We start from the raw sequence: 53,732 nt of genomic DNA, 5'->3' as shown, positions 1-53,732 counted from the left end.
CTGACCTCGGCTCAGCTGAAGGGCCTGACGGAAACCCAGCTTGGCGCTCTGACCACCACCGACATGGCTGAGTTCACCGAGACCCAGCTGAAGGGCCTGACCTCGACCCAGCTGAGCCAGTTGGGCACGGACAATCTGTCTGCTCTGAACAGCACGCAGTTCGGCGCGCTGAGCTCACAGCAGATCGCTGGCCTGACCACCGAGCAGATCGCCAACCTGACGGCGACTGACATCGGCGAGTTCTCGTCGACGCAGATCAAGGGCCTGACTGCCACTCAGATCGAGAATCTCACCACTGAGAACCTCTCGGCTCTGAACAGCACCCAGGCTTCGGCGCTGACGGCGACGCAGATCAAGGCTCTGACGGAGACGCAGATCGATGCGCTGACCACCACCGACATCGGTGAGCTGACCTCGACGCAGATTGGCGCCTTCACGGCGACGCAGCTGGCTGGCTTCGACAGTACCCAGTTCGAGGCTCTGACGCCGACGCAGTTGGCTGGGCTGACCTCGGCGCAGATCTCGGGGCTGAGCACTGAGACCATCGCTGGTCTGTCGACCTCGGTGATCGGCAACCTGACTGCGACGCAGGTGAAGGGCCTGACGACCGAGCAGATCCAGAATCTGGAGAGCACGCAGTTCACGGCTCTGAGCACCACGGCACTGGCGAGCCTGGCCGCGACGCAATTGGCGGCGGTGACCACCGAAGCCCTGTCGGCGTTGAACTCGACGCAGTTCCAGGCGCTCTCGTCGACTCAGATCGGCAGCTTGACCACAACGCAGATCGAGAACCTGACCGCCACCGACATCGGTGAGTTCACATCGACCCAGCTTAAGGGCCTGACGGCGCTCCAGGTGCAGGCGCTCACGACCGAGAACGTCTCGCAGCTGTCGTCTGATCAGGTGGCTGGCCTGGGAGCGATCCAGATCAAGGCGCTGACCGCGACCCAGCTGGAGAACCTGACCACCACCGATATGGGTGAGTTCTCGTCCACGCAGATCGGCTTGCTGACTTCGGCTCAGCTGGGCGCTCTCGGGTCGAGCAACTTCAACCAGCTGACCTCGGACCAGGTGGCGGCTCTGACCTCCACCCAGATGTCGGGCCTGACCGCGACCCAGATCGAGAACCTGACCACCACCGACATCGGTGAGTTCGCTCCGACTCAGATCGCGGGTATCTCCACTACGGCCATCCAGTTGCTGTCTACGGAGAACATCCTGGCTATGACTGCCACTCAGGCTAATGCCTTCACGCAGGCGCAAGTCGCTGCGCTCAGCGACGAGCAGGTTGAGGCCTGGATCCAGGCCCTGGCCTAAGCCGACGGCTTGAGGGGAGGCGAGATATCCGATTTGATATCTTGCCTCCCCGAAAAGCTTCACGTACTCATGCTGTAGAGATTTGACCCGCCATTCCCGTGGAATGCCGGCGGGAATGCTGCGGCGGAATATGGGGTTGAGATGGGCGGCGAAGAATTTGAGGCGTTACTTGTTCGGTTGTCGCAACAGCCATTTCCCATTGCCCAGGTCATCGACGCCGCGACCAAACTGCAAGCAGTCGGACAGATCGATCGTGCCGTGCTGCTGTATCGGATGTGGGCAAAGTTCAATCCGAACGACCCATTCCTGTATGTGATCTATTTCAATCTGGGTACGACGCTTTCGAACCGTGGCGATCTTGCTGGCGCCAAGGACGCGTTTGAAGAGGCGATCAAGCTCAAGCCTGATTTCTTCCCGCCCTACATCAATCTCGGCGGCGTGTGGGAGCGCGCCGGCAAGACCGACGAAGCCATCAAGACCTGGCTGGGCGTCGTCAATCAGCTCGAGGCGATCACCGGCAACGGGCTGAACTTCAAGACGATGGCCATAAAGCAGATTGGCCGTGTCCTGGAGGGCAATCAGAAGCATGCCGAGGCCGAACTTATCCTTCGCCAGGGCCTCAGTCTGGATCAGAACCAGCTTGACGTGGCCCAGCACTACCTGGCTTTGCGTATGGTGCAATGCGAATGGCCGATCGTGCAGCCTTGGGAAGGGGTGAGCCGCAAGGCCCTGATGAAGGGGTTCAGCCCGCTATCCATCGCCGCCTATACGGACGATCCGATTTTACATCTGGGTGTTTCTGCCGCTTATAACCGCACCATCGAAGATCCCCCGGCGGATACCGAATACCTGTGGCAGCAGGTCGAGCGGCGCCCGTCGGACCGGCTGCGGATCGGTTATCTGTCTTCCGACCTGCGCCATCACGCCATCGGCTTCCTTACTGCGGAAGTCTTCGAATTGCATGACCGCAGCAAGGTGGAGGTCTTCGCTTACTACTGCGGCATTCCGCCTGAGGACAATATCAAGACACGCATCCGGAATGCGGTCGAGCACTGGGTCGACATCTCCGGCATGGACGACCAGACGGCGGCCAAGCGCATTGCCGAGGACAACATCGACATTTTGGTGGACGTCAACGGCTATACCCGCGATGCCCGCACGCGGGTGCTGGCCTTCCGTCCGGCGCCGATCATCGTGAACTGGCTGGGCTTCCCCGGCACGATGGCGAGCCCGTATCACCACTACATCCTCGCGGATGACTGGATCATCCCGAAAGAGTCCGAGATCTATTACACGGAAAAGGTCCTGCGCCTGCCGTGCTATCAGCCCAATGACCGCAAGCGCCTCATCGCGCCGGAGACGCCGACCCGTGCAAGCGTCGGCCTTCCCGAAGATGCGATCGTCTACTGCAGCTTCAACGGCAGCCAGAAGATCACGCGCTTCACCTTCGACCGCTGGATGACCATCCTTGAGAAGGTGCCGAACAGCGTTCTGTGGCAGTTGAGCGCGTCCGAAAATCTGAACGAGCGCCTGCGCACGTTGGCGGCGGAGCGCGGGATCGATCCGAACCGGCTGATCTTCGCGCCGAAGATCGCCAATCCTGCCCATCTTGCCCGCTATCCTCTGGCGGATCTGTTCCTCGACAGCTTCCCCTATGGCGCCCATACGACGGCATCGGATGCTCTGTGGATGGGTGTGCCCGTGCTCACCTTCTCGGGGCGCAGCTTTGCCTCGCGTGTCTGCGGCAGCCTTGTGCGCGCCGCCAACCTGCCGGAACTCGTCTGCGATGGGCCGGAGGATTTCGTCAAACGCGCGATTGCGCTCGGCCACGACCGCGAGACCTTGCGCCGTTATCGCGAGAAACTGGTGCAGAACCGTGACAAATGCGTCCTCTTCGACATGGACGGTCATGTCCGCGCCCTGGAAGGCCTTTTTCAGCAGATGTGGCAGGAATTCCAGGACGGCAATCTGCCGCAGCCAGATCTGACCAATCTCGACATCTACCATGAGGTGGCGATCGAGGAAGATCACGAGACGCGTGAAATGCTGTCGATCGAAGACTACAATGACTTTTACCGTGAGAAGCTGGCGCGTCGGCACAAGTTCCGTCCGATCCCGGAGGACAAGCGCCTTTGGACGCAGCCAGCGAGCAAGACTGCTACGACTAAAGGAATACGGCCCAAGAAACGCGCTGTCTGATTGCCATTGATTGGGCAGGCCACAGCCACTTGAGAGGAACTGATATGCAGCCATCCATTGGGGGCGGGAGCGCAGGCCTCGATATCGGCAAGACCGCTGCTTCATTGATCCGTCATCACGGCCGCAAGGCCGCCAAGGTCGCAGCTTCTCGCGCCAACAAGCTGGCGGAAGAGGGGGATCGCGAGGGAGCCATGGAATGGCTGCGCATCTCCGAAGCCGTGCTGGCGATGAGCAAGGCGCAGAATCCTGCATCCTGAGCCAGCCGCTGCGCTGACGCGGTGCCGCATAAGTTGTTGAATAAAACGGATTATGCCCTGGGTGCATTTGCCCTAGGTCAATGTCTGCCGGACCGGCATGGGCCATAATGGTCGGCAAGAAGAGGCATCCATGGCCGCCGATCGACCGTCAACCGCTGCCGGCAATATACCCGCCGCCGCTGCATCCCAGCCGGCGCCGAAAGCCGCGCCTGCGCTCGATGCGCATGAGGAGGCGACTGATCTGCCGCTGGACCGGCTGCTGAACGCCAGTTTGGCTTATTTCACGCACGGCCTTTCGCCGGCATCCTTGCTGGGTGCCTATATGGATTGGGCGGTTCATCTGGCGCATGCGCCGGGCAAGCAGACTGAGCTGGTGCGCAAGGCCATCCGCAAGATGATCCGCTTCCAGCTTTATGCGGCAACCTGTGCGCTCGGCCAGAAGGATGGTGCGCCCTGCATCCAGCCGCTGGCGCAGGACCGGCGTTTCTCCGCGCCGGAATGGCAGCAATTCCCGTTCAACCTGATCTATCAGGGCTTCCTGCTGCAGCAGCAGTGGTGGCACAACGCGACCACCGGCATACGCGGCGTGTCGCGTCATCATTCGGATGTGGTGTCGTTCACCGCGCGGCAGATTCTCGACGTCTTCTCGCCCAGCAATTTCCTGCTCACCAATCCCGTGGCGCTGAAGCGCACGATGGAGGAGAAGGGCTTCAACCTGCTGCGCGGCTGGCGCAACATCATCGAGGACATGCAGCGCGCCGCAACCGGACTGCCGCCGGCCGGTGCTGAGGCCTTCAAGGTCGGCGAGAATCTCGCCGTCACTGAAGGGCAGGTGGTCTATCGCAACCGCCTGATCGAGCTGATCCAGTATGCGCCGAAGACGCCGAAGGTTCATGCCGAACCGATCCTGATCGTGCCGGCCTGGATCATGAAATATTACATCCTCGACCTGTCGCCGAAGAATTCGCTGGTGCGCTATCTGGTCGAGAAGGGTCACACCGTCTTCATCATTTCGTGGAAAAATCCGACCTATGCGGACCGCGATCTCGGGATGGAGGATTACCGCCGGCTTGGCGTCATGGCCGCGCTGGATGCCATCAACGCGATCTGCCCTGATCGCAAGGTCCATGGCGTCGGCTATTGCCTGGGCGGCACCTTGCTCACCATCGCAGCTGCCGCGATGGCGCGCGAAGAGGACGAGCGGCTGGCAAGTCTGACACTGCTGGCGGCGCAGACCGATTTCAGCGAAGCGGGCGAAATCTCGCTGTTCATCGATGAAAGCCAGGTCAGCTTCCTCGAAGACATGATGTGGGAGCGCGGCTTCCTCGATACCAAGCAGATGGCTGGCGCATTCCAGCTCCTGCGCTCCAACGACCTGATCTGGTCGCGCATCGTCAACGAATACATCGCCGGCGAGCGCCAGCCGATGAACGATCTGATGGCCTGGAATGCCGATCAGACCCGCATGCCCTACAAGATGCACAGCGAATATCTGCGCAAGCTGTTCTTGCGCAACGATCTGGCGGAGGGGCGTTACCGGGTCGATGGCCATCCGATCGCGATCAGCGACATCCGCGTGCCGATCTTCGCGGTCGGCACGGTCTGGGATCACGTCGCGCCCTGGCATTCGGTTTTCAAAATCATCCGCCTGGCCGATACGGACGTGACCTTCCTGCTGACCAGCGGCGGCCACAATGCCGGCATCGTCAGCGAGCCCGGCCACGGCAATCGGCGCTTCCGCATGGCGCATCGGGGCATGCGCGACGGCTACATCGATCCCGATCGCTGGGTGGCGCAGACCCCGGAACAGCCCGGTTCCTGGTGGCCCGCCTGGCAGGGCTGGCTGGTCAACCATTCCAGCGGGCAGGACATCGCGCCGCCTGCCATGGGGAACGCAAAAAGGGGCTATTTGCCGCTCATGCCAGCGCCGGGCAGCTACGTCTTCGGCAGCTAGTCGGCCGAGGCTGAGGTACTGCCGGACTGCCGCAGCCAGATCTGGGTGCGGCCAAGCAGGGGCGTGCCGAGATAGCCACGCACTCGCAGCCGCTCGCCGTTATCCGTCAGGCTGATCTTGGCGTTGTAGATCTTGCCGCTTTGCGGGTCGAGGACCGCCCCGCCAGCCCAGCTATCGGCGCCGTCCGGCACTAGGCCCCAGAGGAAGATCATGCCGATAATCGGCTGATTTTGGCGTTCGCCTTCACATTGCTGACATAAAGGGGCAGGATCTTCGCCGGGGCGGGGGAAGATCTTGAGGATGCGGCCCTGCAGTTCGCTGCCCACCTGGCGGATTTCGACGATGCTGCGCTCCGTATTCGTCTCATCGTCAATGGTTTTCCATTGCCCCACCGGTGACAGGGCATTTGTGGTCTGCGCGGGAGCCTGGGCAGCCGTAAAAATCAGCAGGGCGGCGCCGAAGCAAGCGCCTAGATTAAGGACTGTGCGGCGCGGCATGATGGTTCTCCCGAAAAGTAATCCCTTAATGTCAATTTGGACGGATCGATCCCGGCTTCAAGCTACTATAGTGTGACGACGGACAGGAGGGTGACGGCATGACCGAGCAGACCACCGGCTCACAATTCCGCCTTGGGATCGGCGCTGCCGACGACTGGCGCATGGCGGTCGATGCCTGCCTGCTTCAGCTGATGCCGCTATCCGATGCGGCCAATGTCGGCTTCGTCTATGTCAGCGATCGCATGGCCGACCAGTTGCCGCGCATCATGCGGCGCTTAAGCGACGCCACCGGCATCGAAGCCATGATCGCCGCCTGCGGCTACAGCATCGCCGCTGGCGCTACGGAATACTGCGACGAACCGGTCGTGGCCTGCCTGATCGGTTCCGTCCCGCCCGGCGCTGCGACCCTGTTCCGCAGCCCCGTCGAGCGGCCGCAGGGCTGGCTTGGCGTGCTTCATGCCGATCCTCAGGTGCCGGCGCTGCCGGAACTGATCGAGGATTTCGCCGAGGCCTGCGGCGCTTATCTCGTCGGCGGCCTGGTTGCCGCGCGCGGCCCGCGGCCGCAATGGGCGGGCAAGCCGGTCGAAGGCGGCGCCTCCGGCCTCATGTTCTCCGAAGACCAACCGATCCTCACAGGGCTTACGCAAGGCTGTGCCCAGGTTGGCGATGTGCATCAAATCACCGCCGCCGACGGCAACGTCGTCCTCGAATTGAACAACCGCCCAGCCTACGACGTGCTGCGCGATTGTTTCGCCGTGGAATCGCTGCAGGATCTGCGCAAGCTCACCACCGGACTGATGGTCGGCCTGCCGATCAGCGGCGCCGACCGGCCGGACTACATGGTACGCAACATCGTCGGCGTCGATCCGCAGGCCGGCGGCATTGCCGTCGGCGCCATGATGGAGGAGGGCGACAGCATCTTCTTCTGCCGCCGTGATGTCGAAAGCGCAGGCCGCGACATGGACCGCATGTTGAGCGACCTCAAGCGGCGCTGCGGTGACCGCATGCCGCGCGGCGCTCTGTGGTATTCCTGCATGGCGCGCTGCCAGGATCAGTTCGTCCGCGAGCCGGGCGAGCTTGCCCGCATCCAGGCGGTCTTCCCCGATCTGCCGCTGGTCGGCATGTATTGTGGCGGCGAGATCGCGCAGTCCCGCCTCTATGGCTATACCGGCGTGCTGACGCTCTTCCTTTAACTCACGGCTGCAGCACGATGCGGCCCACCACTTGGCCGGCCTTCAGGGCGGTGAGCGAGTCTGTCGCCTGATCCAGCGGCCGCGTCGTGATTGGCAGCGAGGGCAGCGAGGTTTTCTGGGCCAGCGCCAGCAGTTCGCGCATCTCATCCAGGCCGCCGACGTAAGAGCCGCTGATGCGCAGCCCCTTCATCACATGCAGTCCCAGCGATAGCGTCACGGCGCCGCCCAGCAATCCGACGCTGACCAGATGGCCACCCTTGCGCAGCACGCCGTAAGCGAATTCGAAGCTGGCACCGGAGCCAGCGAAATCGACAGCGGCCATCACGCCGCCGGTGGCTTTGAGCAGCGCCTTGACAGCGCCCTCGGCACGCGGATCGACGGCATCTTTTGCGCCGAGCTGCATGGCGGCGGCGCGTTTGGCCGGATCGAGATCGGCCACGATGGGCGCCTGGCCGGTCACGACCTTGGCCAGCGCCACGGCATTCAGCCCAACGCCGCCAGCGCCGACGATCAGCAATTCATGATGATCCGCCAGCCGGCCGATCTTCTTGAGCGCCGAATAGGCTGTCAGCCCCGAACAGGCATAGGTGGAAGCGAGGCTTGGTTCGAGCTCGCCGAAATCGAGCAGATAGCGCTCGTCCGGCACCAGCACATGGCTGGCATAGCCGCCATCGGCGAAGATGCCGATGGCCTTCTGCGCGCCGGCGCAGAGATGCTCCATGCCGTCACGGCAGGGCGGGCAGGTGCCGCAGCCGATCCAGGGAAACACCACCCGGCGCGCACCGGTGGAAATCGACGCCTCGGACCCGGCGGCGGCCACAGTCCCGACGATCTCATGACCCAGCGTCAGGGGCAGCAGCGCACCGTTATTGGCCGCCACGATCCGCCTGCCATTGCCGAGGTCGAAATACCCGTCCCAGATATGCAGATCGCTGTGACAGACGCCGCATCGCTCGACCTTGATCAGCACCTCCCTGCCGCGAGGTTCGGGCAGGGGCTTTTCTGTCAGGGCGAGCGGCTTGCCGAATTCGGCCACTTGATAGCAGCGTAGCATGGGCGTCCTCCTTTCCCACGATGCTACGGAGATGCGCGGGCTGGTGTCCAGCGCGCAAACCGGTAAACTCGGAACAAGGGAGGACGCGATCCATGACGATGCTGCAACGCCTGTTCGATTTGTCCGGCCAGGTAGCCCTGATCACCGGTGCTTCCCGCGGCTTCGGCCTGGAATTCGCCAAGTTGTTCGCCGAGGCCGGCGCCACCGTGATCATCAACGGCCGCCACCCGGAAACCCTGCAGACGGCTGCCGATGTCGTCCGCCGCCATGGCGCGGTCGATATCGCTGCGTTCGACGTTGCCAACATTCCCGCCGGCGAGGCTGCCATCGAGGCCATCGAGAAGACCCACGGAAAGCTCGACATCCTGATCAACAATGCGGGCATCAACATCCGCAAGCCTCTGGCTGAGCTGACGCTCGACGACTGGCGCAGTGTCATCGATGTCGATCTCACCGCTGCTTACGCGCTGTCACGCCGGGCGGCCTTAGGCATGGTCAAGCGCGGTCATGGCCGCATCATCAATATCGGCTCGGTGCTGTCGGTGAAGGGGCGGGCCAGCATCCCAGCCTATACGGCGGCCAAGCATGGCATCGCCGGTCTGACCAAATCCTTTGCCGCCGAACTCGGCGTCTCCGGCGTAACCTGCAACGCCATAGCGCCGGGTTATTTCGAAACCGAGATCAATCGCGACTTGATGGCCAACGAGGCCTTCGTCAAATTCGTCAACGACCGCACGCCGCTGCGCCGCTGGGGCAAGCCGGAAGAGCTTGCCGGCGCCGCGCTGTTCCTCGCCTCGCCGGCGGCCTCTTACGTCAACGGCCATGTATTGGCGGTCGATGGCGGCATGACCACGACGATCTGAGCGTGATCGGCGCAGCATAAGCACACCAAGAAAGAACAAGAGTGAATAAGCGGAACCGAATAAGAAAAACAGGGGGATCATGAGCGAAGACTTGTGCTATTTGACAGCCGCCGAACTCGCCGATGCCTATCGGGCTGGGCGCCTGTCTCCGGTCGAAGCGACGCAGGCTCTGCTGAAGCGGATCGAGGCGGTCAATCCTATCGTCAACGCCTATAACCTCGTCGATCCCGAAGCTGCGCTGCGCGACGCACGGGCATCCGAAGCGCGCTGGAAGGCAGGCAAGCCGCTCAGCCCCATCGATGGCGTTGCAGCCTCGATCAAGGACATCATCCTCACCAAAGGCTGGCCAACCTTGCGCGGCTCCAAGACCGTCGATCCCAACCAGTCGTGGGATGAGGATGCGCCCGTAACCGCGCGTCTGCGCGAAGCGGGCTGCGTGATCATCGGCAAGACCACTTCGCCGGAAATGGGCTGGAAAGGCGTGACGGATTCGCCGCTCACCGGCATCACGCGCAATCCCTGGAACATCAGCACCACGCCCGGCGGTTCGTCCGGCGGCGCCTCGGCGCAGGTAGCGGCAGGCCTCGGACCGCTGGCAGTCGGCACCGATGGCGGCGGCTCTATCCGCATCCCGGCGGGCTTTACAGGCATCACTGGCCTGAAGCCGAGCTTCGGCCGCGTTCCAGCTGCGCCGCTCAGTCCATTCGGCACCGTGGCGCATCTTGGTCCTATGACGCGCACCGTGCGCGACGCCGCGCTGATGCTGCGGGAGATGGCGAAACCGGACGTGCGCGACTGGTTCTCGCTGCCGTACCAGGATATCGATTACACGGCGAATTTGTCTGACGGCGTGAAGGGATTGAAGATCGCCTACAGCCCGACGCTTGGTTACGCCAAGGTCGATCCGGAAATCTTCGCGGCCGTCGATGCTGCCGCCAAGCAGTTCGCTGCGCTGGGCGCGATTGTCGAACAGGTCGATCCCGGTTTCGCCGATCCTGTCGAGATCTTCCACATTCATTGGTTCCTTGGCGCCTACAACGCAACCTTGACGCTGCCAAAGGAAAAGTTCGCGCTGCTAGATCCGGGCCTGGCAAAAACCGTGGAAGCTGGCGCTTCGTACACCACGAAGGACTATCTGCTGGCGCAGACCGAACGCAGCAAGCTGGGCGTGGTGATGCGGCGCTTCCATCAGACTTACGATCTGCTGCTGACGCCAAGCCTTGCGGTGCTGCCGTTCACCGCCGGGCGGCTGGCACCGGAAGCCATGGGCGATGCCTATTGGACGGCTTGGACGCCATTCACCTATCCCTTCAACCTGACCCAGCAACCGGCCATCTCCGTGTCCTGCGGCTTCTCGCAATCCGGATTGCCCATCGGGCTGCAGCTGGTCGGCCCGATGCACCGCGAGGATCTGGTGCTGCGCGCGGCTGCGGCTTATGAAGCAACAGTCGATTGGCACAAGCACCGTCCAAAGCTGCCTGCATGAGCTATAACGCCGTCCTTTTGAGCGTTTCCGAAATGGCCGAGGCCGACCGCCGCACCATCGCGGGTGGCGTGCCGGGTCTCGACCTGATGGAAGCTGCGGGGGCGGCGGTGGCGCGCATCGTGCAGCGCTATCATCCGCGTGGGTCCGTTTTGGTGCTCTGCGGTCCAGGCAATAACGGCGGTGATGGATTTGTCGCTGCACGCCTTCTGGCGAATGCCGGCCGGCAGGTGACGGTTGCCTTGCTGGGCGTGCGCGATGCGCTCAAAGGCGATGCGGCCGTGATGGCACGGCGCTGGTCGGGATTGGTGGTGAACGCCACGCCTGTTCAGGTCATGCAGGGCGACGTGATCGTCGATGCCTTGTTCGGCGCCGGCCTCAGCAAGCCGCTTGCGGGAATGGCGCGCAGCCTCGTCGAAGCCATCAATGAATCCGGCCGGCCGGTGGTTGCTGTCGACCTGCCCAGCGGCCTGCATGGCGATGACGGGCAGCCACGCGGCACGGCGGTCAAGGCCGAGCGTACAGTGACGTTCTTCCGGCTCAAGCCCGGACATCTGCTGCTGCCCGGCCGGCAGTTCTGCGGCGAAGTGCATGTGGCGGATATCGGCATTCCCGATACGGTGCTCACCTCCATTCAGCCGCGGCAATGGCAGAATGATCCGTCCGTCTGGCGGCATCTTTTCCCGCGGCTGCGCAGCGACGGGCATAAGTACGCGCGCGGCCATGTGCTGGTGCGAGGCGGCGCTTTGGCTGGCGCGGCCTGCCTGGCCGGTCACGCGGCCTTGCGGATCGGTGCCGGCCTCGTGACGCTGGCACAGCCCGAAGCGGCGATGGCGCAAGGTGGCGGGCCCGATGCCTTGATGCGTCTGCGCTGCGAGGGTATGCCCGACTGGCGGGCGGCGATTGCCGATCCACGCCGCAACGTGTTGCTGCTGGGGCCGGGCAATGGTGCCAGCGAGGCCACGCGCATAGCTGTCTGCGCGGCGCTGGCAACGAGGCGTGGCGTGGTGATCGATGCCGATGCGCTGACGGCGTTTTCAGGCAACCCAAAGCGGCTTTTCGACGCCATCGATGGCCCGGCCATTCTCACGCCGCATGAAGGCGAATACGCTCGCCTGTTTCCAGATGTGCCCAAGGACCTCGGCAAGCTGGAGCGCGCGCGCCAGGCGGCGCGGCAGAGCGGGGCGGTGGTGATCCTCAAAGGCGCCGATACGGTGATCGCTGCGCCGCCTGAAGGCAAACGGCCGGGCAGGGCAGTGATCAATATCAATGCGCCGCCCGATCTTGCCACTGCCGGCACCGGCGATGTGCTGGCCGGTTTCTGCGCGGGCCTGCTGGCGCAGGGCATGCCGACTTTTGAAGCGGCATGCGCCGCCGTCTGGCTGCATGGCGCCGCTGCGCGCGAGGCAGGTCCCGGCTTGATTGCCGACGACCTGCCGCTTTCGGTCAGAAGCTCGCTGAGGACGTTGCGGGGGGCGTAGCCGTCTCGTTCTCGATCAGCGTCTTGGCGTATTCCAGGGCCGTAGAGAGGTTCGGCATCAGCGCATCTTTCCCGATCCAGGCGGTCAGGCCCATCTCGGTCATGATCCGCAGAGGCTGGGGCTGTACGCGGGTGAGCAGCACCTTGGTGCCACGCAGCTTGTTCTTCTCGATGAAGCCGATCAGCGCATCCACGCCGCTGGCGTCGATTAGCGGCACATTGCCCATGCGCAGGATGAAGACCTTCGGTGGCGCTTCGATCTGGTCGAGAATGTCGGCCAGCTTGGCAGTGATGCCGAAGAAGAACGGCCCGCTGATCTCGAAGACCTCGACGCCCTTCGGCACATGCAACGCAGCCAGCGCCTTCGCGCCGGCCTCCGTTTCGGCGCGCCGCGCCAGATCGGCACCGCCGACGGGCGTAACATCCGTCGTCTCGACCATGCGCCGGATGAAGACCAGCGCCGCCAGCACAATACCGACTTCCAGTGCCACGGTGATGTCGATCAGCACGGTCAGCAGGAAGGTCACCGCCAGAACGAGTTGATCGCCGCGCGGCGCACGCACGAAATGGCGCAGGCGCTCGATCTCGCTCATGTTCCAGGCGACGATCACCAGAACGCCCGCCAAAGCCGCCAGCGGCACCAGCCCGGCCAGCGGCGCCAGCAGCCACATGAACAGCAGCAGGAAGACGGCATGCAGCATGCCGGAGACGGGCGTCTGCGCCCCGGCCTTGATGTTGGTGGCGGTGCGCGCCAGCGCGCCGGTGGCGGGCAGTCCGGCGAACAGCGCCGAAGCCATGTTGGCGACGCCCTGGCCGATCAGTTCGATGTTGGAGCGATGGCGCCGGCCGGTCATGCCATCGGCGATGACGCAGGACAGCAGGCTCTCGATGCCGGCTAGCAGCGCGATGGTTATCGCGCTCGGCAGCAGGTCATACATTCGCGCCCAGGAAAGTCCCTGCGGCAGTTCCGGCGTCGGCAGGTGATTGGGGATGGCACCGAAGCGGCCTTCGATGGTCTCCACCGGCAGATTTGCCAGATGCACGATCAGGGTCGCGGCGACCACGCCGATCAGCATGCCGGGCCAGCTCGGCTTGAAGCGGCGCACCAGAACGATCACCACCAGGGTGAACAGCGCGATCGCGGTGCTGGCGGCATCGAAGCTCGGCGCCGCCTCGGCATAGGCGCTCCACTTGGCGATGAAGTCGGCCGGCACCTTGGCCATGTCGAGGCCGAAAAAATCCTTGATCTGGGTCGACAGGATGGTCAACGCGATGCCGGCGGTGAAGCCGGTCACCACGGGGTAGGGGATGAACTTGATCAGATTGCCGAGCCGCAGCGCGCCAAACACGATCAGCATGGCGCCGGCCATCAGCGTGGCAATCACCAGGCCGTCGAAGCCATGCTTTTCGATCACGCCGTAGACAACAATAACGAAGGCGGCGGTCGGTCCGCCGATCTGGTGCCGGCTGCCACCCAGCGCGGAGATCAGGAAGCCGGCGACGATGGCAGTGTAGAGGCCCTTGTCGGGCGTGGTGCCGGAGGCGATGGCGATGGCCATGGCCAGCGGCAGGGCAACAATGGCGACGGTGAGCCCGGCGAGGGCGTCCTGGCGCAAGGTGCTCAGGCGGTAGCCTTCCTGCAGGGCACTGATCGATTTTGGTACGAACATGACGGTGGGCTCGCGAGGGACGGCCGGTCTCCAGGGGCGAGATGTCGCCGCGGCGGGTCGTCTGTGGGTACTATAATACCGCTACTAGGAGCTTCAATATGCAAAAACGGAAGCTTCCCTATGCAAAAGCGTGCAAACAGGCCGCCGATCATCCTGCCGGAACCGGCCGGAATCAAATTCAATCGAGAGCCATTTCCGACTGGGGCGGTTGTTAACCCTTTCCGGGCAGAAATAACTGCCCGGTTTGAAGCCAGGGATTGAGACCTGAGGTCAGGACTTGAGACCTGAGGTCAGGGCTTGAGGGTGGTGCCCGCATCATGATCCGCGTCTTCATCGGTTACAGCCGGGCCGCGCCGGTCGCCTCCAGCGTCGCCGCGCTCAGCATCAACCGCCGCCCGCATCACGAGCTGCAATCCACCGACCTTTCCTTCTCCTGCTTCCTGGCGCCGTTCCTGTGCGATTTCCGGGCTGGGCGACGACAGCCTGATCGGCGAACTCCCGCACCGCTGGAACCATCTGGCCGATTACGACCCTTATGATCCGGAGGCCTCGATCGTGCATTACACGATCGGCGGCCCGTCCTATGAGGAATTCCGCGACTGCAGCTATAGCGCCGAATGGTTCGCCGAGCGCTAGGCGATGCTGCACTGCGGCCAGTGGCCCCGCCAGCAGTCGGTGAAAATCCTTGCAAAAACAGGCACCTAGAAGCCGGCCCGGCGGGCATGCGCCGGGCTGCGGAAAACCGGCCAAAAGCCTCGCGCCGCATAAATACCCGTGCTATAGACTGCGCCTTCGCGCCGACCCGGTGCGGGAAAGCGGGCGTGGTGGAACTGGTAGACACGCAGGATTTAGGTTCCTGTGCCGCAAGGCGTGTGGGTTCAAGTCCCTCCGCCCGCACCAGTTCGCCCGGCGCCCCGCTGAAAGCCTCTGCTGCAGGCCTGGTGTGAATAGGCTGATGCGGCGGCTGGCCCGAGGCGCAACGGAATCTATATCGAAGAGACAGGTGTTTTGGTCATGCAGATCACGGAAATCAGCGCTGCCGGCTTGAAGCGCGAGTACAAGGTGGTGATCGCCGCCGCCGCGCTCGAGAGCACGGTGAACGAGAAGCTCGAGACCTTGCGTCAGCGGGTCAACATGCCGGGCTTCCGTCCGGGCAAGGCGCCCGCAGCCCTGATCAAGAAGCAGTATGGCCGCGCCCTGCTCGGCGAGGCGATGGAAGAGTCGGTCAACACCGCTCTGCAGAAGACCATCGAGGAAAACAAGCTGCGTCCTGCGATGCAGCCGAAGGTCGACATCACCAGCTTCGACGAAGGCAAGGATTTCGAGTGCACCATCGCCATCGAGGTGCTGCCGGATATCGTTCCGGCCGACTTCAAGTCGATCAAGCTTGAGCGCCTGGTGGTCGAGCCGCAGGAATCGGAAGTCGAGGAATTCCTCAATCGCCTGAGCGAGCAGCAGAAGACCTATGAGAAGGTCGACCGCGCCGCCGAGAAGGGCGATCAGGTCGTCATCGACTTCGTCGGCAGCGTCAATGGCGAGAAGTTCGAAGGCGGCGCCGCCAATGACTACCCGCTGGTGCTGGGCTCCAACACTTTCATTCCGGGCTTTGAGGATCAGCTCATCGGCGTCAAGGCCGGCGAGCAGAAGACCGTGAAGGTCACTTTCCCCGAGGCCTACGGCAATGCCGAGCTGGCGGGCAAGCCGGCCGAGTTCGCCTGCACCGTGAAGGAAGTGCGCGGCGGCCAAGCGGTGACGCTGGACGACGAATTCGCCAAGCGCTTCGGTCTCAGCTCGTTCCAGGAGCTGAAGGACAACATCAAGCGCGACCTCGGCCAGGAATACAAGAATATCGCCCGCATGAAGCTGAAGCGCGGCCTGCTCGACCAACTCGCCGAGAAGCATGACTTCCCGGTGCCGGAAGGCATGGTCGAACTTGAGTTCAACCAGATCTGGAACGAAGTGACCGCCGACAAGGCGCGCTTTGAGGCCGAACTGGCGGAAGAGAAGAAGACCGAGGACGAGCTGAAGGCCGAGTATCGCAAGATCGCCGAGCGCCGCATCCGCCTTGGCCTGTTGCTGTCGGAAGTCGGCCGCCAGAACAACATCGAGGTCAAGCCCGACGAGATCACCCGCGCGATGATCGAGCAGGCCCGTCGCTTCCCCGGCCAGGAGCGCCAGGTGATGGAGTATTTCCAGAAGAACCCGGAAGCCGCCAACAGCCTGCGCGCGCCGATCTTCGAGGACAAGGTCGTCGACTTCATCCTTGAGATGGCTGACGTCACCGATAAGCCGGTGACCAAGGAAGAGCTGCAGAAGGAAGCCGAGGCCCTGTCCTGATCGCAGGCGTCTCGTCGCCGAATAGCAACGCCGGGCCGCAAGCCCGGCGTTTTTGCTTTCTAACCCTGTTGCCTTGCTGCGCGGCCTGTGACTGAGCCGGGGCAAGTTCCCGCCGCCCGGCCATTGCCGGAAGCCGCCGACTGCGCCACATTACCGCGGCACAAGGTTTCGTATTTCGCAGGGCGCGTCATGGACAAGATGGTCGATACCTACATGAACATGCTGGTTCCGATGGTGGTCGAGCAGACCAATCGGGGTGAGCGTGCCTACGACATCTATTCCCGGCTGCTCAAGGAGCGGATCATCTTCCTGGTCGGCCCCGTCAACGATGCCGTCGCCGCCCTGGTGACCGCCCAGCTGCTGTTCCTGGAAGCCGAAAACCCCAACAAGGAGATCGCCTTCTACATCAACAGCCCCGGCGGCCTGGTAACCTCCGGCCTCGCGATCTACGACACCATGCAATATATCCGGCCGAAAATCGCCACTCTCTGCATCGGCCAGGCTGCCTCGATGGGCTCGCTGCTGCTGGCGGCGGGCGAGAAGGGCATGCGCTACTCCCTGCCGAATGCCCGGGTGATGATCCATCAGCCCTCCGGCGGTTTCCAGGGCCAGGCGGCCGATATCGAGATCCATGCCAAGGAAATCCTGGATTTGCGCGCCCGCCTGAACGCGATCTACGCCAAGCATACCGGCCAGGACATCGCCACGATCGAAACGGCGATGGAACGCGACCGCTTCATGACCCCGGAAGAGGCGAAGACCTTCGGTATCGTCGACGAGGTCGTTGCCCGCCGTCCGGAGCAGGATTCCGGCAAGAAATCCTAATTTTCGTCCGGGCAGACTACCCGGAGACGGCGTTCTCAAGGGACTATCCATCTAGGCTACCCCGGGCGGGCTACCCCGGAAGAGGCTTTCCCCGCGAGGGTTTGTCCGGGCTAGGCTTGCCGGGCTTCAAAGGGGGCTAGCACCCGGGCGGGACGGCTGCCAGAAATGCCGCCAGATCGCCCCTGCTTGCCTTCGTTCCGTATTGCCATAGATGGAGGTCATGCTCCTGGCATTGTGACCTCCCGCCGCCCCCGCGAGTCGACCATGTCCGTTGTGCCCGGGGCTACGGTTCCTTATGATGACGATTCGATGGAATAGGGCCAGGCGTCGCCCGGCGCTGGCCCGCTCAGTGGAGTAGGCATGACCAAATTGAGCGGCGGTGACTCCAAGAACACGTTGTACTGCTCGTTCTGCGGCAAGAGCCAGCACGAAGTGCGCAAGCTCATCGCCGGCCCGACAGTCTTTATCTGCGACGAGTGCGTCGAACTCTGCATGGACATCATCCGTGAAGAGCACAAGTCCGCGCTTGTCAAAACCCGCGATGGCGTTCCGTCGCCGCAGGAGATCTGCCGCGTCCTTGATGATTATGTGATCGGCCAGAACCACGCCAAGAAGGTTCTCTCCGTTGCCGTGCATAATCATTACAAGCGCATCGGCCACGGCGGAAAGAACAACGACGTCGAACTCGCCAAGTCGAACATCCTGCTGATCGGCCCCACCGGCTGTGGCAAGACGCTGCTCGCGCAGACGCTTGCCCGCATTCTCGAAGTGCCATTCACGATGGCCGACGCCACCACGCTGACCGAAGCCGGTTATGTGGGTGAGGATGTCGAGAACATCATTCTCAAGCTGCTGCAGGCTGCCGACTACAATGTCGAGCGCGCGCAGCGTGGCATCGTCTATATCGACGAGGTCGACAAGATCAGCCGCAAGTCCGACAACCCCTCGATCACCAGGGATGTTTCGGGCGAGGGCGTGCAGCAGGCCCTCTTGAAGATCATGGAGGGCACGGTTGCTTCCGTGCCGCCGCAGGGCGGCCGCAAGCATCCGCAGCAGGAATTCCTGCAGGTGGACACGACCAACATCCTGTTCATCTGCGGCGGTGCCTTCGCCGGCCTCGAAAAGATCATCGCGGGCCGCGGCAAAGGCACCTCGATCGGCTTCGGCGCCGATGTGCGGGGGCCGGACGATCGCCGCGCCGGCGAAATCCTGGCCGAGGTCGAGCCTGACGATCTGCTCAAGTTCGGCCTGATCCCGGAATTCATCGGCCGCCTGCCGGTCATCGCCACCTTGCACGATCTGGACGAGTCGGCCCTGGTCGACATCCTGACCAAGCCGAAGAACGCCCTGATCAAGCAGTACCAGCGCCTCTTTGAGATGGAGGATGTGAAGCTGACCTTCTCCGACGAGGCGGTGGCGGCGGTGGCCCGCAAGGCGATCGCGCGCAAGACCGGCGCGCGCGGCCTGCGCTCCATCCTGGAGGCCATCCTGCTCGATCCGATGTTCGACCTGCCAAACATGAACGGCGTGGAAGAGGTTGTAATCTCTCCAGATGTTGTTGAGGGCCGGGCCAAGCCGCTGCTCATCTACGCCGATCGTAAGCAAGAGGATGTCAGCGCCTGACGGCGCTCCGGCGTTAACCCTGTTTGGAAGCGGGCCGCTCTCGAATGAGGCGGCCCGCAGCCTTTCGGAGGGTGCCCCTTGGCCGGTTGTGTGAGGCCGGCTGCGTATCTTTCGAGGTAGCATGGCCATGCAGTGGGCGGGAATAGACCGCTGAACCCGGGGGGTAGCCGGATACCGGCGACTTGGGGCGTCTGTCTGGGCGCCGGCTTGTTGCATGGGCGTGCGCCTCGCTACGTATGCGGAAGGCATTGGCCGCGTAATGCCCCATGTGATACCCCGCGTGACAGGGATCACATGCTTAACGATGCGCAAGGGCGGCGCCGGAAGGCCGGCCCTATCTCTGTGAGCAGAGACTCGGTGATCGACTCGGGTCTGACATTAAGTTGTCGTTCTGTTGCAGGACCGTGGCTTGACGGACCTTGCCGGAATTCCCATGTTAACTAGCATCAGGTGGCAAAGGACGATCAAATCCGACCGTTCCGGCGGCCGCCCTTCAGGATTGATTGCCGCATGTTTACATCGCCTCGCGCCCAAGTTTTCCCTGTCCTGCCGTTGCGGGACATCGTCGTATTCCCGCACATGATCGTGCCCCTTTTCGTGGGCCGCGAGAAGTCGGTGCGTGCGCTTGAGGACGTGATGAAGGACGACAAGCAGATCCTGCTTGTCGCCCAGAAGAACGCCGGTCAGGACAACCCGACCGCAGACGACATCCATTCTGTCGGTACCATCGCCTCAGTGCTGCAATTGCTGCGCCTGCCGGACGGCACGGTGAAGGTTCTCGTCGAGGGCAGCCAGCGCGCCCGCATCGTGAAGTTCATCGACAACGAAGACTTCTTCCAGGTCGAGGCCGAGACGCTGCCCGACGATGTCGGTGAGAGCCGCGAGACCGAAGCGCTGTCGCGCTCGGTGATCAACCAGTTCGAGCAGTATGTGAAGCTCAACCGGAAGATCCCGCCGGAGGTGCTGGTGTCGCTCAACCAGATCGACGATCCGTCGAAGCTTGCCGACACGGTTGCCTCGCATCTCACCATCAAGATCAGCGACAAGCAGGATCTGCTGGAAATCTCCAACGTCGTTGAGCGCCTAGAACGCGTCTACGCGATGATGGAAGGCGAGATCGGCGTTCTGCAGGTCGAGAAGAAGATCCGCTCGCGCGTGAAGCGCCAGATGGAGAAGACCCAGCGCGAGTATTACCTCAACGAACAGCTCAAGGCGATCCAGAAGGAGCTGGGCGAAGGCGAGGAAGGCCGCGACGAGGTCGCCGAGATCGAGCAGCGCATCAAGAAGACGCGCCTCAGCAAGGAAGCGCGCGAGAAGGCCCAGGCCGAGGTCAAGAAGCTGCGCTCCATGAGCCCGATGTCGGCCGAAGCGACGGTGATCCGCAACTATCTCGACTGGATGCTGTCGATCCCGTGGCAGAAGCGCAGCAAGGTCAAGAAGGACATCAAGAACGCCGAGAAGGTGCTGAACGACGACCATTACGGTCTGGAGAAGGTCAAGGAGCGCATCCTCGAATACCTCGCCGTGCAGCAGCGCTCGGGCAAGCTTAAAGGTCCGATCCTCTGCCTCGTCGGCCCGCCCGGCGTGGGTAAGACCTCGCTTGGCAAGTCGATTGCGCGCGCCACCGGCCGCAACTTCGTCCGTGTGTCGCTCGGCGGCGTACGCGACGAGGCCGAGATTCGCGGTCACCGGCGCACCTATATCGGCTCGATGCCAGGCAAGATCATCCAGTCGATGAAGAAGGCGAAGACCACCAATCCGCTCTTCCTGCTCGACGAGATCGACAAGATGGGCCAGGACTTCCGCGGTGATCCGTCATCGGCGCTGCTGGAAGTGCTCGACCCCGAGCAGAACAATACCTTCAACGACCATTACCTCGAAGTCGATTACGACCTCTCGGACGTGATGTTCATCTGCACGGCCAACAGCCTGCGCATGCCGCAGCCGCTGCTGGATCGCATGGAGATCATCCGCATCCCCGGCTACACCGAGGATGAGAAGGTGGAAATCTGCAAGCGTCATCTGATCGAAAAGCAGATGGAGGCTGCCGGCCTGAAGAAGGGTGAGTGGTCGATCACCGACGACGCGCTGCGCGATCTGGTCCGCTACTACACTCGCGAAGCCGGCGTCCGTTCGCTGGAGCGCGAGCTGGCCAACCTGACCCGCAAGGCGGTGAAGGAAATCCTGTCCAAGGACGTGAAGTCGATCAAGGTCACGCCCAAGAATCTGGACAAGTATGCCGGCGTCCGCCGGTATCGCTATGGCGAGGCGGAACTCGAGGACATGGTCGGTGTTACCACCGGCCTGGCCTGGACTGAAGTAGGTGGCGAATTGCTGTCGATCGAAGCTGTCATGCTGCCCGGCAAGGGCCGCATGACCATCACCGGCAAGCTTGGTGAAGTCATGCAGGAGTCCGTGCAGGCTGCGCGCTCCTACGTACGCTCGCGGGCTGTTGCCTTCGGCGTCAAGCCGCCGGTCTTCGACAAGCGCGACATCCATATCCACGTGCCTGAGGGCGCGACGCCAAAGGACGGTCCGTCCGCTGGCGTGGCGATGGTCACCTCGATCGTTTCCGTGCTCACCGGCATTCCGGTGCGCAAGGATGTCGCGATGACCGGCGAAGTCACGCTGCGCGGCCGGGTGCTGCCGATTGGCGGCCTCAAGGAGAAGCTGCTCGCGGCCCATCGTGGCGGTATCAAGAAGGTCCTGATCCCGAAGGAGAACGAGAAAGATCTCGTCGACATTCCGGATAACGTGAAGAAGGGCCTCGAAATCGTGCCGGTGGCGACCTGCGAGGAAGTGCTCAGGCACGCTCTGGTCGGCGAATTGACGCCGATCGAGTGGAGCGACGTAGACGATCTCACCAAGCCTGCGGTGGTAGACACCGAGGCGGAAGGTGATCGAGAAGGCATGGTCAAGCACTGATCCGGAGGCAGTAGCGTGAATAAGCAGGATCTAATGGCCCAGCTTCGCGACAGTTCCGGTCTCACTAAAGAGCAGGCCGAGCGTGCCGTGGAATCGATATTCAGCCTGATCACCGAGGCGCTTCGCCGCGGTGAGGAAGTCCGGATCGTCGGCTTCGGCAGCTTCTTCGTCGGCACGCGTGCCGCCAGCCCCGGGCGCAATCCGCGCACGGGTGAGCGCATTGATTTGCCGCCGACCAGGCAGCCCAAGTTCCGGGCCGGCAAGACGCTTAAGGAAGCGGTCAGCACCTAAACACTGATCTTTACAGCCTGATCTTTACAGCCGATCTCCCGCCCGGCCGGGGTTCCCTGCCGGGCGTCGGCTTTATGGCCACGGCTTACGCCGCGCTTGACGCTCTACAGGGTGTCAGGCCTTGTAATGGAAATAGGTGAGAACGTGGTCAACGGTCTTGCCGTCGGCGGCCAGCGGGCAGTGGCAGTATTCCACGCCGGCGAAATCCAGTCGGAAGCGCATGCGGGGCGCGCCATTCCAGTAATAGACCTGTCCGGTATCCACCACCTTCTGACGCACATCGACAATGACATGGCCGCCCTCGGAGCCGGCCGATATCTCGTCGACATAGCGGCCGATCAGCGGCATCTCCAGCGCGCGCAGCACCGTCTCGCCGGCCACCAGGATGCGGAAGCGGTTCGAACCGCCGGGTTTCAGCGGTGGCTCGACGCGGACCAATACGATGCCGGGCAATAGCTGCGGAATGCGCAAGGGGTCGAAATCGGACCGCGAGGGCAGGCGGTCTTTGGGATGGATCGCCAGCATATGGGTGACAAAATCGCGGATGTCTTGGCATTCCGCGCGTGCCAGAGCGCTCTGCAGGGCAGCGATATTGGGATGCAACTCGGTCCGTGTTTTCAGCATGGCGTGTGGCATGAGCTGGCTGGTAGCAGGCTATGCCGCGCTGCACAATACCACTTTTTGCATAGCACCTATCTGCTGCAATGAAATCCCCCCGTTGACGTTCCCCTATCGTACTCTGTTTCTTACCCGCCCGGTGGTGCGCTCCCCTAGGAATAGCAGTGTATGCCGGGCGGGCTCAACTTGGCTCTTTTGGTCCAGTTTGGCGGAGTTTGGCTCAGTTTGGATCAGATCGGCAGGGCGGGGCCGCCGGTCTTCACCCGCTCCAGCAGCCGATCGAGGAAGGCCTCGCACAGCGCGATCTGGCTTAGTTCGATGAATTCATTGGGTTTATGAGCCTGCTCGATGGAGCCGGGGCCGCAGACGATGGTCGGGATGCCCATTTCCGAGAACAGCCCGGCCTCGGTGCCGAACGCCACTTTCTGCACCCGGTTCGCACCCGTCAGCGCCTTGGCCAGTTCCACCACCCCGGCGCGGTCGTCGGTGGCGAGGCCCGGGAATTCGGAGATCTGCGTGAACGTGATGCCGCAATTTGGATCTATGGCCTTCAGTTCAGGCTCCAGTTTGGTCCGCGCAAAAGCTTCCACCTCGGCGAACAGCGCATCGACATCGTCCTGCGGCAGATAGCGGATCTCCCACAGGAAGCTGCAGTCCTTCGGCACAATGTTCAGCGCGGTGCCGCCATGCACGGTGCCGGTATGCAGCGAGGTGTAGGGCGGGGCGAATTCGGGATCGAAGGGGCCGTGATCACGCTTCTTGCGGGCAAGCTGCTTGATGAAGGCGATCAGTTCGGCGGCGGCTTCCACCGCGTTGGCGCCGAGATGGGTCAATGAGGAATGGCACTCGAAGCCGCGCACATCGACGCGCCAGCTCTTCTTTCCCTTATGCTGTGCGATGACCTGCATTTCGGTCGGCTCACCGACGATGCAGGCCTTTGGTTTGACTGGCATCTCGCGCAGCACCTCGATCAGCCGCTTGGCGCCTAGGCAGCCGACTTCCTCGTCATAGGTGAAGGCGTAATGGATCGGCGTCTCCAGCGGCTGGGCGAGGAATTTCGGCGCGAAGGCCAGCGCGGTGGCGACGAAGCTCTTCATGTCGGAGGTACCGCGGCCATAGAGCTTGCCGTCCTTTTCGGTCAGCTTGAAGGGATCGGTATCCCATTCCTGGCCGTCGATCGGCACCACGTCGGTATGGCCCGACAGCACGATGCCGGGTTTGTCCTGCGGCCCCAACGTCGCGTAGAGATTGGCCTTCTTGCCGGTCGCGTCATGCACAAGCGTGGCCTCGACGCCAAGCGATTTGAGGTGGTCGCGGATCCAGTGGATCAGATCCAGGTTGGAATCGCGGCTCACGGTCGGCATTTCGATCAACTGCCGGACCATGTCGAGGACGGGCTTGCTGGGCTTGCTCATGGGAAGACTCGTTTTGTTTAGTTGGACTGGAGGCTTTTGATCTGGCTGTCGAGATCGTCGGCGATGAAGGCCTGAACGATTTCATCGATGGAGGCGTCATGGGTGAAACCCAGCGCCGCGGCGCGCTCGGACCGCGTTTCGCCGGGCCAGCCATCGACAATCTTCTGGATCGCTGCGTCAGGCTGCCAGTGAATGGTGCCGATCTTGCGGTTGCCCTTGTTGCGTTCGACCGCCGCCGCCATTTCGCCGGCCGTGACGCGGATGCCGGTGAGCAGCAGCGCACGGTCGGTGCCGAAACTCTCGGCCGGCAGGTTGTGCGCCTGGATGAAGGCATCGATGGTGCGCCGCGGCGACAGACAGGCCATCGGGCTGTCTGGCCGCACCGGGCAGACCACATCGACGCCTGACAGCGGCTCGCGAATGATCGAGCTGGCCCAGGTCGAGGCGGCTTTGTTCGGCCGGCCGGGACGGACCATGATGGTCGGCAGCCGAAGCGCGCGGCCATCGACAAAGCCCTTGCGGCTGTAGTCGTTGATCAGCAGTTCGCCGCTCAGCTTCTGCACGCCGTAAGACGTCGTCGGCCGCTGCGGCGTATCGTCAGTCACCGCCTTGGGCAGTTTGCCGCCATAGACGGCGACCGAGGAGGCGAAAACCAGCCGCGGCGCATGCGTCACCACCGCGCGGCAGGCTTCCAGCACATGTCTGGTGCCTTCCAGGTTCACACGATAGCCGCCGTCGAAATCGGCTTCGGCGCCGGCTGAGACGATGGCCGCGAGATGGAAAACGGAATGCGTATCGGGACCGATCAGTTTCAGTACCGTGGCGCCGTCGCCGATATCGCCGGTTTGAATCTGCACCCGCAGATCGTCAGGCCCCCTGGCCGCCACGGTATCGAAGAGGGTCAGGCGGCTGATCGGCTGCGGTTGTCCGTCAGGGCCGATCAGGCTGCCACGGTTAAGCAACTCTCTGGCCAGCTTCTGGCCGAGGAATCCAGCACCGCCGGTAATGACCACATTCAGCATGGGCACCTCCCTGAGATGCCCACGCTAAACAGGCTGGGGCAGGGTTACAAGCGGGGATCGGTCAGCGCGGCCGCCGCTCACCGCGCGGGCCATGGCGCAGCATATGCTCGGCGTAGTGTTTTCGCTGCTCGGGCGTCATCGCATCGGCTGCGGCCAGCAATCCAGCCTGGATGCCGGTCTGGAACTGATCCAGGCGGTTGCGGTGTTCCTGCAACAGGGCTTCCAGGCGGGCGCGGTCATAGGGTTCGGCAGCAAGCGCGGATGCGATATCGCGACGCAGGTCGCTGAACGAGACCGCCTGGCTCTTGCGCGAATTCTCCACGGCCTGGCGGAAAGCGCGGGCTGCATTATCGGGCAGCTTGCGCGCGATGCGGTCGACGAAATGGACGCTCGACTGCTCGGTCATGCTCCGGAATTTGACAAAGCGCGTGGCGCCCCAGCCGATGAAGGCGAGGTTGAAGGCGACGGAAATGATCAGGCCGATGGCGAGCCAGCGGTTCATCCGCGACTTCTGCGGGGCCGGCGAGATGGGGGCAGTTTCGGCCATTGATTTTACTCCTCGATGTAGATCGGCGTGGCGACCGCGAGCTGCAGGGTCAGCAGGTCGCTGTCGTCGTCGCCGATATTGGCAACGCCCGCACCAATGCCGATGGCGAGCGCAAGCCCCAGGGTGGCGAATTGCGGTACCATGCGTCCGCTCGGGAACAGCAGGGCGAAAGCTTCGGCGATTTGCATCCGCCAGCCTGGGACCGCCGGAGCCGAAGGCGCGATCTGCGCCATGATGCGCGCGCGCAGGGCTGCGCTCGGTTCGATGGCAGGTAGCGGGGACGACAGCAATGCATCCAGCGCTTCTGCTTCGCGCAGCAGACGCTGGGCTTCGGTCGAAGCCGCCAGCAGGGCTTGCGCCGCAGCGCGCTCATCCGCCGGCCAGCGGCGCGGATCGGTGCCGTAGGCTTCGATCAGAATGGCGAAACGGTCGAGGTTCATGGCCTCACTCCTTGTTGCCCAGCAAGGGCGAAAGTTCGTCGCGCAGGGCGCGTTTGGCACGCACCAGAAGGGATTCCAGCGCGCCGACGCTGACGCCAAGCGCTTCGGCGGCGGCAATGTTGCTTTCGCCTTCCCAGTAGCAGAGCACGATGGCGGCGCGCTGGCGTTCGGGCAGGCGCTGCAAGGCGGCGGCGAGACGGTCGCTGGTTTCTCCGGCCAGGCGGGCTTCGTAGGGCGTGGCCTGCGGATCGACCGGATCGGGCTGGTCGTCCAAGGCCGCCATGCTCGGCCGCCGCTTGCGGTCGATGCACAGGTTGACCACGACGCGGTTCAGCCAGGTGCGGAAACTGGCGCCGCCATCGGGCCGCCAGCGCGCCGCATGCTGCCAGACGCGCAGGAAGGCCTCCTGCGCCACTTCCTCCGCGTCGGCGCGGTCGAACAGCACTCGATAGGCGAGGGTTACGGCATGCCGAAGATGCCGCTCGACCAGGCTTTGGTACGCGCGGTGATCGCCGGCGGCGACGCGCTGGATCAGGGCATTGTCTTCGTCCTGCATCGCGTCAGTCCGCCAGCGAGGGGCGGCGGCTGGATACGGCGCCGCGATTGCCGGTTGCGCCAACAACAAGGAGGCCATTCAGGGTTTTCCTGCTCGTGCCGATGGTTCCTGAACGACTACACGAAGGCACGGCGGGATTCCTGCGCTGATTTACGCCTGACCGGCGGCTTCCAGGGCCTTCAGCTCCTCGGTAAGCCGGGCGATTTCCTCGCCCACAGCCTTGGCCATCTCCGGCTGGTCCCAGTCCCGGTACTGGCCCTGCCGGTAAGCCAGGGCGTTCCGGTAGTATAGCCAGGCGTTCAGCCGGCACCGGACATAGTTGTTCTGGGTCTTGATGACCTTGCCGGGGCTGCCGACCACCACCGAATTGTCCGGGATCACCGTGCCTTCCTTCAGGAAGGTATGGCCGCCGATGATGCAGTTGTTGCCGATCACGCAGCCGTCCATGATGGTTGAGCCGATCCCGATCAGGCAATTGTCGCCGATGGTGCAGCCATGGATGGTGCAATGATGGGTGATTGAGCAATGGGCGCCGATATAGGTGCCGGTCTGTCCGCCCACATGCAGCATGGAGAAGTCCTGGATGTTGGTGTAGGGCCCGACGACGATTTCGTAATTCTCCGCCCGCATCGCCACGTTGATCCAGACCGAACTGCCTTCCTCCAGCCGGACCTTGCCGTAAATCTGCGCCGTTTCGTGGATATAGGCGGGGTTGTTGAGCACCACGTCGGGGCCATGCACGGGCATTGCGTCTCCTCCAGTCTTGAAGGAGAAGACCTTAACCAACGCGCCGGATCGGAAAAAGGGCGGGCGCGGCTTTTAGACGGCTGCGGGCTTACCGGCTGCCGGCCCGTCGGCAGCATCGTCGCTGGCGTCTACCGCCGGTCGCCAGCCTTCTTAAAGGCCAGCAGGCCGTCATCGGGATGGAAGAGGCCGGTCACGCCCAACTCCACTAGGCGGTTTAGGGCCTCTGCCGAGCGCTTCCCGGTCAGACAGTACAGATCTGCCGTTTGTCCCCTGCGGCAGCAATGCGGGATCCAGGGGCGGAGAGGGGGAGTAGAACGGCCCCGGGATATGCTCGTCGGCATGTTCTTCGGGGGCCCGGACAACAATGAGCAAACAAGGCCTCGTCCCGGACCAGCCACTTCCAGTACCGTTTTCGCAGACACGGAGGATTGGGAGGGAGAGGGTGACACTCGGCAGGGTTGCTCAAGGGCCGATATAGCCAGAACCCCTGTGGGATTCAATGAGTATTTGTCCGACGTCTCTGTGGAATACGCGATCTACATGCGCGAGCTGGAATAAAAAGAGCCTCCCGGCAGGCGGGAGGCCCTCAACTAGCCGAATTCGGCAGATTACTTGGTCGCCTCCTTCAGATAGGCAATCAGGTCGGCGACTTCGCTTTCCTTCTTGATGCCCGGGAAGACCATCTTGTTGCCGGGGATGTAACCCTTGGGGTCGGCGATATAGGCGGCCAGGGTCGTTTCATCCCAAGTGATACCCTTCGCCTTCATGGCGTCAGAATACTTGAAGCCTTCGACGCTGCCCGACTTCCGGCCGAACAGGCCATGCAGGCTCGGACCGACACCGTTCTTGCCCGCTGCCAGCTGGTGGCAGGCCCGGCATTTGGCGAAGGACTTCTTGCCCGCTTCGACGTCGGCGGCCTGAGCGCTGACGGCGCTGAAGCCTAGAACAAGGGCGGTAACGGCCGAAAAAAGGATACGCGACATGTCGTGAGGCTCCTCGGGTAGATTTTGTCAATACGCAGCCGCCGGCGATTTACCGACAACAACATCAAATCCACAAGTCCTTCAAAATAGCATAGCGACTCCCCACAACATAGCGGCGCATTGCCGCAACCCGGAAAGAACCACCGTAAATGGTTCCGTTTACCGGCGCTTAATCGCCTCGCGCCTAGTCTGCCGGCCCGGGAGTGCGAAGAGGACCGGCATCGTATGAACATGATGGCAAATTTAGGGCAGGCGCGGCTGCACGCCATGTTGAATGCCGGCCTTGAAGTATTGCGCATTCAGCAGCAGCTGACCGAGCGGCGCTCGAATCTGGTTGCCGAGTTGCTGCGCGGTCAGGATGAATTCTTCGAACACCAGCATTATCCGCCGGGGGATGTCTTCGATCCGGAAACCGGCGCGCAGTATTACTATCACTCCCATCGCAATGAAGGCCGCGAGCACGGCCATTTCCATATTTTCCAGCGCCCGCAATTTCTGCCGGAAAGCTTCGAGCCCGCCCGTTATGTCAAGCAGGGCGTCGGCCGCTGCTCGCCGCGAGAGAAAATCGGCGAGCATTGGCCGCGTGGCGACAAAGCCCTGGCGCATATCGTCGGCGTGGCGATGGACAATTATGGATTGCCAATCCGGCTGTTCACGGTGAATCGCTGGGTGACGGATGAAACCTGGTTCGCTGCCCGCGATGTGATCGCCATGCTCGACCGGTTCGAGTTGCGGCATGGCTGGCCGGTGCCGGAAGTGAACCGCTGGTTGAATAATCTGCTTCGCTTGTTCCAGCCGGAAATCGTTGAACTGATCCGGCGGCGGGATGATGCCGTCGAAGCGCGTGGCCGGGCGAATCCGCGTGGCGATGCGCTGGAGGATCGCAGCCTCGAAATCACCGCGTCGCTGGATATCTCGGTCGAGCGGCGGGTCCGGCAGCTTCGCCGGTCACTCAATATCTGAACAGAAGAATCGAAGAAGTAAGGCGGGCGTCAGGGCAGATAGCCCAGCTCCCGCCATTCGGCATAGGATTTGCGGAAGCTGTTGTAGGATTGCCAAACCGTTTTGAATTCGGGATTGGCAGCTTTTTCCTCGCGCACCACTTCGTGCCAGGCTTTTTCCAGCGCATTGAGCACTTCCGGCGGCCAGGTATGGATGGCGACGCCGCGCGCTCTGATCTCCTGGAGCGCCTTTACTTGCTGCACTTCGCCTTCAGCCAGGCTTTCGCGGACATTGTCGCCGCAGACGCTGATGATCTGGTTGCGCTGGGCTTCGGAGAAGTTTTCCCAGATCTTCATGTTGACGAGCAGGCTGACCAGCGAACTCTGCTGATGCCAGCCGGGGAAATAATAGTGGCTGGCAGCCTTGTCAAAGCCGAAGCGCAGATCCACGGCCGGCAGCGAAAATTCGGCGGCGTCGATCTCTCCGGTTTTCAGGGCGTTAAAGGTATCGCCACCGGGCATCGCGACGACCTCCGCGCCGAGCCGTTGGAGTACGCGCGCGCCGATGCCCATGAAACGGATCCTGAGATTCTTCAGATCGTCGACACGGGTGATCTCACGGCGGGACCAGCCGCCGGATTCCGGCGGCAGCACGGTGCAGACGATTGGCTTGATGTTGAACCGGGCGAAGGCGGTATCCATCAGATCCTGGCCACCGCCATAGGATAGCCAGGCCAGGAACTCGCCAGCGGGCGGCCCGAAGGGGATGGCGGAGAACAGCCACAAGGCAGAATCGCGTTCGGCGAAGACATTGGTGGAGGCCCATACCGCATCCACTTCGCCTTCCGTCAGCTTGTCGATCAGCTCGGAGTTCGGCGCCAGCGTATGGGGCTCATGCAGCTTGAGCTCGATCGTGCCGTCGGAGATCACCGAGAGCTTTTCGGCGGTCCGGACGACCATCCTGCCGAAAGGCGCTGCGGCGGTCGGCACCGAACTCGCCACTTTGAGGATCGTGCGCTGTCCAGGCGCCTCGACCACGGTGGGGATCGAGCCTGAGGGCGGTTCCAGCTCTTTGATCGCGCGCGCAGCCGGCGACAAAGCAGATCTTTGAATCGAAACCGTGCCGATTCCGATCAGAATTCCGACAACCAATGCAATGCCAGCAATGGCAACGATACGCGCCATCAAATTCCAATCTCCCCGGCCAAGCTGCCGCGGCGCCTGCCTGTGCCGGGCAGAATAGGCGGCAGCTTTGTATGCCGTCTATGCCGAGCGGGTTAGCTTGACCTTAGTTTCATATGAAACTACCCTGCGGAAAACAAAAATAGGGAGGAAACAGTGCTATCCATTCGCAAGGCGGTTGCGACCGCACTCCTCTGTGCCGGTATTGCCAGTCCTGCCGCGGCGCAGGAGATCGAACTCAAGCTCAGCCATTTCCTGCCGCCCGGTCACGGCATGCATCGGGACTGGTTCGTGCCCTGGGGAGAGGAACTGGCCAAGCGCACCAATGGGAAGGTGAAAGTCACCGTTTTCCCAGCAGGCAGTGCTTTCGGCAATCCGGCACGCCAGCTGGAACAGGCAGTCAGCGGCGTGGTCGACATCGCCCATGGCCTGCGCGGCCTGCCGGCCGGGCGCTTCCCCCGCATGGGCATCATCGAGTTTCCCTTTCTGGTCGAGACGGCCAATGCCGCGAGCCGCACCCTGTGGGACCTCTATCCGAAATATTTCGCTCAGGAATTCCCCGACACCGTGAAGGTCCTGGCGCTGCACGCCCACAACGCTGGCCTGATCCATACGCGGGACAAGCAGGTCAAGACCATGGACGACCTGAAGGGCCTGCGCATCCGCTCACCCAGCCCACAGATCAACGCGATGCTGCAGCAGTTGGGTGCGACGCCGGTCGGCCTGCCGCCGGGCGAGGTCTATGAAAACCTGCAGCGCGGGGTGATCGACGGCGCGGTCTTCCCGTGGGATCCGATCAATTCGTTCCGTCTCTTCGAGGTTACCAAGTATCACCTCGATGCGCGCTCCTACACCGCCAGCTTCTATTTCGTGATGAACAAGCGCAAATACGACAGCCTGCCGGCGGACGTGAAAAAGGCGATCGACGAGACGACCGGTTCGGCCTTGATCGAACGGTTCGGCGATTGGTGGAACCAGTGGGATGCGCCTGGCCTGGAAGCGGCGACGAAGAAGGGCAACGTCATGAGTTCGCTGTCGGATGCGGAGCGTAACCGCTGGCGCGAAGCTTTGAAGCCGACGACGGAGAAGCTGCTGAGCGAACTGGAAGGGCAGGGCGTGAAGGATGCCCGCGTCATCTATGCCGACATGCAGCAGCACATCGCCAAGATCGAAGGCAAACGCTGAGGCCCCATGGCCACTGGCGCGCGTGAAGCACGGCAGTGGCCTTTTTCATCCAGTCAGGAATGATCCAGATTTACCGCTACGCCCAGACCGCTGCCGCTTGGGCTGCCAAGGCGGGGGCTGTTTGTGCGCTGCTGGCCGGTGTGGTGACCTGCGCCGATATCGCCATTCGTAATCTGGGTGGACAGGGAATCCTCGGCACGGTGGACATCACACAGTTGTTCATCATGGCCACGGCCTTTCTCACGATTCCCTATGGATTTCTTGCTGATAGCCATGTTGCCGTGGAGATCGGCGTCGAGCGGCTGCCGTTCCGGCTGCAGGCCTTGTGCAAGGCTGTGGCAGCTTTGCTTGGCACATTGCTGATGCTGGCGATCGGATGGTATGGGATCGGACAGTTTCAGACCGTGACGCTGATGGGTGACCGTTCGCAAACCATCGGCCTGCCGATGGTCTGGTACTGGTATCCCTTGCTGACAGGCGCGTTTTTTGCGGCGCTTATGGCCTTCGTCGTGGTGCTGCGCCATGCTGTTGCGGCGTTGACCGGGCGCGATCCGGTCGCTGCGGAGGGCCGCTGATGGCGCCTGCATTGATCGGCATCGCCGGGTTTGCCGCCGTTCTGCTGCTGATGCTGCTGCGCGTGCCGGTGGCGGTGTCCATGGGAGTTGTTGGCGCGGCGGGCTTCCTGTTCCTGCAGGGATGGGACGGGCTGGCTTATGTGATGGGTTCGTCGCCCTTCGAAAGCGTTTTTCCCTACAGCCTGTCAGTGGTGCCGCTCTTCGTCATGATGGGCGTCTTCGCCTCCTATGCCGGGCTATCGCGGCAGCTTTATGACGCGGCTTACGCCTTTCTTGGGCATTACCGCGGCGGTCTGGCCTTGGCGACGGTAGGCGCCTGCGCCGGCTTTGGCGCGATTTGTGGCTCGGCGATCGCGACCGCAGCTACCATGTGCCGGGTCGCTTTGCCGGAGATGCGTCGCCACGGCTATGCCGACAGCTTGGCGACGGCCTCCATCGCGGCGGGCGGCACCTTGGGCATCCTGATCCCGCCGTCGATCATTCTGCTGATCTATGCGCTGCTGACCGAGCAATCGCTGGGCAAGCTGTTTGTCGCGGCCCTGCTGCCGGGGCTGCTCGGCACCGTGCTCTATATGGCGGCCATTTTGGTTGCGACCCGGATCAACCCCGCCTTGGGCCCTGCGGGCGATCGGATGAACTGGCCGCAGCGTCTGCAGACCTTGCGCAGTGTCTGGCCAGTTGCTTTGCTTTTCCTGCTGGTGATCGGCGGCATGTATACCGGCTGGTTCTCACCCAACGAGGCGGCATCGGTTGGCGCGGTCGGCGCGCTCATTTTCGCACTGGCGGGCCGGACCATGGGACTGGACCGATTCAAGCAGTCGCTGCTGGAAACCGCCAGCACCAGCGCGATGATCTTCCTGATCATCATCGGCGCGGGCCTGTTTAATTTCTTCCTCGAAGGCACCAACGTGCCGCAATACCTGATCCAGGAGGTGCAGCATCTGCAGCTCAGCCCGACGCTGTTCCTGCTGCTGCTGACAGTCTTCTACATCGTGCTGGGCGCGCTGATGGACGATCTGGCGATGATCCTGCTGACATTGCCCTTCGTCTTTCCGGTGACGCAGGCGCTAAGCATCGATCCGATCTGGTTCGGCATCTATATCGTCACCATCGTCGAGATCGGCATGATCGTGCCGCCGGTCGGCATGAACCTGTTCGTCATTCAGGGCGTGGGACAGGTCAAACTGCAGACCGTGATCCGCGGCATCCTGCCATTCGTGCTGGCCGATATCGTGCGGATCGCGCTGCTGATCTCGGTGCCCCAGATCGCGCTGTTCCTGCCGCAATTTATGGATTGAGCCTGGCCTTGTTTGCTGGCACGACGCCGTATGGCCTTATCCAGTCCAGGCTTTCGGCGGTGGCGCCGGACGGCCGATACTCGCAGCCGATCCATCCGTCATATCCGAGGGCATCGATCCGCTCGAACAGATAGGCGAAATTGATCTCGCCATTGCCCGGCTCGCGCCGGTCCGGCGGATTGGCGATCTGCATATGCCCGATGAAGGGCAACTGTCGTTCCAGCCGCTTGGTCAGATCGCCGTGCAGGATCTGCGCATGATAAAGATCGAATTGCAGCCGCAGATTGGGCGCGCCAATCTCAGTGATCACCTTTTCGGCAAAATCGCAGTCGTCCAGGAAGAAATGCGGGATGTCGCGGTGGTTGATCGGCTCGATCATCAGCATGATCCCGCCTGCGGAGGCCTGTTCGGCAGCCCAGGCGAGATTGTCCATGTAGCAGGCCTCCATCAGCCGCCGGTCTACCCCGGGCTGCTCCAGGCCGGCCATGACATGGATGCGCGGGCAGTTCAGTGCAGCGGCGAATTCAAACGCCCGCGCCATGGCATTGCGGAAATCGCGCTGGCGGCCGGGCAGGGCCGCCAGTCCGCGCTCGCCGCGCTCCATATCGCCCGGCGGCGCATTGAACAGCACCACTTGCAGGCCTGCATTGCGCATCGCCATCGCTACCGCAGCCGGCGCATGATCGTAGGGGAAGGTGAATTCAACCGCCTGAAATCCCTGCGCGGCGGCGGCTTCGAAGCGGTCGAGAAAAGGTTCCTCCTGGAACAGGAAACTCAGATTCGCGGCAAAGCGCGGCATGACTGCCTCCCCCGTGCTGGCCCCGGCTGTCCGGATTGGTCATCCGACTTTGGTTTGCCGAGACTGTCATTTCTGGTAAGTCTTTCGCAAGCCTTCTCGTTTTCCGAACCTGGATCGCATGAACCCTGGCGGACTACAGATCGAGCGCGACGGCGCGGCGCTGCGGGTCAGCTTAAGCGGCGCCTGGACGCTGCCCAGCGTGGCCCCCTTGCTCGGTCCGGTGGGACGCGTGAAGACGGCAGGTCTGCGCCGCGCAATAATCGACAGCAGCAAGCTGGAACGTCTGGATACGGCGGGTGCGGTGCTGCTGCGGCGGCTGTGGCGGCGGCTGGCAGAGCAGGGGGCCAGCATCGATTGGCCCAATGCCCGGCCCGAGTACCGGACCCTTTTCGAGTATGTGACACAATGTGATGAGACGGTCGAAAAGCCGCCGCGGATGGAGTCCGGGTTCACCGGATTCATCATCTATCTCGGCTGGCTGACGCTGTTCTTCCTGCGTGAGGCGCGCCGCTACATTTCCTTTGTCGGGCGCGTCACCGAAAGCGCGGTTCAGGTCCTGCTGAGGCCGCGGCGCCTGCGCTTCACCTCCATGGTTTTCCATATGGAGGCGGCGGGACTGCGCGCCATCCCGATCGTTGGTCTGCTGTCTTTTCTGATCGGGATGGTCATGGCCTATCAGGGCGCTAGTCAGCTGCAGCGGTTCGGCGCCGAGATTTTTGTGGTCGATCTCATCGGCATCTCGGTGCTGCGCGAGCTTGGCGTTCTGCTGACGGCGATTCTGATTGCCGGCCGTTCCGGCAGCGCCTTTACCGCCCAGATCGGCACCATGAAGGTAAACGAGGAAATCGCGGCGATGCGCACCCTTGGCCTGGACCCGGTCGTGGTCCTGGTACTGCCGCGCATGTTTGCCTTGATCCTCACCTTACCGCTGCTGACCTTCTTTGCCGACCTGATGGGCCTGCTGGGCGGCGCGATGATGGCGTGGAACACGCTTGGCATCGATCCATTCCTGTTTTTCCAGCGGCTTCAGGACGTGATCACGCCGCGCACGTTCATCGTCGGCATGATCAAGGCGCCGGTTTTTGCCTCCTTGATCGCCCTAGTCGGCTGCTACGAAGGTTTGCGGGTGAAGCGTGACGCCGAGAGCGTTGGGCGGTTGACGACGCGTTCGGTGGTGCAGTCGATTTTCCTGGTCATCCTATTCGACGCGCTGTTTTCCATCCTGTTTGACATCATCGAGGTTTGACGATGGTGGCGGAACGGAATGCAGTGATCCGGGTGCGGGGGCTGGTCAACCGCTTCGACCAGCATGTGGTCCATGACGGGCTCGATCTCGATGTTTATCGCGGCGAGGTTCTTGGTGTGGTTGGCGGCTCGGGCACCGGCAAGTCGGTGCTGCTGCACACGATCATCGGTCTCAACCGGGCTGCGGCCGGAAGCATCGATTTGCTGGGCGTGGACATGATCCATGGCGCGCCCGAGGCGTTGACGGCAGTGCGTCAGCGGTTCGGTGTCCTGTTCCAGGATGGCGCCCTGTTTTCCTCACTGACTGTCGCCCAGAACATCCAGGTCCCGCTGAAGGAATTCTACAACCTGCCGCAGGATCTTCTGGACGAGATCGCGGCCGCCAAGCTGCACATGGTTGGCCTGCCGCCCGATGCGGCGACCAAATTTCCATCCGAGCTTTCGGGTGGCATGCGCAAGCGTGCTGGCCTGGCGCGGGCGCTGGCGCTGGACCCGGAAATCGTGTTTTTCGACGAGCCGACCGCGGGCCTCGATCCGATCGGCGCGGCTGCTTTCGACCAGCTCGTGCGCGATCTGCAACAGGCGCTTGGCCTGACGGTTTTCATGGTCACGCACGATCTCGACTCGCTCTATGCGATATGTGACCGGATTGCCGTTCTGGCCGAGAAGAAAGTGCTGACGACAGGGCCATTGCAGGCCATGCTGGAGCATGAGCATCCGTGGGTTAAGGAGTATTTCCATGGGCCCCGCGCCCGCGCCGCCGCGGTGACTGCTGCGCTGGAAGAGAGGTGAGGCATGGAGACACGCGCACATCATCTGTTGATCGGCAGCTTCATGCTGCTCTTCCTCGCAGGTATTGTCGTGTTCGTTCTGTGGCTGGCGAAATCCCAGGTGGACCAGGACGTCGCCCGCTACAACATTTATTTTACCGGTTCGGTGGCGGGGCTTGGGGTAGGCGGCGATGTCCGTTTCAACGGCATTAAGGTCGGCAGCGTCTCCCAGATCGTTATCGACCGCGACGATACCAGCCGGGTGCGGGTAACCATCGATGTGGGCGCGGATACGCCCATTCGCCAGGATTCCGAGGCGACGCTGCAGTTGCAGGGCATCACGGGGGTCTCCTATGTCCAGATCTCTCCCGGCAGCCGCGATGCGCCAATCCTGCCGGCGGTCAGCGGCCGCGATCCGGATGAGTATCCGGTGATCAGTTCGCGGCCATCGGCAATCGATGCTCTGGTGGAAGCCGCGCCGGAATTGCTCAACCGCGCAGTGCAGGTCTTGAGCGACGAGAATCTGCAAAATCTCACCGGCTTCATCGCGGATCTGCGGCAACTTTCGCAGACGCTGGCAACTCGCCAGGAAGCCATCGGCCGGGCGATCGACAGCTTCGACCGCACCAGCGGCGACATCGCCAAGGCCGCCGAGGCCGCGCGCGATGTCGCCACGCGGCTGGACCGCGTGATGTCCGAGGCGGAGCGGACCTTGCGCTCGACCAATCAGCTGGTCAGCGGTGATGCCACGCAAGCGGTCAACGAAGCCAGGGCGGCGATGAAGCAGCTCAACGCCACGCTGGCGGAGTTTCATGCGCTGGTGGAGGAAAACCGCGCTCCCATTCAGTCGATCACGACGGACGGATTTGGCGAGTTTCAGCGCTTCATCGCCGAGGCCAGGATCATGGTGGCGAGCCTGGCGCGGGTGGCGCAACGGCTGGAGGACGATCCAAGCGCAGTGCTGTTCGGCAACCGCGATGCAGAATATCGAATTGAAGGGGGGCGGCGATGACGAAGCATATCTCGCGGCGCGGCTTGCTGCGCGGGGCGGCCATGCTGGCGGTGCCGGCAAGCCTGGCGGCCTGCAACGGCATCCTTCCTCAGGCGCCACCGTCGAATCTTTACGCCTTGTCGCCGAAGACCACGTTTCCGCCTGATCTGCCGCGCGTGAACTGGCAGCTTGTCGTCGAGGAACCCTTTGCGGCCGGCGGTCTGGATACGCATCGCATTGCGATCATGACGAATCCGTATGAGATCAAGTATTACGCCGGTGCGCGCTGGGCGGAGCGGGCTCCGCGCATGGTGCAGACCTTGCTGGTGGAAAGTTTTGAAAATACCGGCAAGATCGTGGCGGTGGGACGTCAATCCATCGGCCTGCGTTCCGACTTCAACCTCAAGAGTGAGTTGCGGGAATTCCAGGCCGAGTTGAAGGAGGGCGGCACCACGCCCGAAATCCGCGTCGCACTGAATGCAAAGCTGATCGGACAGCCGCGCCAGCAGATCGTGGCATCGGCGAATTTCGAACGGCGGGTCCGCGCCAAGGATGGAGAGCTGCTGTCCGTCGTCGCAGCGTTCGATGAAGCATTGGGTCAGGTGCTGCGCGAAACGGTGCAATGGACCCTGCTGACGGGCAGCAGGGCCTCAGCCTAGCGGTCAGCGGCCGCCGCGCAGTTCCACGATGGGCTTCGACATCACGGCTTCCTGATCCCAGGGAAACAGGATCCAGGTATCCTGGCTGACTTCGGTGATGAAGGTATCGACCATTGGCCGGCCGGCCGGCTTGGCGTAAATAGTGGCGAAATGCGCCTTGGGCAGCAGTTTGCGCACCGCCTTCGCGGTGACGCCGGTATCGACCAGATCGTCAACGATCAGCCAGCCTTCGCCCTGATCGGCCATTGCTGCATCGGCAGATTTCAGGATCTTCACCTCGCTGCCGCGCGACAGTCCGTCATAGGTAGAGCAGGAGATCGTCTCGATCATGCGCACTTCCAGTTCGCGCGCGACAATCGCCGCCGGCACCAGGCCGCCCCGGGTGATCGCCACGACGCCCTTGTAATGACCGTTGTCCAGAAGGCGCCAGGCCAACGCCTTGCAATGGCGATGCAGCTCTTCCCAGGAGACCGGAAAAAACTTGGTGAAGCCGTGGCTGTCGGTCATGCGGCAGTGTCCTTTTCCAGAATGGCTGCCGTCGCGGCCTGATAGGCCATGATCGGCTGTCGAATATGGTCGGGGATGTTCACCGATTTCATGCGGCTGTGGTCGACGATGCAGGAGACCAGCTCGGCCTCGAAGCAAAGCTCGCCGGCCTCGTTCCGGCCGCGCATGGCATAGGTGATGGTCGAGCGGCCTAGCCGCAGCACCAAAACTTCGATGGTGAAGGGCTGGCCGAACTGAATGGGTTTGCGGAAGTCCAGCTTGGTGCTGACGCTGGGCGACCCCAAACCATAACGCTTGTTGAGCTGAAACCAGTCGACCCCGACCACGTCAGCGAAAAAGCTTTCTGCGGCTTCCAGCACCCAGTCGAGGAAACGGGGCGTATAGACAATCCCGGCTGGATCGCATTCACCCCATTTGACGATGCGCCGGACGATATAAGGATTCGGCAGGGTCGACATGACCGGTTTATACGGGGGCGCCCTGCAAAAAAGAAGGGGCGCCGTGGGGGGAGCAGGCGCCCCTTAAGGTAATTCCCAGGGTGAAAAACGCTTTTGGGAGGAAACTTGGGGAATCAGGCCCGGACGTATTCGAAGTCGATGGGCTTGTTGTTGATGCCGCGGGCCGGCGGCGCGATCCAGTTGGCAAATTTCCCGATCTCGGTCACCGGGTGCATAAGGCTGATCACATAGGCCCGGTCGGCATCGGTGGGCAGCCATTCGTGCTGGCGGGCATCCCATTCGGCCTGGCTGATAACCTTGCCCTCGGGAGTGACATGCACGTCGGCAAACTGGCCGATCTGGCGGTGGAAGGCGCGATGCGGCAGCTTCAGTTCGAAGTCGATCCCGTAGCGCTTGAAAATCTGGTTCCATCGCATCACGCCGCGCGCGCAATCCGTCACGTAATCATCGCGCAGCCGCTCGTTCAGTGCAGGCAGCGCGGGTTCCTCGCTGTCGACAATAGTGTCGCCGCGCAGCTGCAGCACCTTGTAGGCGGCATCGGTCAGCTTGTGATCGTCATCGATGCGGGTTTCCTCGAAGCGGCCCTTGAGACCCATCGTGTAGTAATTCGCCGCGTTGGTGGAAATCTCCGATCCGAACAGATCGAGCGACACCGAGAAATGGAAGTTGAGATACTTCTGAATGGTCGGCAGATCGATCACGCCATGCTTGCGCACGTCGTCGGTCTTGAAGTCGCGCATGACTTCGCAGGTGCGCTGAATGACGCGGCCGATACCGGTCTCGCCGACGAACATGTGATGCGCTTCTTCCGTCAGCATGAAGCGGCAGGTGCGCGACAGCGGATCGAAGCCGCTTTCCGCCAGTGAGGCGAGCTGGAACTTGCCGTCGCGGTCGGTGAAGAAGGTGAACATGAAGAAGCTGAGCCAGTCCGGCGTCGCCTCGTTGAAGGCGCCCAGGATGCGGGGCTTGTCGCTGTCGCCCGAACGGCGCTGCAGCAGGGCTTCGGCTTCCTCGCGGCCATCGCGGCCGAAATGGGCATCCAGCAGATACACCATCGCCCAGAGATGCCGGCCTTCCTCGACATTGACCTGGAACAGATTGCGCAGGTCATAGAGGGACGGGCAGGTCTGGCCCAGCAGGCGCTGCTGCTCAACTGAGGCCGGTTCGGTATCGCCCTGGGTGACGATCAGGCGGCGCAGCACGCCGCGATATTCGCCGGGCACTTCCTGCCATGCGGCCTCGCCCTTGTGATCGCCGAAGTTGATCTTCCGGTCCTTCTCGGGCTCAGCCAGGAAGATGCCCCAGCGGTAGTCGGGCATCTTCACGTAGTCGAAATGCGCCCAGCCCTGGGAATCCACGCTGACGGCAGTGCGCAGATAGACCTCGCGAGCCTGAAAGCCTGCCGGGCCCATGTCATTCCACCATTCCAGGAATTTCGGCTGCCATTCTTCCAGCGCGCGCTGCAGGCGGCGGTTATCCGAGAGATTGACGTTATTTGGAATCCGCGAATTGTAGTCGATCGCCATTCTCAGACCCTCCTGCGGTCATAGGCAGCCCGTTGACCGGTGCCATATTGTTTGAGCGCACCCTGATCGCCGACAGCGTTGGGGCGCTGGAAAATCCAGTTCTGCCAGGCGGTGAGACGGCCGAAGATCTTGGTCTCCATCGTCTCGGGGCCGCCGAAGCGCAGCGATGCCTCCATGCCGGTGAGCGCATCAGGCGAGAAGGCGGCGCGTTCCTCGATGGCGATGCGCACCTCGTCATCCCAGTCGATGTCGTCAGGAGTGAAGGTGACGAGGCCGGCTTCATCGGCGGCTTTGGCATCGAGAACTTCGCCGATCCTGGCTTTCAGATCCTCGACATGCGTGGGGTTGTCTAGGTTGCGGCTGGCAAGGCGGCTCAATCCGTTCGCCATGGGGTAGGCGCCGAAATTGAGCGGAGTGAGGCGCAAGGTGGCGGGCGGACGGTTATCGCCCTCGAAAGTGCCGTCCAGCATGTAGGAACGGTCAGATGCCAGCGCGAGTTCGAGCAGCGTGCCGGTAAAGCAGGAGCCGGGTTCGATCAGCGCGAAGATGGAGCGCGACGAGACGTCGATACGCTTGAACACGCGCTTCAGGAACAGGCGGATTTCGCGCACCAGCCAATGCGACTTGTTTTGCTCCAGGACAGCGTCATAGGCAGCGACCAGATCGGCATCGCCATGGGTGCGGAAAATCCACAGCCCGATGGTTTCTTCATTGGTGCGCAGATGCAGGATCAGGTCGTCCAGTTCGCGCGCCAGCGCCAGCGACCAGAACTTGTCGCCTTGCGCCTGGATGCCTTCAGCATCGGCCGGCGGCGGAGCCTTCGGGCCGGCGATGGTGATCTCAGCCACACCCTTGACGCGGTCCAGCTTGGCTTCGACCGAACTATAGGCGATGCGGTCGCCCTCGATCTTGCGCTCCAGCCTGGTCAGCGTGATGCCCTTGGCATTCGCCGGGCGATCCGACTTGGCGGCGAAATCCTCTGCGCGAGCGCGGGCCACTTCTGACAGCTTGGTGCGCGGCACGACTTCGTCGACCAGCCGCCAGTCGACGGCGCGCTTGCCCTTGATGCCTTCCTCGATGGTGCAGAAGAAGTCTGCACGGTCGCGGCGTACCAGACGCTTGTCGACCAGACGGGTAAGGCCGCCGGTGCCGGGCAGAACGGCGAGGAGGGGGACTTCCGGCAGCGAGACGGCGGTGTTGCCGTCATCGGCCATGACGATGTAGTCAGCGGCTAGCGCCAGTTCGTAGCCGCCGCCCGCGCAGGGACCATTCACCGCGGCGATATAGGTCTGCTTGGACTCGGCGGTCGCTTCTTCGATCCCATTGCGGGTCTCGTTGGTGAATTTGCAGAAATTCACCTTCCAGCCATGGGCCGATTGGCTGAGCATGCGGATATTCGCACCCGCGCAGAAGACGCGTTCCTTGGCCGAGGTGATGATGACGGCGCGGATCTCCGGATGTTCGAACCGCAGGCGCTGGATCGCGTCATGCAGTTCGATATCGACGCCGAGATCGTAGGAATTGAGTTTCAGCTCATAGCCGGGGCGGAGACCGCCATCCTCCTTGACGTCCATTGCCAGCGTGGCAACCGGCCCATCGAAACTGAGCTTCCAATGCTTATACTGGCTTGGCTCGGTGCGGAAATCGACCGGCAGATCGACTAGCGCTGCACCGTTCTGCTGGCTCTGGGCCATGGACAACCTCCCTATTATGGAGGTGCATTATAATACATATTATCGGGGCGACAAGAAATATCTTGCAGTTTATTCCGCAGCGTCCTGAGCCAGCCAGGAGGGGTGGTTGCGCAGCGCGGCGATGAGTTCGGTGCTGGCCTGTTCAACTGTTTTGCCGGCTGTATCGAAGATCATGTCGGCGCGGGCATACAGGGCCTCGCGCTGGGCCAGAATCCGCTTGAGATCTGCCATGGCTTCCGAATGTCCCGCAATCGGACGCAGGTCGCCCTGAGCGACCACGCGGCCCATATGCTCCTCCGGTTGAGCCTTCAGCCAGATCGTAAAGCAATGACTCAGAAGGTGAGCGTAGGTCGACGGCTCTGACGGCAGACTGCCGCCGGTGGCGATTACCTTCGGCGCCGGGTCGGCGGTCACGCGTTCCAGCGCCCGGCGTTCAAAACGGCGATAGGCGGCTTGGCCGTAGAGATCGAAAATCTCGTTCAGGCTGATACCTGCTTCGGCCTCAATTTCCTTGGCCATTTCAATGAATTGCAGGCCGAAGCTCCCGGCGAGCTTCTGCCCCAGCGTGGTCTTGCCGGCGCCACGCAAGCCGATCAAGGCGATATGGCGTTTAACACTGGAGGCGATGCCGAACCGGTCGCGGATGAACGTCTGCAGTTCCTGCAGTTGCTGCGGCGTCAGGTCTTCCACCTGGCGAAGCAGCAGGGCTTGGTCGACAGTCAGCGGGGCGCGGTCGCCAAGGAATTCAGTGATCGACAGATCCATGGCCCGAGCGATCTGCCGCAACAATAGGATCGAGATGTTGCCCGCGCCGCTTTCGAGCTGCGCGATGTAGCGTTCGGAAACACCGGAATCCTTGGCGAGAATTTTGCGGCTCATGCCGCGTCGGGCGCGGGCGTTGCGAACACGCTCTCCCACCGCCTGGAGGAAGGCGGCATCGTCTGCATTCTGCTTGTCCCGGCTGTCGCTCATATTATGCACTATAATGCAAATTCCGCTGGAGCACTAGCATATCATGCGTTATAGTTCGGACCCACTACTGTTTGGGAGAAGCAGGATGCAGATTTCCATTCTTGTCGGCACCATGACCGGAACCGCCGAGCTTGTTGCCGGCGATGTGAAGAAGGCCCTCGAAGACAAGGGGCACGCGGTCGAGATCCTGCTGATGGACAATCTGAAGGCCGACGTCTTTCAGCGCCCGGGCGCCTTCCTGATCTGCACCTCCACCTACGGCCAGGGCGACGTGCCGGACAATGCGCGGGATTTCCTCGCCGATCTGCAAGCGGCCAAGCCGGATCTGACGGGCAAGCTGGTCGGCATCATCGGCCTGGGAGACAGCACCTACCAGGACACCTTCAATCATGGCGGCCAGCATTTCGAAACCATTCTGACCGAGCTGAACGCGACCCTGGTGGGCGAGCGGCTGCAGCATAACGCCTCGGGCGGCAGCCTGCCGGAAGAGGAGGGCGTTGCCTGGGCGCTGGAATGGATTGAGCAGGTCGCTCCGCTCGCCAAAGCCGCCTAGGCCGGTCGGCCACGTAAGAAGCGGCGCATAAAAAATGGGAGGAAACGATGCCGCGCTTTCTGGAGCTGCCGCGGCGGTATAACGCCGCCAGCCATTTCATCGACCGTCATATCGCCGAAGGGCGCGGCGACAAGATCGCCTTCATCGACGACAAGGGCAGTTACACTTATGCCGAGCTTGCCGCGCGCGTGAACCGCGCCGGCAATCTCCTCAAGGCACAGGGGGTGCAGCCGGAACAGCGCGTGATGCTGGCCCTGCTCGATGGCATCGACTTCCCGGCCATGTTCTTTGGCGCGATGAAGATCGGCGCCGTGCCGGTACCGGTCAATACGCTGCTTACCACCAAGGATTACGACTTCTTCCTGCGCGACAGTCGCGCTGTGCTGCTGGTCGTTTCGGACGCATTGATGGAGAAATTCCGTCCGATCGTCTCCGACCAGCCTTATTTGGAGAAGGTGCTGATCTCGGGTCAGGTGCCGCCAACGGTGACGCCGCTGCCCAAATTGCTTGCCGAGCAGTCCGATCAGCTTGAGGCCGCCGCGACCACGCCGGACGATATCGGTTTCTGGCTCTATTCTTCCGGCTCCACCGGATCGCCGAAAGGAGCCATGCACCTGCATGGCGACCTCATCCATACTGCTGTGCTGTATGGCCAGGAAGTTCTGGGGATCGTAGAAAACGACGTCGTCTTCTCGGCGGCGAAGCTGTTCTTCGCCTATGGCCTCGGCAATGCCATGACCTTTCCGCTGCACGCCGGGGCCACTGCTGTGCTGATGGCAGAACGGCCCACGCCGGCTGCGGTGATGCAGCGCCTGAAGCAGCATCAGGCGACCATCTTCTACGGCGTGCCGACACTGTATGCCGGGATCTTGGCCGATCAGACCATCACCAAGGAAAGCGGCTCGGCCAAGCTGCGCCGCTGTGTTTCGGCTGGTGAGGCGCTGCCGGAAGAGATCGGCAAGCGCTGGGAGAAAACCTTCGGCGTACCGATCCTCGACGGCATCGGCTCGACTGAGATGCTGCATATCTTTCTGTCCAACCGGCCCGATGACATCCGCTATGGCACGACCGGCGTTGCGGTGCCCGGTTACGACCTGAAGATCGTCAATGAAAACGGCCAGGAGGTCGAGCAGGGCGAGATCGGCGAATTGCTGGTCTCCGGTCCGTCCAGCGCCGTGGCCTATTGGAACAACCGCGCCAAAAGCCTTGCCACCTTCCAGGGACCGTGGACGCGCACTGGCGACAAATACCTGCAGACCAAGGAGGGCTATTACATCTATGCCGGGCGCTCGGACGACATGCTGAAAGTGAGCGGCATCTGGGTATCGCCTTTCGAAGTCGAGTCTGCCTTGCAAGCACATCCGAAAGTGCTGGAAGTGGCGGTGGTAGGCCATGCCGACAATGACGATCTGATCAAGCCCAAAGCCTTTGTCGTGCTGAAGGATGGCGTCGGCGCGACGGATGCGCTGGTCGGCGAATTGCAGAGCTTCGTCAAGGACCGTCTCGCGCCGTACAAGTATCCGCGTTGGATCGAATTCGTCAGCGAGCTGCCGAAGACGGCAACCGGGAAGATCCAGCGCTTCAAACTGAGAGCCCAAGCGTAACAAAAGCAGACATAACGGCGTGGCGACATTGCAGCATGTGAACTTGCCCGGTGGCCGGGTGGAATATCGCTGGATCGGCCAGAAGCAATCCGTGCTGCGCGATGTCGATCAGCCAGTGTTGGTCTTTCTTCACGAAGGATTGGGCTGCATTGCGCTTTGGAAGGAATTCCCCGATCAGGTAGCGGAGGTGACAGGCTTGCCGGCGCTGGTTTATAGCCGCGTCGGCTATGGCGGCTCCGATCCCTGTGTGTTGCCGCGACCGCTCACCTACATGCATGACGAGGCCAAGATAGAGTTGCCGGCTTTGTTGTCCGCGCTGGGGATCGGCCGGCATATCCTGATCGGCCATTCGGATGGCGCATCCATCTCGCTGATCTATGCTGGATCGGGTGCCCGTGAGGGATTGCTGGGCCTGGCCGTACTGGCGCCGCATAGTTTTTGCGAAGACATTTCCATCAAGTCAATACAAGCGGCCCATCGCGCCTATGAAGAGACGGACTTGCGCAGCCGCCTGGCGAAATACCATGGGGACAATGTCGATTACGCCTTTCGCGGCTGGTGCGATGCCTGGCTCACCCGGGAATTCCGGCACTGGAATATCGAGGAGTATGTGAAGCGTATTACAGCGCCCGTCTTGGTGATCCAGGGCGAGGATGATGAATATGGCACGGCTGCGCAGGTGGATTTCATCGCGCAGCAGGCAGGGGGCAGGGTGGAGACGCAGTTGCTGCCGTGTTGCGGCCATAGCCCGCACCGCGACCAGCCCGATGTGACCCGCGATGCCCTGAAGAGTTTTATCCGCAAGCTGACGAGTTTTTGAGCCGTTCCAGAAAAATCTGAGACTGCCTCTCACTTGCTGGTGTCCGACGCCAGTGGTAGGGTTTGCGCGACTGCAAGTCACTCGCATATACAAATTCTAGGAGCGGATCATGCCGAAAGGGCTGTTCGATCACCTTGTTTCGCGCCGCGCGCTTGCCATAGGAGCTTTGCTGGGCTTGGCTTCAATGGCGCTGCCTGGCGCGGCTGCGGCACAGGACGTCCTGAACATCTACTCGTCACGCCACTACGATACTGACGAAGCGCTGTACGAGAATTTCACCAAGTCGACCGGCATCAAGATCAACCGCCTGGAAGCGGGCGAGGATCAGCTGCTGCAGCGCATGCGCGCCGAAGGCGACAAGAGCCCGGCCGACGTGCTGATCACCGTCGATGCCGGCCGCCTGTGGCGCGCGCAGGAGATGGGATTGCTGCAGCCGATCAAGTCGGCGGCCCTGGAGAAGGCTATTCCGGCGCATCTGCGTGAGCCGGACGGTCATTGGTTCGGTTTTTCCAAGCGCGCCCGTATCATTGTCGTCCATAAGGACAAGGTGAAGTCGGGCGAGATCACCCGCTATGAGGATCTGGCCGATCCGAAGTGGAAGGGCCGGGTGCTGATCCGCTCGTCGACCAATGTTTACAACCAGTCCCTGGTCGGCTCGATGATCGCGACGCTTGGGCCTGAGGCCACCGAGGTTTGGGCCAAGGCGGTGGTCGCCAACATGGCGCGCGCGCCGAAAGGCGGCGATACCGATCAGATCAAGGCGGTCGCCGCGGGCGAGGGCGATGTGGCGGTGTCGAACACCTATTACTTCGCGCGCCTGCTCGGTTCGAAGAAGCCGGAAGATAATGCCGTGGTGGCGAACCTCGCCGTCATCTTCCCCAACCAGGGCGACCGCGGCACCCACGTGAATATCAGCGGCGCTGGCGTGGCCAAGTATTCGCCGAACAAGGCCAATGCCATCAAGTTCCTGGAGTATCTGGCGTCGAAGGAAGCGCAGGAATACTTCGCCAAGGGGAATTACGAATTCCCGGTGGTGGCCGGCGTGCCGCTGCATCCGATCATTCAAAGCTGGTCCGAGTTCAAGGAGGATCAGTTGAATGCGGCCGTGTTCGGCAAGAACAACGAGGCCGCGCTCAAGCTGATGGATCGCGCCGGCTGGAAGTAAATTCCGCCGATTTCAGATGCGAAGGGCGGGGAAAACCCCGCCCTTTTTGTTTAGATACTCATTCAACAGTTCAGGCCTTCTGGGCCAGTGCCATGAAGAAGTCCACCGGTTTTCCCATCTCCAGACGTCCAGGAACCACCTCCAGACGCAGGATGTTGAAGCCTGCATCTTCCAGCGACGACCTGACATAAGCCTCGTCATGCTGGTAACGGCCAGCCGCTCCCAGGCGATAGCCTTCAACGGGCGCGCCGCCCTGCATGGCCTCAACCGTGAAGCCGAAGATGCCCTGGGGCGCCGTTTTGTCGGCAATCGCTACAAAACTCGGCGCCAGCGCACCGAAATAGCAGAAGACGTCCGCCGCAATGGTCAGATCGTAGCGATCCGGGGTTTGCGCCAGAAACGTGTTCAGTTCCGCCTCATGCAAGGCATCATACAAACCGCGCTCGCGGGCCCTGGCCAGCATGCCACCGCTCAGATCTACACCCGTCAGCTTGCGTGCGGCCGGCTTGAGGTAGGGAGCGCACAATCCGGTGCCGCAGCCCGCATCGAGAATGGCAATATCGCGGCGCCCGATTGCTTCCAGTGCGGCATTGCTGAGAGTTTCAGGGATGCGGTAGTTCAGCCTCTCCAGCGTCTCGTCGAAATCCTGCGAGAAGCGGTCGAAGGTCTCGCGCACGTAATGATCGCCAGCACGCTCGGGCATGCCCTCGCCGAGGATGGCGGCGGTCATATGCTGGGCGACGGGATGATTGGGGCTGACCTGGCGCCATTGCCTCGCGAATTCTTGGGCCTTCGCGAGTTCGCCAGCGCGGATCAGTCCATAGAGCAATTCGCTCGTGTGGTAATTCAAAGCAGTATCGTCCGGCGCTACCGCCAAGGCGCTGATCGCGACGCCAGCGCCTTCGGCAAAGCGGCCGAGCTTGTTCAGCGACAGCGTCAGGTTGCGCAGCGCATGGATATGCGAGGGCGCACGCTCGAGTGCCGCGAGGGAAACCTCGATGGCGGCGAGGTGGTCTTCCTTGCTGGCGAGCAGCGCGCCGAGATTGGTGTAGGCGTCGGCGTGATTGGGTTCCAATGCGATCGCCTGCCGGTAGGCCGCTTCGGCATCCTCAAGGCGGTTGAGGTCACGATAAGCATTGCCAAGGCTGAAATAGGCCTGTGCATAGGAAGGCTGCAATTCGATTGCCTTCTTGTAGCTGGCGATGGCACCTTCGAGATCGCCGCTTTGCCGCAGACCGATGCCAAGATTGAAATGCAGCAGCGGATTCCGCGGTTGATGCTTCAGCCCGTCACGATAGGTATCGAGGGCCTGACTGGTGCGCCCGTTGCGCAGATACAGATTGCCGAGCAGCACATAGCCATCGGGAATATGCGGAATCAGTTGAATGGCGCGCTTGAAGGCTTGCGCGGCCGGCTTGAAGGCGTTGCGCTGAGCATGCACCTGTCCCAGTCCAAACCAGGCATCGGCACGTCTGGGTGAGCGTTTGACCAGATCCTCAAGCAGCTTTTGCGCGGCATCCATCTCACCGCGCGCCGCCATGGCGTTGGCCGCAGCGAGCGGGTCGCCGCTGACGCCGGCCTGCTGCAAAAGCGTGTCGCTCACTGAACCTGCCATCACATCATCCTGTTGCTGTTTCCGGGTGCTTATTCCCCGGGGCGCGAGCGCGCCACCGCTGCATGCAGCCAAATTACGGGAATGAGGCTGACGGCGACAATGATCAGGGCGCCAGTCGATGCTTCGCCCAAGCGTTCATCGCTGGCCAACTGATAGACGCGGACGGCCAGGGTGTCAAAGTCGAAGGGACGGACGATCAGAGTCGCCGGCAATTCCTTCAGAACATCGACGAAAATCAGCATGGCGGCGGTCAGCATGCTGCCCCGCAAAAGAGGTGCATGGATGCGGCGTACCACGCCCAAAGGCGTCTGGCCCAGCACCCGGGCGGCCTGATCCAGGCTGGGGCGGATGCGGTGCAGACCGCCATCGATGGTGTTAAAGCTGACCGCCAGGAAACGGACGAGATAGGCATAGAACAAGGCGATCAGGCTGCCGCTGAGCAGCAATCCCGGGGCAATGCCGAAGGTCGCCTGGGCCCAGTCGTTGAGCGCATGATCGAAGAAGGCCAGCGGCAGCAGTACGCCGATGGCGATCACCGAACCCGGCACCGCATAGCCCATGGTGGCAAGCTGGATCAGCCAGCTCATGCCGCGCGTCGGATTGAGGCGCTGCGCGTAGGCGAGGCCGAGCGCGACGGCGATCAGCAGCACGGCTGCGATTCCGGCCAGGAGGAAGCTGTTCGTGGTGAATTCGACTAGCCGCGCCAGGCCGAGCGAATCTCCCTGGTCGATGGCGAGATACAGAAGCCAGCCGCCCGGCAGGACAAAACCGATCAGCACCGGCAATGCACAAGCCAGGATGGCGAAAGCCGCAGCAACCGGAGGCAGAGGCCGCAACGGAAGCGGCCGGGTCCGCGCTGAGGTGTGATGGAAGCGCTTGGCTTGACGGCTGGCTCGCTCCAGCATGACCGCGGCGAGTACGAAGACCAGCAATACGGCGGCAAGTTGCGCGGCGGCGACGGCGTCGCCCATGCCGAACCATGTGCGATAGATCGCGGTCGTGAAGGTCGGCACGCCGAAATAGCTGACGGCACCGAATTCAGCCAAGGTTTCCATCAGCGCAAGGGCCACGCCGCCGGCAATCATCGGCCGGGCCAGGGGCAGCGCAATGCGCAGGAAACGCTGCCACGGTCCCAAGCCCAGCGTACGGCCGACTTCCAGTACGCAGACCGACTGGTCAAGGAAGGCCGCGCGTGCCAGCATGAAGACATAGGGGAAGAAGGCGAAGATGAGCAGGAAGACGGCGCCGCCAAGCGAGAGGACGTCCGGGAACCAATAATCGCCGCGTTCCCAGCCAAACAGCTGCCGTAGCCCGCTCTGAATTGGACCGGCATATTGCAGCAGGTCGCCATAGACGAAGGCCGTCACATAGCTGGGCATGGCCAGCGGCAGGAACAGCGCCCAAGCCAGCCAGCGCCGCCCGGGAAATTCGGTCATGGTCACCAGCCAGGCGCAGCCGGTGCCGATGATCATCGTGCCAAGGCCGACGCCGACCATCAGCACGATGGTGTTGTACAGCATCTCCGGCAGAACGGTGCTGATCAGATGCCGCCATAGCTCGCCTGCCGGATGGCTGAGATTGACCAGGATGGCGAAGACCGGCGCGGCAATGACAAGCGCGACGATGGCCGCCAGACTGATCCAGACGAGGCCTCGCCGGCGGCGCAGCACGGGCAGGTTGGATGAAGGCGCGGAAGAAACGATATCGGTCACAGCCCGCCCTGCTTAAGGCATTTGCAACCGAGTCGCAAATATCCCGGGGTGAATACGGGGGCAATACCGGGCGAATAGACGGCGGCACCGGGCTTTTCTATGCTGCGCCATCCGGAAAGGAGGGGGCGATGGGAGAGGCGGTCCGGTTTCCAGGCGGAGGTCCTAAACCGACAGACGCACAGCTTCGCTACCTGCGGCGCGGCCTGAAGCAGCCCGGCGGCAAACTGCCGCTTTTCGATGAGCACGGCCAGTTGATCAGTCATACGACGATCGTGTCCTGCATCAAGGCCGGCTGGGCAGAGCCGTGGTTTGAGAATCCCATCAAGCCGGACTGGCTGGTTTGCAAGCTGACGAAACGCGGCCGCGCCTTATTCGAGATTCCCGCGAGCAACTCATGAGTTCTGTTTTGGGTGGCCGCCTCGGGCTTGTCGCCATCCTGACAATTGCTAGCTTTACCGGTCTGGCCGAGCTGTCGGTTGCTGCGCCGACGGACCGGTTTTCCCGCCCTTTCCAAGCGCCGGTATCTCCGGTGCGTTCCATTGCCGATCTGTTGCGCGAAGCCGAGGCGGGCGATGCGCAGGCGCAGTTCGAAATCGGGCTGGCATATCAGCTTGGCCTTGGTGTCGGCCGGGACGTGGTGAAGGCGCGGCAATGGTACGAGCGCGCAGCGGAACGCGACCATCCGCGCGGGTTGCTGGGGCTGGGCTTCCTGCTGCTGCAAGGACAGGGCGGTCCGCAGGATTTCGTTCGCGCCGAGCAGGTGCTGCAGCGTGCGGCTGACAAGGGCGAGGCGACGGCGCTCGCAAATTTGGCCGAAGTCTCGCTTGAATTGCGGCCGGATCAGCCGCAGCAGGCCATCGCCCTGCTGGAACAGGCTGTCGCTGCGGGGGCGATGAATGCGCGTTACCGGCTCGGCCGGTTCCTGATGGAAGGCGTGCTGGCGCCGGCGGACCCGGCGCGCGGTCTGCGGCTGCTGCGCGATGCAGCCTCGAACGGTGTGCCTTATGCCCAGGCCTATCTCGCCTATATCTTCAGCCTTGAAACCGCTTCGGCGGACGAGCGCCGTGAAGGTCTGAAGATGGCGGAGCTGGCAGCTGAGGCTGGGCTGGCCGAAGGGCTCAACGAGCTTGGACGCTATCACGCCTTTGGTATCGGCATCCCGCGTGACCCGCATCGGGGCGCGCAGCTCTTTGCCCAAGCCGGCAGCCTTGGCGACCCGAATGGCTGGTACAATCTCGCGCTTCTGCATGGAGACGGCGCGCTTGGCAGCGCCAATGAAGCGGAAGCACGCCGGCTCGCGCTGCTTGCCGCGCAGACCGGGCATACGCTGGCCAGCGCCATGGCGGGGCGGATGCTGTTCCGTGGAGAAGGCGGGCCGGCCGATCCAAGAGCGGCCTTGCCCTTTCTGCAACGTGCGGCAGAAGCCGGCGACAATTCGTCTCGCAATTACCTGGCGCTGATCCTGTTCAATGGCTCAGGCGGCGTGCAGCCCGATACGTCGGCGGCGATGGACCTCTGGGAGAAGGCCGCGCTTGAGGGGCATGGCCCGTCGACCAACAATTTCACCATGTATCTAGCCGAGGGCCGTGGCCGCCCAGCCGATCCTGCTCGTGCGGCCAAGCTGCTGGCGGCTCAGGCCGAGCAGGGCTATGCCCCGGCGCAATTCCGCTGGGCCTTGTGGCTGGAGCAGGGATGGGCAGGTATTCCGCAGAACCTGTCCGCGGCGCTGACCTGGTTCCGGCGCGCAGCCGAAAACGGCCATGCCGCAGCGGCGTTCAAATATGCCAGCTATGTCGAGGCGGGGGAGGGAATACCGGCCGATCAGGCGGAGGCCTTCCGGTGGTATAAAGTCGGGGCCGAGCGCGGCAACCCAGCCGCCCAGTTTCAGGTGGCGCGCATTCTGTTCAGCGGCGACGGCGTGCCAGCCGATCAGGCGGCGGGACTTCTCTGGCTTGAGCGGTCCGCCCGCCAGGGCTATGCCGAAGCGCTTTATGTCCTTGGCGATCTGACCTTCCGGGGCGAGGGGCGTCCGGCCGATCCGCTCGCGGCCTGGGCCTATTTCCGCCTGGCAGAGGGATTTGGGCTACGGGAGGCCGCAGCCAACCGCCGGCATGTGGAGGCGCAGCTTCTGCCCATCGAGCGCAGTCAGGCCGTTAACATTGCCGAGCAAATTGCAGAGACGATCCGCAAAGAAAAGGATGACGAATGACCGCGCTAACGATCGCCGCCTTGGCCTGGATGTTGCTGCATGTCGTGGTGGCGGGGCCATTGCGGTCCCCGCTAGTCCAGCGCCTGGGGCTGAACGCCTACCGTGGGTTGTTCTCAGTCCTGAGCGCTATTTCGCTCATCGCCCTGATCTGGACCTATGCCAGGGCCCCCTATGTCGAGTTCTGGCCGACCACTTCTGCCCTTGCTGTCGTCCCCATCGTGGTTATGCCGGTCGCTTTGTTGTTCCTGGTCGGCAGCCTGAGGGCTAGTAATCCCACCATGGCGGGGCCCGACATGGTGCTGAAGGGAGAGCTGCCGGTGATCGGCTTCACCAAGATTACCCGCCACCCGATGCTCTGGGCCTTCAGCCTCTGGGCCATCTCTCACATCATTGCCAACGGTGATCTGGCCACCTGGCTGCTGGCCGCCGCAGTGCTGATTACCTCGCTGAACGGCATGCGCTCCATAGATCGGAAGCGGGCGCGCTTATTTGGTGAGGAATGGGAAGAGTTTAAAAGTAAAACTTCAATTATTCCTTTCGCAGCAGTGGCGGCGGGGCGAGTGCGGCTTGGCTTCGGCGATATCGGATGGCTGAATATTCTTTTTGCAGCAGCCCTTTACGCAATTTTCCTGTGGGCGCATGCAACTTTATTTGGTGTGCCGGCTTATTATCCATAATTATGTGATATCAATATCTTAATATATATTCTTAAATAGAAGATTTAAAGCATGGCTCGGCGCCCGGCCGGACGGTTTATAGCCTGGTTTCATCCCGACCGCGGTGGCAATCCCGCCGGGCTTCAGGAGCAGCTTTATGGCGCCATCCGACGGGCCGTTCTGGCTGGCGAGCTGGGTCCTGGGGAACGGCTGCCGTCCAGCCCCGAATTATATACTTGACTGAACAACCGCAGTCCTATAAGTTCCTGTTCAGGAGCTAAAGCCATGACTGACCTTTCT

General features: G+C 62.4%; 48 protein-coding genes, 1 tRNA gene and 1 pseudogene. 30 read left to right on the top strand and 20 right to left on the bottom strand.

Features of this window, described 5'->3' with window-relative positions; translation table 11 throughout:
• From Q0603_RS04365 to Q0603_RS04350, 4 genes and pseudogenes are all read left to right on the top strand, one after another.
• A pseudogene (locus tag Q0603_RS04365) lies at positions 1-1,317 on the top strand (heme utilization protein); the annotation flags it as partial.
• 177 nt (positions 1,318-1,494) lie between these two features.
• Positions 1,495-3,516 (top strand): tetratricopeptide repeat protein, encoded by a 2,022-nt coding sequence (locus Q0603_RS04360; protein ID WP_298722611.1) that lies wholly within the window; start codon positions 1,495-1,497, stop codon positions 3,514-3,516.
• Between the two features lie 44 nt (positions 3,517-3,560).
• Complete coding sequence (locus Q0603_RS04355; RefSeq protein WP_298722608.1) at positions 3,561-3,773, top strand: hypothetical protein; 213 nt, start codon at positions 3,561-3,563, stop codon at positions 3,771-3,773.
• Between the two features lie 130 nt (positions 3,774-3,903).
• Positions 3,904-5,727: an alpha/beta fold hydrolase gene (locus Q0603_RS04350; protein ID WP_298722604.1), complete on the top strand. Its 1,824-nt coding sequence runs from the start codon at positions 3,904-3,906 to the stop codon at positions 5,725-5,727.
• Here Q0603_RS04350 and Q0603_RS04345 read toward each other — a convergent pair.
• Positions 5,724-6,224, bottom strand: coding sequence for a DUF2147 domain-containing protein (locus Q0603_RS04345; RefSeq protein ID WP_298722601.1), 501 nt, complete (start codon positions 6,222-6,224; stop codon positions 5,724-5,726). The genes Q0603_RS04350 and Q0603_RS04345 overlap by 4 nt on opposite strands.
• 98 nt (positions 6,225-6,322) lie before the next feature.
• Between Q0603_RS04345 and Q0603_RS04340 the strand changes: the two genes are divergently transcribed.
• A complete protein-coding gene (locus Q0603_RS04340; protein WP_298722598.1) occupies positions 6,323-7,417 on the top strand; it encodes an FIST C-terminal domain-containing protein in 1,095 nt (364 codons plus the stop codon).
• Between the two features lies 1 nt (position 7,418).
• Here Q0603_RS04340 and Q0603_RS04335 read toward each other — a convergent pair whose 3' ends face one another.
• Entirely contained in the window at positions 7,419-8,471 is a 1,053-nt protein-coding gene (locus tag Q0603_RS04335; RefSeq protein ID WP_298722596.1) for an alcohol dehydrogenase, read from the bottom strand.
• Between the two features lie 92 nt (positions 8,472-8,563).
• Here Q0603_RS04335 and Q0603_RS04330 point away from each other — a divergent pair, with 92 nt between their 5' ends.
• The 3 genes from Q0603_RS04330 to Q0603_RS04320 all read left to right on the top strand — a co-directional run bounded on the left by Q0603_RS04330 (position 8,564) and on the right by Q0603_RS04320 (position 12,298).
• Positions 8,564-9,334 carry an SDR family oxidoreductase gene (locus Q0603_RS04330; RefSeq protein WP_298722594.1) on the top strand — a complete coding sequence of 257 codons (771 nt, stop codon included), beginning with the start codon at positions 8,564-8,566 and terminating at the stop codon, positions 9,332-9,334.
• 79 nt (positions 9,335-9,413) lie between these two features.
• On the top strand, positions 9,414-10,820 hold the full coding sequence (locus Q0603_RS04325; protein WP_298722592.1) for an amidase: 1,407 nt from the start codon (positions 9,414-9,416) through the stop codon (positions 10,818-10,820).
• Positions 10,817-12,298 carry an NAD(P)H-hydrate dehydratase gene (locus tag Q0603_RS04320; protein ID WP_298722589.1) on the top strand — a complete coding sequence of 494 codons (1,482 nt, stop codon included), beginning with the start codon at positions 10,817-10,819 and terminating at the stop codon, positions 12,296-12,298. The genes Q0603_RS04325 and Q0603_RS04320 overlap by 4 nt, the downstream gene beginning before the upstream one ends.
• Here the strand turns inward: Q0603_RS04320 and sulP are convergent.
• Positions 12,264-13,967, bottom strand: coding sequence for a sulfate permease (sulP, locus tag Q0603_RS04315; protein WP_298722587.1), 1,704 nt, complete (start codon positions 13,965-13,967; stop codon positions 12,264-12,266). The genes Q0603_RS04320 and sulP overlap by 35 nt on opposite strands.
• Before the next feature lie 317 nt (positions 13,968-14,284).
• Between sulP and Q0603_RS04310 the strand changes: the two genes are divergently transcribed.
• From Q0603_RS04310 to Q0603_RS04280, 7 genes are all read left to right on the top strand, one after another.
• Complete coding sequence (locus Q0603_RS04310; protein WP_298722585.1) at positions 14,285-14,506, top strand: hypothetical protein; 222 nt, start codon at positions 14,285-14,287, stop codon at positions 14,504-14,506.
• A 276-nt stretch (positions 14,507-14,782) separates the two neighbouring features.
• A tRNA-Leu gene (locus Q0603_RS04305) sits at positions 14,783-14,867 on the top strand.
• A 114-nt stretch (positions 14,868-14,981) separates the two neighbouring features.
• Positions 14,982-16,304: a trigger factor gene (gene tig, locus Q0603_RS04300; protein ID WP_298722582.1), complete on the top strand. Its 1,323-nt coding sequence runs from the start codon at positions 14,982-14,984 to the stop codon at positions 16,302-16,304.
• A 198-nt stretch (positions 16,305-16,502) separates the two neighbouring features.
• Complete coding sequence (gene clpP / locus Q0603_RS04295; protein ID WP_366132446.1) at positions 16,503-17,129, top strand: ATP-dependent Clp endopeptidase proteolytic subunit ClpP; 627 nt, start codon at positions 16,503-16,505, stop codon at positions 17,127-17,129.
• Positions 17,130-17,489: 360 nt separating this feature from the next.
• A complete protein-coding gene (gene clpX, locus Q0603_RS04290; protein WP_298722578.1) occupies positions 17,490-18,752 on the top strand; it encodes an ATP-dependent Clp protease ATP-binding subunit ClpX in 1,263 nt (420 codons plus the stop codon).
• Positions 18,753-19,262: 510 nt separating this feature from the next.
• Positions 19,263-21,677 carry an endopeptidase La gene (lon, locus tag Q0603_RS04285; RefSeq protein ID WP_298722576.1) on the top strand — a complete coding sequence of 805 codons (2,415 nt, stop codon included), beginning with the start codon at positions 19,263-19,265 and terminating at the stop codon, positions 21,675-21,677.
• 15 nt (positions 21,678-21,692) lie between these two features.
• On the top strand, positions 21,693-21,968 hold the full coding sequence (locus Q0603_RS04280; protein ID WP_298722575.1) for an HU family DNA-binding protein: 276 nt from the start codon (positions 21,693-21,695) through the stop codon (positions 21,966-21,968).
• Between the two features lie 114 nt (positions 21,969-22,082).
• On the opposite strand, the gene Q0603_RS04275 is transcribed toward Q0603_RS04280, so the two are convergent.
• The 8 genes from Q0603_RS04275 to Q0603_RS04240 form a co-directional block, all read right to left on the bottom strand.
• The gene (locus Q0603_RS04275; protein ID WP_298722574.1) at positions 22,083-22,592 is read right to left on the bottom strand and encodes a hypothetical protein; all 510 of its coding nucleotides are present in this window, start codon (positions 22,590-22,592) and stop codon (positions 22,083-22,085) included.
• 224 nt (positions 22,593-22,816) lie between these two features.
• Entirely contained in the window at positions 22,817-24,001 is a 1,185-nt protein-coding gene (argE, locus tag Q0603_RS04270; protein ID WP_298722573.1) for an acetylornithine deacetylase, read from the bottom strand.
• A 17-nt stretch (positions 24,002-24,018) separates the two neighbouring features.
• Positions 24,019-25,023, bottom strand: coding sequence for a D-erythronate dehydrogenase (denD, locus tag Q0603_RS04265; protein ID WP_298722572.1), 1,005 nt, complete (start codon positions 25,021-25,023; stop codon positions 24,019-24,021).
• Positions 25,024-25,084: 61 nt separating this feature from the next.
• Positions 25,085-25,570, bottom strand: a complete 486-nt coding sequence (locus Q0603_RS04260) for a periplasmic heavy metal sensor (RefSeq protein ID WP_298722571.1) — start codon at positions 25,568-25,570, stop codon at positions 25,085-25,087.
• A 5-nt stretch (positions 25,571-25,575) separates the two neighbouring features.
• Complete coding sequence (locus Q0603_RS04255) at positions 25,576-26,010, bottom strand: hypothetical protein (protein WP_298722570.1); 435 nt, start codon at positions 26,008-26,010, stop codon at positions 25,576-25,578.
• A 4-nt stretch (positions 26,011-26,014) separates the two neighbouring features.
• Positions 26,015-26,644 carry an RNA polymerase sigma factor gene (locus Q0603_RS04250; protein WP_298722569.1) on the bottom strand — a complete coding sequence of 210 codons (630 nt, stop codon included), beginning with the start codon at positions 26,642-26,644 and terminating at the stop codon, positions 26,015-26,017.
• Positions 26,645-26,716: 72 nt separating this feature from the next.
• Complete coding sequence (locus Q0603_RS04245; RefSeq protein WP_298722568.1) at positions 26,717-27,313, bottom strand: gamma carbonic anhydrase family protein; 597 nt, start codon at positions 27,311-27,313, stop codon at positions 26,717-26,719.
• A 608-nt stretch (positions 27,314-27,921) separates the two neighbouring features.
• Complete coding sequence (locus tag Q0603_RS04240) at positions 27,922-28,296, bottom strand: cytochrome c family protein (protein WP_298722567.1); 375 nt, start codon at positions 28,294-28,296, stop codon at positions 27,922-27,924.
• A gap of 225 nt (positions 28,297-28,521) precedes the next feature.
• On the opposite strand from Q0603_RS04240, the gene Q0603_RS04235 reads away from it, so the two are divergent.
• Positions 28,522-29,259 (top strand): hypothetical protein, encoded by a 738-nt coding sequence (locus Q0603_RS04235; RefSeq protein ID WP_298722566.1) that lies wholly within the window; start codon positions 28,522-28,524, stop codon positions 29,257-29,259.
• Positions 29,260-29,288: 29 nt separating this feature from the next.
• Here Q0603_RS04235 and Q0603_RS04230 read toward each other — a convergent pair whose 3' ends face one another.
• Positions 29,289-30,422 (bottom strand): TRAP transporter substrate-binding protein, encoded by a 1,134-nt coding sequence (locus Q0603_RS04230; RefSeq protein ID WP_298722563.1) that lies wholly within the window; start codon positions 30,420-30,422, stop codon positions 29,289-29,291.
• A 153-nt stretch (positions 30,423-30,575) separates the two neighbouring features.
• Here Q0603_RS04230 and Q0603_RS04225 point away from each other — a divergent pair, with 153 nt between their 5' ends.
• The 3 genes from Q0603_RS04225 to Q0603_RS04215 are packed head-to-tail and all read left to right on the top strand — an operon-like array spanning position 30,576 to position 33,477.
• Positions 30,576-31,604 (top strand): TRAP transporter substrate-binding protein, encoded by a 1,029-nt coding sequence (locus tag Q0603_RS04225; protein ID WP_298722560.1) that lies wholly within the window; start codon positions 30,576-30,578, stop codon positions 31,602-31,604.
• A 35-nt stretch (positions 31,605-31,639) separates the two neighbouring features.
• The gene (locus tag Q0603_RS04220; RefSeq protein WP_298722557.1) at positions 31,640-32,179 is read left to right on the top strand and encodes a TRAP transporter small permease; all 540 of its coding nucleotides are present in this window, start codon (positions 31,640-31,642) and stop codon (positions 32,177-32,179) included.
• Positions 32,179-33,477, top strand: a complete 1,299-nt coding sequence (locus Q0603_RS04215; RefSeq protein WP_298722554.1) for a TRAP transporter large permease — start codon at positions 32,179-32,181, stop codon at positions 33,475-33,477. Before Q0603_RS04220 ends, Q0603_RS04215 begins: the two co-directional genes overlap by 1 nt.
• Here the strand turns inward: Q0603_RS04215 and otnI are convergent.
• The gene (gene otnI / locus Q0603_RS04210; protein WP_298722551.1) at positions 33,467-34,276 is read right to left on the bottom strand and encodes a 2-oxo-tetronate isomerase; all 810 of its coding nucleotides are present in this window, start codon (positions 34,274-34,276) and stop codon (positions 33,467-33,469) included. The genes Q0603_RS04215 and otnI overlap by 11 nt on opposite strands.
• A gap of 118 nt (positions 34,277-34,394) precedes the next feature.
• On the opposite strand from otnI, the gene Q0603_RS04205 reads away from it, so the two are divergent.
• From Q0603_RS04205 to Q0603_RS04190, 4 genes are read left to right on the top strand one after another with little or no spacing between them, the layout of a single operon-like run.
• Complete coding sequence (locus tag Q0603_RS04205; protein WP_298722548.1) at positions 34,395-35,522, top strand: MlaE family lipid ABC transporter permease subunit; 1,128 nt, start codon at positions 34,395-34,397, stop codon at positions 35,520-35,522.
• 2 nt (positions 35,523-35,524) lie between these two features.
• Positions 35,525-36,313, top strand: coding sequence for an ABC transporter ATP-binding protein (locus Q0603_RS04200; RefSeq protein WP_298722545.1), 789 nt, complete (start codon positions 35,525-35,527; stop codon positions 36,311-36,313).
• Between the two features lie 3 nt (positions 36,314-36,316).
• Positions 36,317-37,303 (top strand): MlaD family protein, encoded by a 987-nt coding sequence (locus Q0603_RS04195; protein ID WP_298722542.1) that lies wholly within the window; start codon positions 36,317-36,319, stop codon positions 37,301-37,303.
• On the top strand, positions 37,300-37,941 hold the full coding sequence (locus Q0603_RS04190; RefSeq protein ID WP_298722539.1) for an ABC-type transport auxiliary lipoprotein family protein: 642 nt from the start codon (positions 37,300-37,302) through the stop codon (positions 37,939-37,941). The genes Q0603_RS04195 and Q0603_RS04190 overlap by 4 nt, the downstream gene beginning before the upstream one ends.
• Before the next feature lie 3 nt (positions 37,942-37,944).
• Here Q0603_RS04190 and gpt read toward each other — a convergent pair whose 3' ends face one another.
• From gpt to Q0603_RS04165, 5 genes are all read right to left on the bottom strand, one after another.
• Positions 37,945-38,448, bottom strand: a complete 504-nt coding sequence (gene gpt / locus Q0603_RS04185; protein ID WP_298722536.1) for a xanthine phosphoribosyltransferase — start codon at positions 38,446-38,448, stop codon at positions 37,945-37,947.
• Positions 38,445-38,906 (bottom strand): thioesterase family protein, encoded by a 462-nt coding sequence (locus Q0603_RS04180; RefSeq protein ID WP_298722533.1) that lies wholly within the window; start codon positions 38,904-38,906, stop codon positions 38,445-38,447. The genes gpt and Q0603_RS04180 overlap by 4 nt, the downstream gene beginning before the upstream one ends.
• 113 nt (positions 38,907-39,019) lie before the next feature.
• Positions 39,020-40,432, bottom strand: a complete 1,413-nt coding sequence (gene boxB / locus Q0603_RS04175; protein WP_298722530.1) for a benzoyl-CoA 2,3-epoxidase subunit BoxB — start codon at positions 40,430-40,432, stop codon at positions 39,020-39,022.
• A 2-nt stretch (positions 40,433-40,434) separates the two neighbouring features.
• Complete coding sequence (boxC, locus tag Q0603_RS04170) at positions 40,435-42,126, bottom strand: 2,3-epoxybenzoyl-CoA dihydrolase (protein ID WP_298722528.1); 1,692 nt, start codon at positions 42,124-42,126, stop codon at positions 40,435-40,437.
• A 69-nt stretch (positions 42,127-42,195) separates the two neighbouring features.
• On the bottom strand, positions 42,196-43,098 hold the full coding sequence (locus Q0603_RS04165) for a helix-turn-helix transcriptional regulator (RefSeq protein ID WP_298722525.1): 903 nt from the start codon (positions 43,096-43,098) through the stop codon (positions 42,196-42,198).
• 85 nt (positions 43,099-43,183) lie between these two features.
• Between Q0603_RS04165 and Q0603_RS04160 the strand changes: the two genes are divergently transcribed.
• The 4 genes from Q0603_RS04160 to Q0603_RS04145 all read left to right on the top strand — a co-directional run bounded on the left by Q0603_RS04160 (position 43,184) and on the right by Q0603_RS04145 (position 47,240).
• A complete protein-coding gene (locus Q0603_RS04160) occupies positions 43,184-43,651 on the top strand; it encodes a flavodoxin domain-containing protein (RefSeq protein WP_298722522.1) in 468 nt (155 codons plus the stop codon).
• Between the two features lie 47 nt (positions 43,652-43,698).
• Positions 43,699-45,255 (top strand): benzoate-CoA ligase family protein, encoded by a 1,557-nt coding sequence (locus tag Q0603_RS04155; protein ID WP_298722519.1) that lies wholly within the window; start codon positions 43,699-43,701, stop codon positions 45,253-45,255.
• A 19-nt stretch (positions 45,256-45,274) separates the two neighbouring features.
• Entirely contained in the window at positions 45,275-46,075 is an 801-nt protein-coding gene (locus Q0603_RS04150; protein WP_298722516.1) for an alpha/beta hydrolase, read from the top strand.
• 109 nt (positions 46,076-46,184) lie between these two features.
• A complete protein-coding gene (locus Q0603_RS04145; protein WP_298722513.1) occupies positions 46,185-47,240 on the top strand; it encodes a Fe(3+) ABC transporter substrate-binding protein in 1,056 nt (351 codons plus the stop codon).
• A gap of 70 nt (positions 47,241-47,310) precedes the next feature.
• On the opposite strand, the gene Q0603_RS04140 is transcribed toward Q0603_RS04145, so the two are convergent.
• Both Q0603_RS04140 and Q0603_RS04135 read right to left on the bottom strand, forming a co-directional pair.
• Positions 47,311-48,855: a tetratricopeptide repeat protein gene (locus tag Q0603_RS04140; protein WP_298722510.1), complete on the bottom strand. Its 1,545-nt coding sequence runs from the start codon at positions 48,853-48,855 to the stop codon at positions 47,311-47,313.
• A 29-nt stretch (positions 48,856-48,884) separates the two neighbouring features.
• Complete coding sequence (locus tag Q0603_RS04135) at positions 48,885-50,567, bottom strand: iron ABC transporter permease (protein WP_298722509.1); 1,683 nt, start codon at positions 50,565-50,567, stop codon at positions 48,885-48,887.
• Positions 50,568-50,695: 128 nt separating this feature from the next.
• On the opposite strand from Q0603_RS04135, the gene Q0603_RS04130 reads away from it, so the two are divergent.
• From Q0603_RS04130 to Q0603_RS04120, 3 genes are read left to right on the top strand one after another with little or no spacing between them, the layout of a single operon-like run.
• Positions 50,696-50,965 carry a hypothetical protein gene (locus Q0603_RS04130; protein WP_298722507.1) on the top strand — a complete coding sequence of 90 codons (270 nt, stop codon included), beginning with the start codon at positions 50,696-50,698 and terminating at the stop codon, positions 50,963-50,965.
• On the top strand, positions 50,962-52,776 hold the full coding sequence (locus Q0603_RS04125; protein ID WP_298722505.1) for a tetratricopeptide repeat protein: 1,815 nt from the start codon (positions 50,962-50,964) through the stop codon (positions 52,774-52,776). The genes Q0603_RS04130 and Q0603_RS04125 overlap by 4 nt, the downstream gene beginning before the upstream one ends.
• A complete protein-coding gene (locus Q0603_RS04120) occupies positions 52,773-53,453 on the top strand; it encodes an NnrU family protein (RefSeq protein WP_298722502.1) in 681 nt (226 codons plus the stop codon). Before Q0603_RS04125 ends, Q0603_RS04120 begins: the two co-directional genes overlap by 4 nt.
• Positions 53,454-53,732: the final 279 nt, after the last annotated feature.

This window comes from uncultured Ferrovibrio sp., from assembly GCF_937960835.1.
In the GTDB taxonomy this organism is placed as follows: domain Bacteria; phylum Pseudomonadota; class Alphaproteobacteria; order Ferrovibrionales; family Ferrovibrionaceae; genus Ferrovibrio.
The sequence above is the reverse complement of the archived record's forward strand: the minus strand, read 5'-3'. Positions and strand labels throughout refer to the sequence as shown.

Excerpts from the sequence above, each read along its gene's own strand:
- Q0603_RS04355 (WP_298722608.1), top strand. The coding sequence starts at position 3,561 with ATGCAGCCATCCATTGGGGGCGGGAGCGCAGGCCTCGATATCGGCAAG.
- Q0603_RS04350 (WP_298722604.1), top strand. The coding sequence starts at position 3,904 with ATGGCCGCCGATCGACCGTCAACCGCTGCCGGCAATATACCCGCCGCC.
- Q0603_RS04345 (WP_298722601.1), bottom strand. The coding sequence starts at position 6,224 with ATGCCGCGCCGCACAGTCCTTAATCTAGGCGCTTGCTTCGGCGCCGCC.
- Q0603_RS04340 (WP_298722598.1), top strand. The coding sequence starts at position 6,323 with ATGACCGAGCAGACCACCGGCTCACAATTCCGCCTTGGGATCGGCGCT.
- Q0603_RS04335 (WP_298722596.1), bottom strand. The coding sequence starts at position 8,471 with ATGCTACGCTGCTATCAAGTGGCCGAATTCGGCAAGCCGCTCGCCCTG.
- Q0603_RS04330 (WP_298722594.1), top strand. The coding sequence starts at position 8,564 with ATGACGATGCTGCAACGCCTGTTCGATTTGTCCGGCCAGGTAGCCCTG.
- Q0603_RS04325 (WP_298722592.1), top strand. The coding sequence starts at position 9,414 with ATGAGCGAAGACTTGTGCTATTTGACAGCCGCCGAACTCGCCGATGCC.
- Q0603_RS04320 (WP_298722589.1), top strand. The coding sequence starts at position 10,817 with ATGAGCTATAACGCCGTCCTTTTGAGCGTTTCCGAAATGGCCGAGGCC.
- sulP (WP_298722587.1), bottom strand. The coding sequence starts at position 13,967 with ATGTTCGTACCAAAATCGATCAGTGCCCTGCAGGAAGGCTACCGCCTG.
- Q0603_RS04310 (WP_298722585.1), top strand. The coding sequence starts at position 14,285 with ATGATCCGCGTCTTCATCGGTTACAGCCGGGCCGCGCCGGTCGCCTCC.
- tig (WP_298722582.1), top strand. The coding sequence starts at position 14,982 with ATGCAGATCACGGAAATCAGCGCTGCCGGCTTGAAGCGCGAGTACAAG.
- clpP (WP_366132446.1), top strand. The coding sequence starts at position 16,503 with ATGGTCGATACCTACATGAACATGCTGGTTCCGATGGTGGTCGAGCAG.
- clpX (WP_298722578.1), top strand. The coding sequence starts at position 17,490 with ATGACCAAATTGAGCGGCGGTGACTCCAAGAACACGTTGTACTGCTCG.
- lon (WP_298722576.1), top strand. The coding sequence starts at position 19,263 with ATGTTTACATCGCCTCGCGCCCAAGTTTTCCCTGTCCTGCCGTTGCGG.
- Q0603_RS04275 (WP_298722574.1), bottom strand. The coding sequence starts at position 22,592 with ATGCTGAAAACACGGACCGAGTTGCATCCCAATATCGCTGCCCTGCAG.
- argE (WP_298722573.1), bottom strand. The coding sequence starts at position 24,001 with ATGAGCAAGCCCAGCAAGCCCGTCCTCGACATGGTCCGGCAGTTGATC.
- denD (WP_298722572.1), bottom strand. The coding sequence starts at position 25,023 with ATGCTGAATGTGGTCATTACCGGCGGTGCTGGATTCCTCGGCCAGAAG.
- Q0603_RS04260 (WP_298722571.1), bottom strand. The coding sequence starts at position 25,570 with ATGGCCGAAACTGCCCCCATCTCGCCGGCCCCGCAGAAGTCGCGGATG.
- Q0603_RS04255 (WP_298722570.1), bottom strand. The coding sequence starts at position 26,010 with ATGAACCTCGACCGTTTCGCCATTCTGATCGAAGCCTACGGCACCGAT.
- Q0603_RS04250 (WP_298722569.1), bottom strand. The coding sequence starts at position 26,644 with ATGGCCTCCTTGTTGTTGGCGCAACCGGCAATCGCGGCGCCGTATCCA.
- Q0603_RS04245 (WP_298722568.1), bottom strand. The coding sequence starts at position 27,313 with ATGCCCGTGCATGGCCCCGACGTGGTGCTCAACAACCCCGCCTATATC.
- Q0603_RS04240 (WP_298722567.1), bottom strand. The coding sequence starts at position 28,296 with ATGTCGCGTATCCTTTTTTCGGCCGTTACCGCCCTTGTTCTAGGCTTC.
- Q0603_RS04235 (WP_298722566.1), top strand. The coding sequence starts at position 28,522 with ATGAACATGATGGCAAATTTAGGGCAGGCGCGGCTGCACGCCATGTTG.
- Q0603_RS04230 (WP_298722563.1), bottom strand. The coding sequence starts at position 30,422 with ATGGCGCGTATCGTTGCCATTGCTGGCATTGCATTGGTTGTCGGAATT.
- Q0603_RS04215 (WP_298722554.1), top strand. The coding sequence starts at position 32,179 with ATGGCGCCTGCATTGATCGGCATCGCCGGGTTTGCCGCCGTTCTGCTG.
- otnI (WP_298722551.1), bottom strand. The coding sequence starts at position 34,276 with ATGCCGCGCTTTGCCGCGAATCTGAGTTTCCTGTTCCAGGAGGAACCT.
- Q0603_RS04205 (WP_298722548.1), top strand. The coding sequence starts at position 34,395 with ATGAACCCTGGCGGACTACAGATCGAGCGCGACGGCGCGGCGCTGCGG.
- Q0603_RS04200 (WP_298722545.1), top strand. The coding sequence starts at position 35,525 with ATGGTGGCGGAACGGAATGCAGTGATCCGGGTGCGGGGGCTGGTCAAC.
- Q0603_RS04195 (WP_298722542.1), top strand. The coding sequence starts at position 36,317 with ATGGAGACACGCGCACATCATCTGTTGATCGGCAGCTTCATGCTGCTC.
- Q0603_RS04190 (WP_298722539.1), top strand. The coding sequence starts at position 37,300 with ATGACGAAGCATATCTCGCGGCGCGGCTTGCTGCGCGGGGCGGCCATG.
- gpt (WP_298722536.1), bottom strand. The coding sequence starts at position 38,448 with ATGACCGACAGCCACGGCTTCACCAAGTTTTTTCCGGTCTCCTGGGAA.
- Q0603_RS04180 (WP_298722533.1), bottom strand. The coding sequence starts at position 38,906 with ATGTCGACCCTGCCGAATCCTTATATCGTCCGGCGCATCGTCAAATGG.
- boxB (WP_298722530.1), bottom strand. The coding sequence starts at position 40,432 with ATGGCGATCGACTACAATTCGCGGATTCCAAATAACGTCAATCTCTCG.
- boxC (WP_298722528.1), bottom strand. The coding sequence starts at position 42,126 with ATGGCCCAGAGCCAGCAGAACGGTGCAGCGCTAGTCGATCTGCCGGTC.
- Q0603_RS04165 (WP_298722525.1), bottom strand. The coding sequence starts at position 43,098 with ATGAGCGACAGCCGGGACAAGCAGAATGCAGACGATGCCGCCTTCCTC.
- Q0603_RS04160 (WP_298722522.1), top strand. The coding sequence starts at position 43,184 with ATGCAGATTTCCATTCTTGTCGGCACCATGACCGGAACCGCCGAGCTT.
- Q0603_RS04155 (WP_298722519.1), top strand. The coding sequence starts at position 43,699 with ATGCCGCGCTTTCTGGAGCTGCCGCGGCGGTATAACGCCGCCAGCCAT.
- Q0603_RS04145 (WP_298722513.1), top strand. The coding sequence starts at position 46,185 with ATGCCGAAAGGGCTGTTCGATCACCTTGTTTCGCGCCGCGCGCTTGCC.
- Q0603_RS04140 (WP_298722510.1), bottom strand. The coding sequence starts at position 48,855 with ATGGCAGGTTCAGTGAGCGACACGCTTTTGCAGCAGGCCGGCGTCAGC.
- Q0603_RS04130 (WP_298722507.1), top strand. The coding sequence starts at position 50,696 with ATGGGAGAGGCGGTCCGGTTTCCAGGCGGAGGTCCTAAACCGACAGAC.
- Q0603_RS04125 (WP_298722505.1), top strand. The coding sequence starts at position 50,962 with ATGAGTTCTGTTTTGGGTGGCCGCCTCGGGCTTGTCGCCATCCTGACA.
- Q0603_RS04120 (WP_298722502.1), top strand. The coding sequence starts at position 52,773 with ATGACCGCGCTAACGATCGCCGCCTTGGCCTGGATGTTGCTGCATGTC.